Genomic DNA, 57116 nt, shown 5'->3' with positions numbered 1-57116 from the left:
AAGAATCAGGTTGCGAAATAACGTTCGAACCTGATCCATTCTTCTGTTGCTTCTTCTCTGGTTATGGCTTCAAAGCTAATGTGCGTTCCCGCTCTGCACTGAGCCAGCAAACTGATCGAACGTCGTGTCAGGCAACCTATTTTCGGGTAACCACCGATAGTTTGCCGATCACGCATCAGGATAACCGGCTGCCCGCTTGCTGGTATTTGTATAGCACCGCAGGCTATGCCTTCCGATAGGAGGTCTGGGATAGAGTGATTCAGTTGAGGTCCTTCAAGCTGACAACCCATACGGTTTGATTTATTGGATACTTTGAAAGTCCGGTTGAAGAATATCTCTCTTAACTCAGGAGCAAATAAAGAGTTCTGATAACACTCAATCACTTCAAGACGCTGTGGATAGGAGTAATCGGGAATAAAGCGGAAAGGTGTCATAAAGGCGATCTCAGGCTGGTGACACCGTTCTTTTTGGACTTCCAGTGTCTCTCCATCCTCCAGCTTTCTGCCAAGGTTGTTACGCATAACTGTTGAGCAGCTGCCTAATTGTTCTTTCGCCACAAAACCAGCAGCTACTGCCAGATAGGCATAATTCCCTGAGCGTGCAGCTTGAAAACTAAGTTTGTCGCCGGCTTGAAGTTGATGAGTTGACCAGTTGTGAATACTGATGCCATTAATCGTTGCGGACATATCTGCACCGGTAATGGCAATGGTCATTGGCACTTCCGCAATAAACTCTGCCATTCCGAGAGCAATTTCCAATACTGGTGCATTAACTGGGTTCTGGAGAAGGTGGTTCGCCCATCGGCTGGCATGTTCATCGGCAGGGCCTCCTTGGCTCAGGCCTTGATGTCCATACCTGTAGCGGCCGCTGTCTTGAATCAGGCTTTGAAATCCCGCTTTTATAATTCTCAGACCATGTGGCATTTAATTGTTTTCCTGCGGGATTTGACCACCCATGGCCAGGAAGTCATTTTTTGATATGGGTTGGAAGCGAACTTTGTCGCCTACCTTGAAAGGTGTCATCGGTTCTTTATCGGGATCAAATAACGGCAAAGGGCAGTTGCCAATAATCTGCCAGCCACCGGGAGAATCTTGCGGGTACACAGCGGTTTGTATGCCTGCAATACCAACACTGCCTTTCGCGACTTTGGCTCTTGGGTGCTTGTGGCGGGGTAGTTCTATTCGGGAATCAACACTGCCCAGAAATGCAAAGCCGGGAGCAAAGCCAATAGCACAAACCCGGTACTCTTTATCGCTGTGAATAGAGATAAACTCCTCTACAGTGAGCTGGGTTTTCTCGACTGCAGTGTTTAAATCTGGAGCAACATCAGAGTGATACCAGGTTGGTAGTTCAATCAATTTTCCTGCGTTGTAATCTGGTTCCGTATCCAGTGTGTTTGCAATAGCGCTTATCTCTCTCGACAATGTGAGAAAGTCGATTCGCAGTAGGTCAAATTGGATGAAAATAGAGGTGTAAGAGGGAACAACTTCTATTAGCTTATCACCAAGCTCATTTCTCAGTTGCTGGCTGATAACGCCTATGGATACAGTGAGCTCGGTTTGAATAGAGTCGGAAAAATAAATAATCAGAGTGTTTTCCGATACTGCTTCGATTCGGATCATAACTGCAGACTTTTCTTTATGGCGTGTATAACAGCGACAGCTTCTGGGTTATCGCCATGGACACAGAGAGTGTCGGCTTGAATAGGGAGTGTCTTTCCCTCAAGTGTTGTGACTGTGCCTTGTTGGGCAATCTGCTGGACCTGTTTACAGATATCTTCCGGGTTATGGTGAACAGCACCTTTTTGAGTGCGTGGCACCAGCTGGCCAGAGTTGTCATAGGCGCGGTCTGCAAAAGCTTCCTTTATGACTTTTATATGATGCTGCTCTGCCAATTTTAAATAGTGGCTATTGTTGGCACTGGCCTGAATAACAAGGGCAGGTTTTTCTGGTAGGGCTTTGCAGCATTCAAGCAAGGCGAGGAATACCTCTTCTTTCGCCATCATATCGTGATAAAGAGCACCATGGGGCTTAATGTATCTGATGCTGGTTCCAGCCTGAGCACAGAGAGCACTGAGTGCTCCTGCCTGATAGAGGGTCAGTCGAGTAATCTGTTCGGGAGTGTGAGGGATTGTTCGGCGGCCAAACCCCTCTTTATCGGCATATCCAGGGTGAGCACCTATTTGAACGCCGTGCTCAGCTGCCAGTGCCACTGTTCTGGCCATAGTGTCCGGATCAGAGGCATGGAAACCGCAGGCAATATTGGCCATATCAATCGTCGGCATGGCCAGCTCATCACTACCCATAACCCATGGCCCAAAGCTTTCGCCCATATCGCAGTTCAGCAGGAGTTTCTTGGCGGGAGTCGTCACAATATTCCCTAACAGGATTGGATAATTATTATGGAAGGATTTTGTGGGATTGGCAGGAAATGAGCAAGAGCCACCCTAGGGTGACTCTTGAGTTTGGAATTAAACGCCGTGACTACGGTTCTGGCGTTGAATGGTGTCGATAATTGCTTTAGCGCTGTCCTGAGCTTCGCGGAACTCTTCTTTGGAAAGTTGTGCTGTTACCTTCTGCAGAGGCTCCATAGCCGCTGAAAAACCACCGGCCAGTGCAACTGTCAGCCAGGCGGCAGACTGTTGTAGATCCTGATTGTCTTCACTGTAACGGGCATGAAGAACGCCTAACAGGAATTGCGCTTGAGGGTTGCCCTGGAAGGCGGCCTGGCGTGACCAGTCCATAGCCATATTTGGGTCAACGTCAGTGCCCAGACCTTTGGCATAAGAAAGACCAAGGATCAGTTGGGATTTAATGTGCCCCTGCTCACCGGCTTTGGTAAACCAGGAAAGCGCTTCTTTTGCGCTTGGCTCCACCAGGTCACCGCCAGAACGGTACATTTGTCCCATCAGGTACTGGGATTCTGCCAAACCATTGTCTGCTGCAGTTCGAGTCCACTTCAGAGCAGTTTTGTAATCCTGATTTACCCCTTCACCGTGGGCATACATCAGGGCCAGGTTATGCTGGGCGTGGATATGATCCTGTTCAGCGGCCTTCTTGTACCATTTTACTGCGCCGGGGTTATCTTCTGCCGTGCCTTGCCCCATATCCAGCATAACGGCGAGATTGTATTGGGAGTCGGCATGACCATCGGTGGCGGCCTGGCGGAACCAGTCGAGAGCTTTGGTCTCGTTTTTCCTTGTTCCCAGCCCCTGACTGTTCATCTGGCCCATAAGCCACGCCGCTTCTGCGTTGCCATCTTTGGCGGCTGAGCGGCATTGGATAAGGGCATCCGCGTGGGAATTGCTTTCAAACAGGGACAAACACTGCTTGGTGTCAGCTAAAGCCACGCTGGAACTGGTGAGGAGGGCAAGAATCAAGTACTTCATGGTCTACTTCCTTGTGAACGAGAGAATGCTCGGATAAGTAAGACCTTCGGCCGTTATGAAGTCTGCTGAATGGTTTTTACAGGCCAAAATGAGGTGGAAGTCAGCTTTGCTGGTTCATCGTGTAAAGAGGGGTGAATTGCTGAAGGCTGAGGTCAAAAAACGGGCAGCAATAAAGTGATAGGGGGCGGGGTTATAGAAAGCAAAGCCGCAATGTTTTGCGGCTTTGTTATTAAATCGGTTCAGGCACTGCGAACCCTATGGGAGGAGAGTTTGCGCTTTTTGCCCGGCGGAGCTTCTGGCTTTTCCATAATTTTCTCTCTGGGGAGTACTTTATAAATCTTTCGAAAGTACTCGGCTTCAACCCGCACAGGGTCGAGGCTTGGAAGTTTCACTCCAATACGCTGGAGATAAGCGATCATATGACTAATTTTTGGCTTGCTCATAACTGCTCCGAAAGCAGTAGTCCATTACCGAAGCTACGCGCCTGCCACTGCTTCAACACTAGGTGAAGGTGATTCTCTGCAGTTGGCGAAAGTAGCCTATTCCCTTTGAATGCTGTTTTTTTTGACGGGTAGCAACAAAGCGCTTACTCAAAACAGCAATTGCATAAAGCATGCGCTGTGCCAATTTTTTTACTGCTTCAGTTTGCATTCCTGAAAGCGTGGGCGTAGCGCAGTTTTGTGAGGTGAGAAGTATCAGGGGTCTTTGTTACTGAGATATGACAGGAGGGTTACAACGTTGTTGTCGGTATGGGTGTAACAAAATGAGTGCTACTTTCCGGAACAGAAGGGTAATGTTTTATCTTCCGGTAACAGTTCGAAGTGCTACTTCGGCCACAGATATTATCAGATTGGTCTGGCATGATCTGAGAAAATAAAAAGCAGGGCGTTACAGTGTTTCAACTGCGCAAATATATTCAGCCGTATGGCGCATCATTGTTGTCATCAGCAGGATTTAATAAATTTCTAAACCAGCTCTATGGTTTGCCCCGAACGCTCAAAAGGGCAACACCTGTCGTTGAAGTCTTTCTTGATCGAAACGATCCCTATAGCCAGCTGGTTGCGCAGGTTCTGCCGGATTTGCAACAGAGATTCAATATAACCCTGAAGGTTTGGGAAGTCAGCCAGCAGAAGGCCGAGATGTTTCCTGAGCTGGAGCTCTGGAATCAGAACGCCGCTAAAGATGCTGGCGCACTGGCGAAGTTGTACGGTCTGGAGTCACCATCACCAGCTCATATTCCTGAAATCGCAACCAGCATAAGTGAAGGAGAGAAACGTCGGAGCAAACTTGGGCATTATCTGGCGGCCATGTTCTGGTTTGAAGGTGAATGGTTCTGGGGAATTGACCGGCTGGACCATCTTGAGCGCAGGTTGCTGGCGGTTGGTTGTCAGAAGAATCCGGCTGACACTGTGTGTTTCAATCTCACTGCGGCTGGAAGCTATAAAGGTACAGCCAATGATGTGATGAACCCCAGCCAGCCACTGGTTTTTTATTTTTCCATGCGTAGTCCTTATTCCTACCTTGCCCTTGAACGTGTGACTGCGCTGGCGGAGCACTATCAGGTGCCTCTCGATATTCGACCCGTGTTACCCATGGTGATGCGTGGTGTGCCGGTTCCATCTCAAAAGAAGATGTATATCTTTCGTGATACCTGCCGGGAAGCTAGAAAACTGGGCATTGATTATGGCCGTGTAGCAGATCCGTTAGGTGTTGGCGTTGAAAACTGTTATGCGCTTTTTGACTTTGCCCGGAAGCTGGGGAAAGGAACGGAACTTTTGCTCGCTTATGCCAGAGCCGTGAATGCACAGGGGGTGCATTCAGATACAGAAAAAGGCTTACAGTTTATTGTTAAACAAGTTGGGTTGAACTGGAATGAAGCCAAGCCTTGGTTGCAAAAAGACGACTGGCGACAGTGGACTGAAGTTCATCGGCAGGAACTTTATCAGGCTGGCCTTTGGGGAGTGCCAAGCTTTACTTATGGTGAAGGGCGTTCCTGCTGGGGGCAGGACAGGCTATGGCTGATAGAGCAGTGGTTTTTAGAGCCTGATAAGGGAATGTAAGCCTCTGTTACCAAAAGTCACAATATTTTGCACGGTGCGCATTGTACAATGCGCAGCTCTCGATTTGCCTAATAAAGAAATAACGAATGAGACGTACGGTTTTTGATACCCCAGTGGTACACCACTTCTTTCACTTTGTAAGCTGGATTGGATTGAAGCTTGCGGGCTGGAAGGTGGAGGGCGGAACTCCTGAAGCACGTAAATATGTTTTGATTGCTGCCCCTCATACCAGCAACTGGGATTTTCCGGTGACGCTGGCCGTTGCCTTTCGGTTAAATGTGAAACTGTTCTGGATGGGCAAGGAATCTCTATTCAAGGGGCCTATGGGGCCAATTATGAGATGGTTGGGCGGTATTCCTGTCGATCGCAGCCAGAAAACCGGTTTAGTGCAGCAGCTGGTGGATGAATATAACCGATGCAAAGACCTGGTTGTAACTATTCCCCCTGAAGGTACCCGTGGCAAAACAAGAAAATGGAAAAGTGGATTTTACCACGTAGCCCATGGAGCCGGTGTGCCAATCTATCTGGGCTTTCTGGATTTCAAACGCAAGGTGGGCGGCATTAATAACGCCTTTGTTCCGACAGGGAACTTTGAGGAAGACCTGAAAAAGATTCAGGAATTTTATAAGGATGTTGTGGGGAAAAACCCGCACCAATTTGCTTCTTAAAGTTGTTTTATATCCCTGCCCGCGTGGCAGGGATATAAATAAAATGCGTTATTTCTTCTCGGCTTCTGCTTTCTTCACCGATGCGCTTTTAATAATCACGGATTCCTTCGGAACATCTCCGTGCATACCCCGGCGTCCTGTTCTGACGTCGGAAATCTTGTCAACAACATCCATACCAGAAATCACTTTACCAAACACGGCGTAGCCTGGCTTGGAACTGCTACCATCCAGAAAGTTATTGTCTACCAGATTGATGAAGAACTGGCTGGTTGCACTGTCAGGAACATTTGTGCGGGCCATGGCAATAGTTCCACGGCGGTTGCTCAAACCGTTGGTGGATTCATTGCGGATAGGATCACGAGTTGCCTTCTGACTCATATCTTTGGTGAAACCACCACCCTGAATCATGAAGCCTTTGATCACCCGGTGAAAAATGGTGTCGTTATAAAAACCGCTGTTGGTGTAATCCAGAAAGTTTTTAACGGTTACAGGTGCTTTCTCCTGATTGAGCTCAATCTCAATCTTACCCATGCTGGTATCTATAACCACTACAGGGTTAGCAGCAGGTACAGGGGCAGCCTGAACAGTCAAAGAAAGCAGGGCCGCCATCAGGGCGACACCAAAAGTACGCAGGTAGTGCATAGGGTTCTCCGTGTTTTGCACAGTGAGTTTCTGGAAGGCTAGTCAGCTAACCGGACACCATCTTTTTCTATAACAATTTGACGGTTTTTATAGAGCCCGCCAATGGCCATTTTGAAAACGCGCTTACTGGTTTTGAAGTATTTGCTGATTTCTTCTGGAGTGCTTTTATCATGAATGGGTAGGAAACCATCATGCTCTTTCAGTTTTTCCAGAATCTGATCGCCGAAGTCTCCGGCTGACTTATAGCTTTTCGGGTTTTGCAGACACAGGTCGATTTTCTGATCTGGGCGAACTCGCTTGATAAAGCCTTGCAGCTTCTGCCCCATACGCACAGGCTGATGAATATCGTTATGGAAAATCACACCCTGGTGACGGTTATTAATGATTGCCATGTAACCGATATCGGTACGGTCGGTAATCATCAGGGAAACCTCTTCACCAGATGTATACTGGGGAGGGCGATTGTCGAGGAATTTATCGATTTTAGAGGAAGCAACAATTCGCCAGTTACGATCTTCCTGATAGAGATAAACAACGTAGTACTGGCCCTGACGCATGCGCACTTTCTGCTCGCTGAAAGGAACCAGCAGTTGCTTGGGTAGCCCCCAGTCCAGAAACGCCCCCACCTGATTTACTTCTTCCGCTTTCAGGCAGGCAAACTCGCCAAGTCTCGCCTTAGGCCTGTCAGTCGTTGCAATAACGTCATCGTTGGAATCTAGATAGATAAAAACATCCACGGCATCGCCAATCTGGCTGCCTTTTGGCACGTACCGCTTTGGCAGAAGGATATCGACGTACTGCCCGCCTTCCAGATAAACACCGAACCCTTTTTCTCTGATGATTTTCAGAGTGTTCCAGTGGCCGATTTTTACATGAAGGTTTGAAGAGTCGGATGTGTCGCTGCCAGACGCTTCGGAAATGGTGTCATTGGTCATGATAAATACATGCAGGGGAAATTTGGTGGCGGATTATACCACCAGTTCACGAGCAGGGATGTCTATCCTTCAGAGTTCTTTTCTTTTGCTGGTGGTGATGTTCATGCCCCACGCTCGTTTTGTTCATGGTTCTCCCATGAAACATATTGTTGTAATGAGTTTGAGTGGGGCTGTCGGGTTAACGGCTCTGTTTGTCGTGGATATGCTGGATCTGTTTTTTCTGAGCCTTTTGGGAGAAAAACATCTGGCGGCAGCGGTCGGTTATGCCGGAACCATGTTGTTTATCACTTCTTCTCTGGGAATCGGACTTTCTATTGCTGCAGGTGCACTGGTGTCTCGAGCGATGGGGTCGCGGGATCGCACACTGGCCGCGGTGTTTATGACCAATGTCGTTGTTTTTACGTTTATCTCGTCCTGCATCACAGCAATGGTTTGCTGGATTTATCTTGATAGTTTTTTGACTGCGTTGGGTGCGGTTGGTGAGGTGCACTCACTGGCAATAGAGTATCTGGAAATACTTGTTCCTTCTTTGCCTGTCCTTGCTGTTGCTATGGCTCTTGGAGCAGGATTAAGAGCCGTTGGTGATGCCAAACTTTCCATGTATTCCACTTTGGCGGGTGGTGCCGCTAACGCTGTATTCGATCCGATTTTTATCTTCTTACTGGAAATGGATATTCAGGGTGCGGCTATAGCTTCGGTTATTGCCCGGTTCACAATATTGGCTGTATCTCTCTACGGAGTTGCTTTTAAGCACCGACTGCTGTGCTGGCGAGGGGTTTACCGTTTTACCTCTTCGTTGCCTGCAATTTTAAGTATTGCCGGGCCAGCTGTGGCCACCAATCTTGCGGCACCAGTCAGTCAGGCTTATGTCACCAAAGCCGTTTCTGTTTATGGAGATGCCTATGTAGCAGGAGGTGCAATTATCGGACGATTGATACCAGTGGCTTTTGGGGTTGTCTTTGCCCTCTCAGGTGCGATTGGGCCCATCATCGGACAAAACTTTGGTGCAGGGCTTCTGGGGCGAGTTCGACAGGCATTGAAAGACGCTTATTGGTTTGCCGTCGTTTATGTGCTGGCTGTCTCCTTGCTGGTGTTAGTATTGCAAAGCTGGCTGGTGGATATCTTCAATATTTATGGCAATGCGGAATCCCTGCTGCGTTTTTTCTGTACTTATATTTCTTTCTGTTTTGTTTTTAATGGTTGTTTATTTGTTGCTAATGCGTCCTTTAATAATCTGGGAAAAGCCTATTACTCAACATTTTTGAATTGGGGAAAGGCAACTATTGGCACTATTCCTTTTGTCTGGTTAGGCGCTCGCTGGGATGGCGCTTACGGTGTATATCTGGGGCAGGCTGTCGGAGGAATTGTATTTGCCTTGATGGCAATGGCTGCTTCGTTTTCTATGGTTCGAAAACTTGAAAGCGAAACTGTTGAAGTTGAACCTTCATGTGTTACGGGAACTACTCCTGATCCGGAGAAAGTCCCCTTGCCCTGTGCCTTTAACAGCCTTTCTTCTGAGTGTACTCAGATGGCCCAAATGGCTGGTGAGGCTGAGTTGGAAGAACACATGGCCGATCATTACTCGGCCTGAGCGGGCTTCTTTTTCAGCAGTGAGTTTGTAGAGAGGTGGGAAATCTGGCCATCTTCGCTAAAGGTTGTTGTCTTCCCCTGCCAGGTTCTGAAGCAGGAAACTCCTAACGCCAGCGCAATAGATATCCACGACAACCACATAAACGGAAGATAACTCAGCGTACTGACCCCCAGAATTCCCGCCATAAATGTGCCGTTATCACTCCAGGGCACCATGCCTGAAGTGAGTGTTCCGCCGAACTCGGTATTGCGTGACAGAAGTCGCCGATCGGCGCCCAACGCATCGCTGGTGGCAGTCATTAACTTGGGCGCCAGTATCAGGGAAACATACATGGCGCTGCCCAAAAGGTTTCCTAAGAATGCGGTCAGGATTGTGCAGCCAGTTAGGCGGGCTTCATTGGTAACAAACTGCTCCATCTTGCTGGCTAACAATTTCACGATGCCGACTTTTACCAGCAAGCTGCCAAAGCCGAGCCCGAAGGTGATCATGGCAACTGAGGGCATAATGGAAAGCATGCCACCACGGCTAAGCAAGCTATCGATAAACTCGATTCCTGAATTGAGTAGTGGAAGTTCCCATACGCTGGTAATGGCCGAAACAATATCGGAGCCTTGTAGAAGCATGGCTGCAACAATTCCCAGAAAACTACCGAACGAAATAACAGGGAAAGCGGGCTGTCGAAAAGCCAGCAAAAGCATCACCATCAGTGGCGGTAAGAATGCAATCGGGGTTATATAAAATGTGTTATCCAGAGCCGCCATAATCATATTGATATGCTCAAGATTTCCTTGCCCCTGAAAGGAAAGGCTGGCGCAGGTAAACATTATGGCTGTGATAATATATGCGCTCAGGCTGATAGGCAGTAAACCTTTGATATGAGCTCTTATCTCAACGCCAGCCATGGATGAAGCCAGCAGAACACTGTCAGAAAGAGGGGATAGCTTATCGCCAAAATAAACCCCAGACAGTACAGCTCCCGCAGTCAAAGGCGCTGGTATACCAAGGCCTTCGCCAATGCCCATCATGGCGATGCCAGCGGTTCCGGCTGCGCCCCAGGATGTTCCGGTTGCCAGAGCAGTTAGGGAGCAAATAAAAAGAGTGGTTGGTAAAAAGAAGCTGGGGTGAATTGTCGCCAGCCCATAATAAATAATTCCCGGCACAATACCACCGGCAATCCAGCTGCCGATCATAGCGCCAACAGCGAAAAGAATAAGAAGTGCGGGCATCCCCTCAAAAATACCAAAAGCAGCGGCTTCTTCGAGCTCCCGATAGCGATACCCCAGTTTCAGACCAAGGGCGATAACCAGAAACCAGCCAAAGAACAGTGCCAGTAAAACCGGTAAACCAAACACGGTGGTAAAGCTGCAGGCCATTGTCAGAAAGGTACCAAGTACCAGAAAGGTCTGTATCAGGGTGGGTAACTGTCGGTTCTTCTTATCCATGGCGTACTCCTGTCCAGTGGATGAGATCCGGGCGGAGCGTTGCCGTGTTGTCGTTATTGCACGCTGTTAAAGAATACCCGGATACGGGGCAGCTTCGTGGCTGCGAGGTATCCAGTATTGGAAAAGAAAGCGGGATGCGCCACCCCGGAGGGTTGGAATGTCAGCCAGAATGACGCAAGTGTTACTGATGTGTAACCATATCAGAAGGGATTAAAAGACCGCGAGGCCCGTTTGTTCCACAAAAGTCTTCAGAGCCTGCATGCCGGGCAGAGAGTTGCCTTTTTTACCCAGTTCCGGACTCCAGACACACACAGACATCTTTCCGGGAACAATGGCTACAATGCCGCCACCCACGCCGCTCTTGCAGGGCAGGCCAACATGAAATGCAAATTCGCCCGCTTCATCGTAGGTACCGCAAGTCATCATCAGGGTGTTGATACGGCGGGTCTGAAGAGGAGATACCACGGCTTCATCTTTAAATGGATGGCGACCATCATCAGCGAGAAAACGGCTGGCTCGGGCTAAGTCCAGGCAGCTCATATTTAGAGAACAGAGGTAAAAGTAAAAATCCAGAACCTGGGCAATAGGGTTTTTAATATTGCCAAAGCTCTGCAGATAGTAAGCCAGTGCCGCATTTCTCTGGCCATTGTCGTACTCAGAACGGAATACTCGTTCGTCGTACTGAATATCCAGATTCTTGGAAATGCTGCGGATATGATCCAGAAAATCCTGCTTGGGAGAATTCAGGTTGGAAAGCAGGATGTCGGCTACCACCAGTGCGCCGGCATTGATAAATGGATTTCTTGGGATACCGTTTTCATATTCCAGCTGAGACAGGGAGTTAAAAGGGTTGCCGGATGGCTCAACCCCAACCCGTTCAAAGACTTTTTCGCCAGCGTAGTGCATGGCCAGACTCAGACTGAAGACTTTGGAAATACTCTGAATCGAGAAAGATTCTTCAGCATCGCCAACAACAAAGTCCCGACCATCAGTGGTGCTGATAGCCATACCAAATTTGTTTCCGCACACTTCAGCCAGTGCCGGAATATAGTTGGCCGGTTTGCCCTGACCAAAGGTGTGAGAAACAGCCTCGGGCAGAGTGCCCAGAATTGTTTCAATCTCTGTCATAAACTTGCTGCCACGGGAGGGTGAAATTTCGGGGCGCAAAGAATACGTGCATCATTTCGGGCATTCAAGATGGGAAAAACAACGTATTACTGTAAAAACAGGCAGTTAGCGAACAATTTTTTATTGGTTTTGCGCCTACAGGTTAGTAGAGCTTGTAGGGAGGGCATTTATTATATGAAGCATGAAATATTGAAAAGTGGTTTTTGTGGAAAAGGACGCGATGCACAAAGTGAAACCTGATCAGGTCGTCATGGCAACAACAGCTGATGCAGAAATTGTTGGGCAACTTATCCACGCTATGGAAACAGAATTGTGGCCTGATCAAGCGGCAGATCTGTCTCAAAAAGTATTTATAACCACTGCAGAGAAGTTGCTGGCACTTCCCGAAAGATACCGGGCGTTTATTGCCCGTGATGAATCAGGGACTGCTCTGGGAGTTATCACCGGTTGTGAAAATCTGGCAGTGTTTGCTGGTGGCGCTTTTGGTGAAGTGATGGAAGCCTATATCCAGCCAGATTGTCGCAGCCTTGGTATAGGGCGCTTACTGATGGATACAGTAAAAAACTATGGAAAGGAGAGAGGCTGGTTCTGCTTGTCAGTCGGAGCTCCGGCACAACCCAAATGGCACCGCACCCTTGAGTTTTACAAGGGTTATGGCTTTGAGGAAGTAGGGCCCAAACTGGAGCTGGAATTGTAAATATTTAATCTTCCCTGTCCTGATAATTCTCAGGCAAAAAGCGAGGGCTGCAGATTGCCAGAAACACCAGGCCTTGTGTGCCGGTATTGGTAATTCGTTGTTTCACTCCCGGTGGGATAATAGCGACATCTCCCGGATTAAGCTGTTCTGTGCAGCCTTCGCCGACATTCACCCGCCCTGAGCCTTCCAGAATTACATAACGCTCACAGGTTCCGTTCAGACTGTGCCAGAGAGTTGTAACTCCCGGTTTGACGGTGGCTCGGGCGATGGAGATATCTTCGTCAGCTTCAGTATTCGATAGCTCTAAAATGTCGCAACCTTCTCTGAAGTGATACTCTTTTTCCGGCGCGCAGCGGATGATTTTCGCAGTCATTGTTAAGATTCTCGGTGCTGTGTTTGTCTAACTTTTGCTGAGCTTCTGGTCAGCGTATAGTGACGCTACGAAAGATAGCAATAACAAATATAAGAGCATGATATGGATACAGCAGTTCCGGTAACAGACTCTGGCTTAACAGTTAAAACTGAAACCCTTTTGCACTGCATTGAACATGCGTTTGATCAGTTTTCTGATCAGGTGGCAATCGAAACTTCCGGAAAATCCGTCACAACCTACCAGCTGGATGAATACAGTACCTACTTTGCCGCTTACTTGCAGTGTGAAGCCGGTCTTCAGGCTGGAAAAATTCTTGCGATTCAGGGCGTAGAAACTGTTTCCGGACTAGTGGCTGTTTATGGTGCTATTCGGGCGGGCTTACAGGTATTGGTGCTTGATGGAGGGAAGTCTTTCGGGCAACTGGCCGTCACCGGAGAGTTGGCGGATTATGCTCCTCGATTACTTGTTAAAGCTTTTCCTGGACTGTTTGGGCAATCTACAGTGCATTTGTTTAAGGAAAATGCATCACTTTCTTTCTCCAATTCGCAAACAACTAAGTTTAAGAAAGTACTACAGAAAGCTGATGCCAGCCTGTGGCAAAGGCCAAGTTATGTTGATCAGAAAAAGATCAGAATTTTGGGTGTAGAGAACGATTCAAAAACAATATCTGAAACAGATGTAACTAACCTGCCGCAATCTCTGCGCTCCTGTTTCGAAGCGCTAACGAGTGGACAGGTTGTGCGATTCTAGTCGTCAAAGGTTCAGGACATAATTCCCAGGTGTTGAAGGCCAGACTTCAAGTAGGTAACAACAGGGTTACCAGCAAAGCCCAGAGCCTGAAAGCCGAAATGCGAACCCATAAAATTGATGACACCGAGTTTGGAAAATCTGCGTAAGAGTCGACGCTCAGGCAGTTCTTGAGTCCAAGCTAGTTTATCTGCTGGAGGAGTTCCCAGCAGTTTGGTCAGAAGGTATCCGCCACCAATAAACATTGGCATGGTTCCAAACAGATTGGTGAATGTGAAACCGGCTGCAGGAAGAGCTGGTAACGCAAAACAACAGATCGGGCACATGATTGGTAGAAAGGTGATAGCCGCGGCCCCGGCAACCAAGCCTCCTATAAGGATAGGGGTTGGTACGCGGTCCTTAATTTCTTTGCCTACAAACCCTGCAAGGCCAACACCCATCATGACATGGCCCAGAACACCTTTAACATCACCTAACACAGTGATTCGGCCGGGTTTATTCGCGTCCGGGTAAAGGGTTTCGAGAGGGATTCTCGAATTTGGGTGATATTGTACCTGTGCGCTGTCCATAGCTCACTCCATTAACTTAAAGCGTCCTGCCTTAATAGAGTGCTATTGGAGTGCGAAGTTCTGGGGCTAAGACCAAGGTCTCATACCTATAGATGAGTCCCTGGGCAGAGGATAGGATGCAGCCATCACACCTCTTTATAAGAATTGGTAATATATGGAACGCGTCCAGAATCTCTCATGCCTGGAGAGTGAGGCTCTAGCCATAGAGAGTAATGCCATAGCCAGTACTCTAAGCTGGCGAGCCTGGCAGAAAATGGAGATTGTTGAAACTGATGACCATATTCTGTGTCGCACACCGATACGGTTTCCATTCTTTAATTGTTTGCTGCGTCCACGTTATAGCTCCTATGACCAGATGGTGGAGGGCATTAAAAAGCATCTGCTGTGGGCAAGGGAAAAGCAGATAGGTGTTTCTTTCTGGTTGGGGGCACATTATTCTCCCAGCAACCTTCCGGAGTACCTACAGGGGCAGGGGTGTGCAAAGGTCGCGGAACCCGTTGGTATGGCAGTTGTGCTAGATCATCTGCCAGTTGAGGATTTACCTTCCGGGGTTGAAATACGAGAAGTACAGGATACTCAGCAGTTGTCTCTCTGGGGAGAGATACTCGCACCCTGTCATCAGTTTCCAGATCACATCCTGAAGCCTTGGCTGGATATGGTGGCAGCTCCGGGATTCGGCGATAAAAACAAGGGGTGGCGGCATTTTATTCTTTACCAATGTGGTAAGGCTGTTGGTACATCCTCGTTGTTTGCCGGAGCTGGTGTGGTGTCTGTTGCCAATGTTGCGGTGACCGAAGCGTATCGGCATCGTGGGCTTGGCCGTTTGCTAACCAGAGAAACATATCGTCAGGCACTATCTGCCGGTTATCGGATGGGTACACTTTGGGCATCTCAAATGGGGGAACCTGTGTACAAATCCCTTGGGTTTTCTGAATTCTGTCGTGGCCCGGTGTATGTCTGGATGCCCGGCCAGTAATAAATAAGAGTTAATAGGAGTATTACTTTGGTTGCAGGTCGTTCTTCTTTTGTGCAAACCTGGCAGAGTTTTCTTCAATCACCATTACAAACCCTTCATGGCTGGCAACATAAGCGCCTGACCTGGGTGGTTATGCTGGCAACAACCCTGTTTCTTGAAGGCTGTGCTCTCTACTTTCAGTATGTGATGTTGCTGGATCCTTGTGAACTTTGCGTTTATCAACGCTTGGCTATTGGTTTGCTGGGAGTTGCTTCACTGATCATGCTGATAGCGCCATCGAATATTTTCATTCGTCTCAGTGGCTATGGTTTATGGGTTGCTTCGGGACTTTATGGTTTGCAGAAAGCGATGATCCAGACCGGTTCCTATGAAACCTTTAATACGATGAACCAGTCGTGCAACTTCTACCCCACATTCCCGTTTGAACTGCCCCTTTATGAGTGGCTTCCTTCACTGTTTATGCCTACTGGTTTCTGTGGTTCCGATGACTGGGCGCTGCTTGGTCTGAATATGGCGGAATGGATGGTTATTGTGTTTGGTATTTACCTGTTAGCCGCGGCAGTATGCATTGTCAGCAGCGCATGGTGCTGGATTCGCTCTCCAAAGTAGTAAAAAGTCCCTGAAATCTGTAACACAGTTGCTTGCCTTTCTGCTGGTTGTGGTAAACTTGCCGCCACGGGCAGAAGGTTGAGCCTTGAAGGTAGTCTCTGTTTACTCTTTTCTTCCAATAAAAGCCAGTACCAAAGTACCGGTTCGCAGAACACGCCTTCCAAACCATGAAGTATAAAAACCATGGTCTATAAGAGAACCTACCAGTCCGGTATAGGTGCAAGCCGATACGGCTATGTGCCATTTTGGAGCGGGTTTACTAATTTCTAAAATTTGAACGATTTTCGGTAGCCATTACCCGGCTTTTACCGTTAGAATCGCCCGCTTTTTTACAATTCTTACAGGCGCTCATTACTTATGCCCGAAACCCAGACTGATACAGTTACCGCTTTTGACCAGCTGCCATTGTCGGATGCCGTGCTGCGTGCCGTTCGTGATGTGGGTTATGAAACTCCGTCACCGATTCAGGCGCGAAGCATTCCTCATCTGCTGGAAGGGCGGGACCTTCTCGGTCTGGCCCAGACTGGTACCGGTAAGACTGCTGCTTTTGCACTGCCCGTACTGTCCCGAATTGATGCAACAATCAACGACACGCAGGTTCTGGTGTTGTGTCCTACCCGCGAACTGGCGATTCAGGTTGCTGAAGCCTGCCAGACTTACGCCAAACACATGCCGTCTTTCCACGTTCTGCCTATTTACGGTGGTCAGGATATGCGCGGTCAGCTCCGTGGTTTGCACCGTGGCGCTCAGGTTGTTGTTGGTACTCCAGGTCGGGTCATGGATCACCTTCGCCGTGGCAGCTTGAAGCTGGATAACCTGAAGACTGTTGTATTGGATGAAGCCGATGAAATGCTGCGCATGGGCTTTGTTGATGATATCGAGTGGATTCTGGACCATACCCCAACCCAGCGTCAGACTGCGCTGTTCTCTGCAACCATGCCACCGGCTATTCGCCGTATTGCAGACAAGTACCTGAGAGATCCTGTTTCTGTTGAAATTCGTGCCAAAACCACCACTGTAGACACCATTACCCAGAAGGTATGGATGGCCAGTGGCCTGCACAAACTGGATGCCCTGACCCGCATTCTGGAAGTCGAAGACTTCGACGCCATGATCATCTTCGTGCGCACCCGTTCTGCTACTACAGAACTGGCTGAAAAGCTGGAAGCCCGTGGCTTCTCCGCTGCTGCACTGAATGGTGATATGAGCCAGGCGCTTCGCGAGAAGATGGTTGACCGCCTGAAGAAAGGCTCTCTGGATATTCTGATTGCTACCGATGTAGCGGCTCGTGGTCTGGACGTTGAACGTATCAGTCATGTTGTAAACTACGATATCCCTAATGATACCGAAGCTTATGTACACCGTATCGGTCGTACTGGTCGTGCCGGTCGTCAGGGTACTGCAATCCTGTTTGCAGCTCCTCGTGAGCGTCGTATGTTGCGCGCTATTGAGCATGCAACCCGCCAGAAGATCGAACCAATGCGCCTGCCTACCCAGCGTGACGTTCGTGATATCCGCATTAAAAACTTCAAGGAACAGGTTGCCTGCACCATCGGCAATGAAGACCTGACGCCATACCGTGAAATCATCAATGAGATGATTCAGGAACAGGCCATTGAAGTGGAAGATGCTGCTGCCGCACTGTGCTTTCTGGCTCAGAAAGAACGTCCATTCCCGGATGGTAATGAGCCTGAGCCTCGTCCTTGGGAAGAGCGTGAGCGTCGCCCACGTCGAGATGATCGTGAAGATCCTCGTAACCAGGGTAAGAAACGCTATCGTATCGGCGTTGGCCGTGACCACGGTGTAAGCCCAGGCGAAATTGTGGGTGCTCTGGCGAATGAGGGTGGAATCTCTGGCCGTGATATCGGTCATATCCGGCTGTTCGACAAGTTCTCTACTGTTTACCTGCCAGAAACTCTGGATCAGGCCGTACTGAGCACTATGAGCGAAATCAATATTCGCAATCAGGTGCTGGGTCTGCGTGAATGGAAAGAGAACCCTAACGGTGGTCGTGGCCGCGGTCGTGGCGATCGTGGTGGCTATCGCGGAAACCGTGATGATCGCCCGCGTCGTCGTCATGAAGGTAACGGTGAGCGTCGTGGTGGCTACCGTGGTAACCGCAACGATGACAATCGTGGCAACGAATAAAGGTTAACAAACCTTAGTTCGTGAGATATAGAAATGCCGGATACGATAGTATCCGGCATTTTTTATTGGAGTTATTTCTGGCTGTATTCCACAGCAATGGCTGAAGCAAGTTTGGCATTGTTCATAACCAGTGCGATATTGGATTTCAGGCTGTCTCCACCAGTCAGTTCTTTTACACGAGAAAGCAGGAACGGTGTAGACTCTTTACCTTTCACCCCTTGCTCTGTCAGCTCCTGAATGGCTTGTGCAATGGCTTTATCAATAATGTCCTTAGGCATAGAGTGTTGTTCAGGAATAGGGTTGGCGATAATCATGCCGCCCTGTAAACCAGCCTGCCATTTGGTCTGCATAATGGCTGCTAGGTCTTCAGCTGAATCAATCTGGTGATCCACCTCAAAATCACTGTCCCGGGTATAAAATGCAGGCATGGTTTTAACACCATAACCCAATACCGGAACGCCCTGAGTTTCCAGATATTCCAGTGTCAGGCCAATATCGAGAATGGACTTACAGCCTGCGCAGACAACAGCAACATTAGTTTTTGCCAGTTCCTGAAGGTCTGCTGAAATATCAAATGTGGTTTCAGCGCCACGGTGAACGCCGCCAATGCCGCCGGTAGCAAACACTTTCACGCCAGCCATGGCGGCAATAATCATGGTGGTCGCCACGGTTGTTGCGCCATCCATTTTACGAGCCATGATGACAGGTAAGTCGCGACGACTGGTTTTAGTCACTGCCAGGCCGCTTTTGCCCAAATGCTCAATTTCTTTTTCAGAAAGACCAACCTTCAAACGTCCACCGATAATGGCAATTGTGGCGGGAGTTGCGCCATGCTCACGCACAGTGTTTTCAACCTGCAGAGCTGTAGCAACATTATCAGGGTAAGGCATACCGTGGGAGATAATTGTCGATTCCAGCGCAACAACCGGACGGCCTTCATCAAGAGCGGCTTTTACATCTGGATGGATATCAAGAAAAGCATTATTAAGCATTGTATTTTCCATTATCAAAAAGATCGTTGAATTCGTTTGCTGATAACTTCAGCCGTAAGATCCGGATTGATCGTTGCGTGATATTCAAGAGCCATAGCCGCACAGGCTTGGGCCGTTGAAACTGACTTTTCAAAATCAAAGTTCTGAAGGTGGCTGTGTAGCAAGCCCGCCATCATGGCATCTCCAGCACCGGCGACACTTGTCGTATGAACCTCGGGTGATGGCATAAGCGTTTGCTGCTGGCCATCACTGGCAAATACCCCTTCTTTTCCCAAGCTGATCACCAGCTGTTGAACACCTTGTTCATGGAACCATTGAGCGCACTTATGAAGGTCTGATTTTGTTTCGACTGGTTTGCCCCACAGCAACCCTGCCTCCATGCGATTGGGCTTCAGACAGAAAATACGGTGCAGCCAGGGTTTCAGGCGTTCGGCTTTGCTGGCAGATACGCAGTCAGCAAACACTGGTGGCAGATTGGGAATAGTGAATAAGTGTTCCAGTGTTTTTTCAGGCAGGTTGGCATCCACCACCAGAGCCTGGCATTGTTGCAGTGCTGCGGTGTGAGGTGTTAGCAGCTCTGGGCTGAGCTGTTCAATAAGAGCCATGTCGTTAATAGCCTGTATCAACTCATGGTTATTATCGAGAATGGAGAGATAAACAGGGGTTGGTTTGTCGGCCAGCTGTTCAACCGAGGACATATCAACACCCGCTGCAGCAGTTGCGGTAAGAACCTGCTGCCCAGCTTCATCTCTTCCTACAGCTGATAGCAAGCGAACATTGTGTCCAAGGCGGGCAATGTTTTCGGCAATATTGCGACCAACGCCACCAGGAGTCATGGAAACCTGACCAGGGATAGAGTCACCCGGAAGTCCTGGGATTTTTGGGATTCCCTGAATATCCAGAGTACAGCCACCAATCACCATCACGTCGAGCAGCTCGTTAAGAAGATAACCTTTTCCCCGGATGAAGCCCTTTCGGGTCAGGTTCATAATGTGGTTTGCTGCGGCTTCACGACTGATTCCCAGTTGTTCCCCAAGGGCTTTCTGGGAAATCAAAGGGTTCTGGCGAATGGCAGAGAGAACCTGTTGCTCTCTTTTCGTCATTGACTCTCACCAAATATAAATCTTGATCAAACAAAAGTTTGTTTAATGTTTCATTTGTTTGTTATTGAAGCATTTTGTGGTTTGCTTCTGCAAGATTTTGTTTGTAAGTATTTTGTCGAATTTGTGTATGGCAATAAAAAGCCGGGACAATGCCCGGCTGTGAATGCGATGCCTGAAATTATTTATGAACAACCTCATAACAAGGTTCGTAGTGACTGCCTGGCAGCTTCATTCGCTGTTGTTGTACAAAACTGGCCAGCAGGGTATCAATACGTTTCATAAGCTCAGCTTCTCCGTGGAGCTGGAACTTGCCGTGTTGCTGAATACTTTTCACCCCATCTTCTTTAATGTTACCGGCAACAATGCCGGACATAGCCCTGCGGAGGTTTGATGCCAGTTCTTCAGCAGGCAGGTTGGAGTCCAGAGAAATACTGGACATATTTTCGTGAGTAGGCTCAAAAGGATGCTGGAAGTTGCTGTCTATTTTCAGTTTCCAGTTAAAGTAGAAGGCATCGTTATGTTCCTTGCGATACTGTGTTACTTCCTCGAGACTTGCCTTCATCAAGTCTGCAACTTTTTCCGGGTCGTCAATCACGATGGTGTAAAGCTTTTGTGCATCTGGTCCCAGTGTTGAACCTATAAAGTCATCAATCTGCTCGAAGTATTCCCTCGACGATGCCGGGCCGGTAAGAATAAACGGATAGGGAAGGTCCTGGTTGTCGGGATGAAGAAGAATACCGATCAGGTACATAATCTCTTCGCAGGTGCCGGGGCCGCCGGGGAATGCAATAATGCCGTGACCCATACGCACGAAACCTTCCAGACGTTTTTCAATATCCGGCATGATGATCAGTTCGTTAACGATAGGGTTTGGGCTTTCTGCCGCTATGATGCCAGGCTCTGTTAAACCGATAAATCGCCCTTTCTTTATACGCTGCTTGGCATGGCCTATATGGCCACCTTTCATTGGGCCTTTCATTGCACCGGGGCCACAGCCGGTGCAGATATCCATACCCCGAAGCCCCAGCTGGTAACCGACATCTTTCGTGTATTTGTATTCTTCACGGCCAATAGAGTGCCCGCCCCAACACACCACAACATTCGGTGTTTGGCCGGGAATAAAGGCATTGGCGTGGCGCAGAATTTCAAAGACCAGGTTGGTGATATCCTGAGGGTCGCTCAGGTCAAGCAATCCGTGGGCTTCTATCTCACTGAACAGGTGCAGAATATCCCGCACCACAGAGAACAGGTTTTCACGAACACCGCGAATCAGTTCATCGTTCACAAAAGCACAGGCGGGAGCGTTAATAAGCTGCAGTTGCAGGCCCCGGTGCTCCTGAATGATTTTTATATCGAAATCATGATAGAGAGCCATTAGCTCCTGGGCATCATCCAGCTCGGTATCACAGCTGAGTACAGCCAGGGCACACTGTCGGAAAAGAGTATAAAGGCCGGTGCGGGTTGTATCCTGAAGCTGACTGACCTCATGGGCAGACAGTACATTCATGCTGCCTGCGGGGTTAACCAGCGCGGTGACTGTACGACAGTTTGCCATGGAGCAGTTCCTCTGCAGAGTATTCGGCGTATTCAAAAGTATAGAGGCAGTAGAGTTAAAAATGCCTCATTAGAGTTACATTCTGAAATCCACACTTTGAAACATCGACTATAAACTTGGGATGCCCTAATACAATAACAAATGCTCAGACTGGAGTTTTGAACTATGTCAGCAGAGATTAAGACAGCGTTGTCATCGGTAGAAGAAAGAGTTGTGATCGTTGATGAAGAGAACGATGTCGTCGGTTCAGCTACGCGCAGTGAGATGCGGGCTGGGCGGCTCTGCCACCGTGCGGTTTTTGTATTTGTCTTTAACTCCGATGGTGAGCTGCTGATTCAGGAGCGCACCATGTCAAAAGACGTGTGGCCTGGCGCTTATGACCTGGCGGCAGGTGGCGTTGTTGATGAAGGTGAAGATTACGATATTGCCGCGGCCAGAGAGCTTGAGGAAGAGATGGGGATTTCAGGCATTCCTCTGGAAGAGAAGTTTCATTTCTATTATCAGGACGAAAATTGTCAGTTATGGGGCAAGGTTTACACCTGTGTCTGGAATGGCGCTATTATTCCCCAGCCTGAGGAGGTTGCACAGGTGATTCGTGATCGTCCGGAACACATTCTGGCCAACCCTGAAATGCGACCTTATACACCAGACAGCTTGATGGCTCTGAGAAAGTTGCACGGAGCCGAGTAGTAAGGCCCCTGAAGGGCATTAAAGGAGAAGTATGTTTACAGGTATTGTGCAGGGCACCCGAGAGGTTGTTTCTGTAGAGCGTCGTGAAGGCTTTGCCACTTTTGATATTCTGCTGGGACATGATTTGTGTGACCAGTTGAAAGAGGGGGCCAGTGTTGCCATCAACGGCGTTTGCTTAACTGTCACCCGTTTTTCCGATGAGTCTGCCTGTTTTGATGTGATGCAGGAAACACTGCGAGTCACCAACCTCGCAGATATTAAGGCCGGTGATCTGGTGAATATTGAAAGGGCAGCCCGCTTTGGTGACGAAGTGGGTGGTCATAATATGTCCGGTCACGTTCACGATACGGTTGAAATTGTGGAGATTGATAAAACTCCTGATAACACCACATTAACTTTTGAGTTCGATCAAAAGTGGCAGGGTTACCTGCTGCCTAAAGGGTATGTTTCCCTTAATGGAGCCAGTCTGACTATCGGTGCAGAAGTAAAAGACAATCGCTTTTCTGTTCACCTGATTCCGGAAACTCTGCAGATGACGACCTTCGGGCAGGCCCGAAAAGGGATGAAGGTAAATTTTGAAATAGATCCCCAGACCCAGGCTATTGTTGATACTGTTCGGAGTTATATGGATCAGCAGCGAATAGCCGTCTGATTACCGACGAAAGGTCGTTCGTGGTGGGCGTTTGAGTGGGGGGGGGGGGGGTTTCACTCCTGCTCCAATCACGAACTTACTGGCTGCAATCGGGGATATCGGTGAGCAGACAGCCTGTATCTTGGCATTAAGAGCTCTGCAGGTGTGCCACAAATCCTGCATTTTTTTGTCTTGCTCTACGGGGGAGAGAGGAGACTGTAACTCATAGGAAAGAGTTATAGCCTTTTTCCATGTTGCCCCTTGTTTCAGTGCTTGAGTGGCTTTATGTGCTGTTCGAAAGACTTTAGCTGGTCTGGCTGTTTCTTTTGCTGCTCGGGCATTGATCCACTCAGGCAGTTCTTTGGCTATTCTCTCCATATCCTTGGCTACGACCTTAGCTTCCAGTTGTCTGTACTCTTCTTTTCGTCGACTGGCTGGAACAACTTTGGCCAGGGCTGGGATCTGTTCAGAAGTGGATTCCGTGGCGGTATCAATAGGAACAGCTGGCACTTTCAGTGCAGCCTGACTGTATAACTCGGGTAATGCTGTGGGCTGCTGCTGTTCACGCAATTCCTGCTGGATAGTAATCAGTAAATCCTCCAGGCAATGAAAGTCGGTAAGTGCCTGTGGGAAACCATAGTCCTGGGCAATTTTGTTGGCCAGCCAGGCAGTATCCGCCCAGGGGTGCTCGCTGAGAGGAGCGTTGTGCCAGCGCATATTGTCCAGACGCTGCTGAAGTGTTTTCAGGTGTAACTCTCTGGTCCAGCTCGAAGGAAGAGATTTATTCAGTTGTAAAAGATTTTTAGTGTCGGTCAGTGCATCGCCCGTACCGGGAAGCAGGGCATTTGGCATACGGTCTTTCGATACAAGCTGTACATTCTCACCCAAATGGCTGGCCAGGTTTGTGAATGATATTTCTCCGGATTTATTATCCAATAGATGGACGCGCTTCAATGCCTGTTTAACAAACAGCCCTTGAACCAAGTCGACTGCCTTGCCAAAAGATTTTGCGTAAAGCCGACCAGCTCGACCGTAATCGCTTGAGAATGAAACTTTCAGGCAGGATCGCAAGTCGGATAAAGTTGCGTTCCCTTCATGGATAGGCAAATGATCCAGGTAAATATGAAATCGTAAAACCTTGACGATGACCTTTGCTATGCGCAGAAATCCACGGGCAACTCTTCCTCCTGCGTAAGAAAGACCCAGAGCTATCAATGGCGACAGCGCACCACCAGCTGAAAGGGTCAGGGTGCCAGACATATTCTCATCAAGGTCGGGGCTGACTTTTAGATCGGCAATCTGTCCCAAGGCACTTTTTTGCAAGCGTGTGCTACGAAAGATATTAACCAGTTCCTTGGAGGCGTTGGGGAAATTGGTCTTTACTCTTCGAGCATCAATACGGGGGTTGATTTTGGTGCCTTCAAGGTCACGACATGCTGAAAGGCCAACGTTGTGAGCATGGAACGAACCGTTTAAATCGCCGGAAACACTGAATTTGGCACTACCCAGTTCTGAATCCAGATAACTCCCTGTTCCGGTTGAATCTGCAACAACCAGTGCATCCCGTAACTCGGTATCAATATTTAGATGGGTGCCGAGTTGGTCCTGCGTATCAGAAATTTTTAATTCAGCTGTACCTATTGAGGCATTGGCGAGGGTCAGATGTGGGTCTTTCTGGGCATTAACTTCCAGCTTTCGCAGCTCTGTTTTAAAGCGGGCAGGTTTCATTCTCCGGACTGTTTGAGTTAACGGATCTTTGATAGCGTTATCCAGACCGAGAGTGAAATCTGCTTCGCCTTGCTCAATGCCACCATGTAACAGGGTTTCATCACCATTCTGGCTCACACTGACTTTGATTCCCTGAAGTTTGGCTGGTTCGAGTAATTGTGCTTGAACCGGTAGTTTGTATTCGTCGTTTGTGCCAGCGTAATCTACGGCCGTTTCACTGAGCTGAAGCTGCAGGTCGGTATGCCCGGTTGTCTTGGAAACATGAGCATTTAAGTCGGTGATATGGGCTGTTGCGATAACTGCTCCGGAAGGCAGGCTGAGTTCTGAGAAGTCTGTGACTACATCAACTTCTTTATCGCTGTTCTTTTTGACATCAGCCTGAAGCTTAATGTTGTTACTTTTAAAAACAACATCCTGTTTCAGTGTGTCGCTGTCAGAGGGCTCTTCTTCGATAGTATCCAAATGTTTTAATAAAGGTCGTGTAGATTCCTGATATTGCTCAGGCAAATAATCGGAAAGGGTTTTGAGTTTTGCGACAGTGTCTGGTGATGCCAGAGATTTCTTGTTGCCTTTTATGTGAGTCTGAAATTTACTCTGACTTACTTCTAATGTGCTTTGCACTGGTCGTGCACTAAAAACTTCTTCGCCGGTTCCTTCGTTGAATTGTTTTTCCGGCGGCTGGGTTTTCACATAAATAGAAGGCGATGTCAGTTCTACATCTGCCTCAACCTCTACGTCTTTTGGGAGAAACCTCTCGCTGACTTTAAAGCCGGTGCAGGCAAGGTGGTCAAGTTTTGCATCCGTTGTGACTTCGTCTGGTGCATCAACTGAGCCACCTTCAACAACAGCCTCAAAACCGGTGGTTTCTATTTTCCCCTGCAGGTCACCGTGCTCCAGATTGATGGTGACATGTTTTTTGGATTTGAAAGTCGCCTGATCGAACCCGTTCCTCATATCGTACTGGAACTCAAGCTCTGATAAGTCACTTGTGATGGTTCCTGTGCTACGCGGTGTGTAGCGATCCTCCTCCTTGATTTTAAGCCAGGGACTCTCTTCCAATGAATCTTTTGCACCCGGCAGTGAGAGATCAACCTGACTCTCAATCTGGTCGGTTGAGATCTTGGTATGAACTGATGCAACCCGCGTCTGGGGAATCTGCCATGGTTCAATCTCCCGGGATACTGACCGGCGGAAGCTCTCCTGATCTTCTTTGGTTGTTAGTGAGCGAGGTAATGTGCACTCGAGAGTCAGGTTCTTTAATGTTCTTGGATTCAATTCAGCTTTTATACTTTGCCCGGTAATCCTTTCTGGAACTAAAACATGGTCGGCAGACAGGTTTTTAGCTGTGATCTTGAGTTTTGGCTGATAAACCGGAGCAGAAGGATCGGCCCGATCTGGGCGCAGGGGGACAGGTGTGCCTGTCTGAAACAGCACGCTCAGCTTTTCGAGGTCAGCTGTGTGCGCTGTAGCAATGCCTTTAATGTTTCTCCCTTGTAGGTGATCAACATCCACTGTTGTAATCATCGTGCCGGTTTCTTTATCCGGGGTTACATAAATCTCAGTGTTTTCCAGAGTGGCTCCAGCTTTCAGTAAACGGTTTTCAGGAGTCACTCTGTCTGGCGCTGTGCCGATGGATACTGTGCCTGCCTCAACGTGGTCTATTTTGAGAGCAGTTTCTTTGCTATCGACAACGAATGACCCTACTAACCCTTTCATAGAGCTGTTTTTACAGGAAATTCCTCCTGACAGCGTCGCGTGACCACTTCCTACGGCAAAATCGGCTGTTTCCAGCTTGTTCGATGTTTCACTGATGTGTCTGGTGTTCAGTAGAACAGAAGTGTCTTTCGCCTTCACACGGCCGTTGATGTCATAGGGAAGGTTAAATGTTGATTGAGGGATGTAGATATCTCCACTCATATCTTCGCAAAGTACTGCGGTGGCTGACTCGTCTTCCGCAAGTTTCTTTTTTACCAGGGTGAGCCCGATGACTTCGCCATTATGGAGATTTACATCTCCTTCACTGTGAACCTGAAGGTAATCACATTCAGCTCTCAGCTCACCGTCTTCGTACTTGTTCATATCTAAGGAGGCGGTTTTGACTTGTACTTCTGTTTTTCCCATCAGGGCATGAGGAAAGAGCTGCTGCATAAGAGGCTTAATGGTATCTGGAACAATAAGCCCCATTTTTGAGCTATGAACCCTGGCTTCCAGATTGGCAACACAGGCACCGAATGTAGGTTTTTTGCCTTGTTTATCAGGTTGTGGGTTGAAATCAAACAACAAGTCAGCAGATTCGATTTTTACGCCAGAAGTTGCTTCGCGGTATCCTGGAGTTTTAACAGAGACAGAAGCTCCCTGATTGAGGTGACAGACACAGTGAGATGGCATCAGGCAGTCTTTCAGTCGACTGCGATTCGAGAATGCCAGCATGATATTGCCGTAAATAGTACCTTTCTCCATCAGGCTTTCTATCATGGTGCCGTTTTTGAAATGGGCTGAGAGATCAACATCTTTTATGTCGAGAGTGGCCTGCTGGCTTTTGGTTTCATCAACCCAGACAACGGCCTGCCCTGAAACATCCGCTTTGATATCAATTTGCTTAAAACGATCAGCGCCTTCACCTTCGCCAACGGCCTCAAGGGAGCGGAGTTTTACGGTGACATCCCGAAGCGTGATGTTTGGTCCGGGCAGGTAAAGCTCCCTTAAGAAAATGGTTTGTGGCTCACCGGTTGTGCCATTTTTTGTGTGGTGATAACAAGATGAGAGTTTTTGCAGTGAACCGGTGAGGTCGCTGGTAGAAAATCCTCTGATATAGCGGTCTACAAACTTTTTTATAATGTAAAAAATCGACCAGTTGGTTATGCCGCTGCGCTCGGGCTTGGTGACAACCCGCTCACTGGTTTTCTTGGTTCCTCCCCAGCGCCATGGAAGTAGAGTATCCAACCAGCCGCGGGGTGGCTCTTCCTTTACTGTACGCTGGCTTAAGGGAGGTGGTGTTCTTTCCGTTTCATCAAGGTCATCAATATCTGATTCATCAGAGGGAAGGCTGACGGATCGCCCACCCGCGGTATAGTGAAGAAGTTCCCGTGCTTTATCCGGAAGGGGCGAAGAAACTTCAGTATCGTTTTCGTCCAGCAAAGGCTCTGGAAGGTATTTTGCCCCCTCAACAAATGTTGTTTCAGGTTCTTGTTGTAATGGGTGGCTTTTGGACTCTGTCAGGCTTGGAGATAGAGCTGGTTTGGGGCCTTTCGGTACAGCATCACCTGAACGTATGGTTGGCATGAGAGGCATCCCGCCTGATTAAGTCATCCTTATCCAGTAAGCTTAGGTGGTTCTGTATAAGCAAGAGTATGACTGGCGGGGAAAAGAGCAGTTATTAACTGGCTGTTTTTAAAATAAATTGTTCTTATGGAAGTGTGGACAGTCAGAGGAATGACGGGCTATAAATAAAGTGCTCATTACATATGTCCAAGCGTGGGTTGCCTACGCTGCTTGAGCGAGCACTAAAGTAAAAAGCTGCTTAACCTGCAACAGGTAAGCAGCTTTTTTAATGTCTGTTCCAAGGCTTTTGGAGAGTCTTAGAACAGGTGCTTCTCTACATCAGCAAACGTGCGGGCAAAGTGGGCGGTCATGCCTTCGCGGATATATTCAGGCAGCTCTTCGAAATCTCTCCGGTTAGCTTCAGGCAGAATCACAGTTTTAATATTGCTACGACGGGCTGAAATTACCTTTTCCCTGATGCCGCCGACTGCCAGAACATGGCCGGTCAAAGTCAGCTCTCCAGTCATAGCCAGAGGCTTTGGCTTGCGACCTTTCGCCAGACTGAGCAGGGCGCTGGCCATAGTCACACCGGCACTTGGGCCATCCTTTGGAGTGGCACCCTCCGGCACATGGAGGTGAATGAAGGAACTATTGAAGTAATCTTCCGGTGCGCCAAACTTTTTCAGGTGACTCATGATATAGCTGTAGGAAATCTCTGCAGATTCTTTCATGGTTTCCCCAAGACGTCCGGTAAGGCGGAAGCCAGGGCGCAGGCTGTGAACCCGCGTGGCTTCTACTGGCAGAGTAGCGCCACCCATGGAAGTCCATGCCAGGCCGGTAATCACACCAACACCCTGCAAAACCTTCTCTTTGCTGAAGTAAGGTTTGCCGAGATAATCTTCGAGATCTTTTATACCAATTTTGATTTTTGCGTCACGGTTATCAAGAATCTTCAGCACAGCCTTACGAATAATGCGGGCCAATAGTTTTTCCAGATGGCGAACACCAGACTCTCGGGCGTAGCCTTCAACAAGTGTTTTCAGGGTGGCATCGCTGATTTTGACTTGAGATTTTTTCAGGCCAGCTTTTTTTAACTGTTTGGGCCAGAGATGGTTCTTGGCAATCGCCACCTTTTCCTGAGTGATGTAGCCAGACAGGCGCAGGGTATCCATTCGATCCAGAAGAGGCCCCGGAATAGTATCCAGCTGGTTGGCGGTGCATACAAAGAGTACCTTGGAAAGGTCGATACGCATATCAAGGTAGTGATCGAGGAACTCTGCGTTTTGAGCAGGATCGAGCACTTCCAGTAGAGCTGATGCTGGGTCACCCCGGAAAGAGGCGCCAATCTTGTCGATTTCATCCAGCATAATCACCGGGTTGGAGACATCAACTTCTTTCAAAGCCTGAACCAGCTTGCCAGGAAGGGCGCCAATATAGGTACGGCGATGGCCTTTGATTTCTGCCTCGTCACGCATGCCACCAAGGCTGAAGCGGTAGAACTTACGCCCCAGTGCATTGGCAACGGATTGACCAATTGAGGTTTTGCCCACGCCGGGAGGGCCGACCAGTAGAAGAATTGATCCAGAAACTTCCTGCTTGTAAGCGCCAACGGCCAGAAATTCAATGATGCGATCTTTTACATCATCAAGACCGTCATGGTCCTTATCTAAAACCTGGCGGGCATAAGTTAAATCGAGGTTGTCTTCAGACATTACCCCCCAGGGAACAGAGGTCGCCCAATCCAGATAGTTGCGGGTAACACTGAACTCAGGAGAACCTATCTCCAGCATGGAGAACTTGTTCATCTCCTCGTTGATTTTCTTTTGCGCGGCTTCAGGAATATTGCGGTTTTTCATCCGTTTCTGGAACTCTTCCATTTCAGCCGTTTTGTCATCCTTGGCAATACCCAGTTCTTTCTGGATGACTTTTAACTGTTCCTTCAGGAAGAACTCACGCTGGTGCTTATTGATCTTGAGGTTCACTTCCTCGCTGATCTGGCTTTGCAGCTTGGCGACTTCCTGTTCCTTACGGATCAGAACCAGAACCTTTTCCATACGGCGCTGTATGGAAATGGTTTCCAACACTTCCTGCAGTTCCGGGCCGGGAGCTGTGGTAATGGCAGCAGCGAAGTCCGCCAGGGGGGAAGGCTCCCGTGGGCTGAAGCGATTCAGGTAATTCTTCAGCTCTTCACTGTACAGAGGGTTGAGAGGAAGAAGCTCTTTGATGGCATTAATAAGCGCCATGGCATAAGCCTTGAGGGTTTCTTCATCCTCATTCTGGTCCTGGATATATTCAACCTGTACCAGGAAAGGAGGACGGCGACGCAGCCAGTTCACAATGCGAAAGCGCTGCACCCCAAGGGCGATAAACTGAATCTGGTCGTCCACTTCAACAATATTGTGAACTTTAACGGCGCAGCCGATTTCCGGGAATTCTTCCGGTTCGGCAACATCTCCAGAAAAATCGTCAATAAAAGACAAACCCAGAGCTTTTTCTTCTGTCTGGGCAACACGCTTGATGGTTTCTTCCCAGGGCTTGGCACCAAATACCAGTGGCTGAACCTGCGCCGGGAAAAAGGGGCGGTTGGTCGCAGGGATCAGGTAAAGCTTATCCGGAAGATTCTGATGGGGAAGAATCAGGGCGGTGCTGCTGGTGCTGTCGTCTTCAGGATCGTTGATAAATTCTGAAGTCACTTCGTGTTCTTCATTCATAGTTGGCTGTTCACAAACTGTCTGGGCACTTGTTACAGCTTAGCCACCAGTGGCAGGTGGAATAACAGAGTGCTGTTCAGGGAGACGATTACAGAGGTATAGATAGAGGCGCCTCTGTCATTTTTAAACACCACAGAGAAATTATGGTTGAAACAATTCAGCTTTGAGATCGATTTTGCACAGAATGTGGTGGCAGGGTAGCAGCTCTGACTCTCGTCGCAGGAGAGAAGAGGGGCTTTGTTGGTGGAATGTTGATTTTCCGTCGTTGAACAGATTAAATGGTATTTGACGGAATAATAATAATAAACAGGATAGTCGCTATGCCATTACTGCGTTTGTTGACGCTGTTATGTTGTCTTGTGTCATTACCTGCCTTTGCCCTGACCCTGAAAGGGGTCGAAATCCCTGAAGTGATACCGGCCACAGATGGCCGCCCGGCTTTGAAGTTGAACGGTGCTTCTGTACGAGTCGTATACCTTCTTGTTGATGCCTATATCGGTGAGTTGTATCTGGAAAACCCCAGTCAGAGCCCTGAAGAGATTTATGCTGATGATGGGCACAAGCGTATGGTCTTCCACATTATGGCTCGGGGGGTAAGTGGGCGCAGGATTACCTCTGCCATGAATGAAGCGCTTGAGTTAAATATCTCTCCAGAAGAGTTAAAAAAACATGAAGAAAAATTGGCTCTGCTCACTGAAATGTTCAAAGGACGTTTGAAGCGCGGTGAACAGGGCATGGCCGAATATATTCCCGGCGTTGGTACCCGTGTTGTTGTGAAAGGAGAAGAGCGAGGAATTATTCCCGGTAAAGATTTCTTTAATGCTCTGCTGACCGTTTGGATTGGTGATAACCCGGTTACCCGGGAGTTCAAGGAAGGCATTCTTGGTATCGAAGCCAGTGACACCAAGGAAGCTGCTGAAAAAGGCTGATAGTTCAGCCCTCATAAAAGGTCATCATTGAGCCGCTGTAGTTGATACCTGTTTTGCGTGGGTAGCATTGAAAGAGAAAATAATCAGCGCTACCCATATACAGCCAAAGCTGATCTGGATATCTCTGCCGAATGGTTCGTTGTACAGAAATACTCCCATCAACAGTGAAAGTGTTGGCGCAAGATACTGAATAAAGCCAATGGTTGTCAGTCGAAGGTGTTTGGCTGAAAAGGTAAACAGCAGCAGCGGTACAGAAGTAATAACTCCCGCCATCATCAGCCAGCCCATGGTAATGGGATTATTAATAGTAAATGCAGACTGTCCCTCTATCCTGAGCCACATGATCCAGCCAATAGTTACTGGCAGTAGAATCAGCGTTTCCAGTAAAAGCCCAGGGATTGCTGGCAGTGCAATGGTTTTCCGAACCAGCCCATAAAAACCAAAGCTGACCGCAAGAATTAGAGAAACGATTGGTAGATGACCAATAGTGACTATCTGCCAGAGTACACCGGCTCCGGCAAGAATAAGGGTTATCCATTGTAAACGGGACAAATTTTCCTTCAGAAAGGCCATGGCCAGAAGAACACTGACAATAGGGTTGAGGTAATACCCTAAACTGGCATCCACAATTTTGTTGTTAGTGATGGCCCAGATAAATGTCAGCCAATTGGTGCTGACCAGCAGAGCAGAACATACCAGTTTAAAAAACAGTTTGCGGTCTTTCAGTATCTGGCGAGTGGTATCAAGCAGCCCCATAAAATAGGCGATCACCGTCAATAACAGGAAAGACCAAAGCACCCGGTTGGCAAGAATTTCGGTGGGCAGAACATGATCCAGCTGTTTAAAGTAAAGTGGGCTGATTCCCCAGAGAAAAAAGGCGTTTATGGCTGATAGTAGGGCGCGTGTTGTCTGACCCGTTGTGTTAGTCGTTGTATTTGACATTCTGGAAACTATTTCCACAAAAAAATCCTGCAAGGGGTGGCAAAACAGAGCTTTAGGCGTTATAAGTCCCCGCGCCAGAATGTCTGTTTATATCATCCTTATACCGCGGACTTATTTTTTCAGCTATCGAATCTTTATCCTATCTTTCCAGAGGTTTTCTCCTCAGGGGCTGTGCCCGTGCAGAAAGTGTTTTGAAGGTCACTTTTTAAGAGGTTGTAGTATGTCGCCATCTATGGCGGAGTTTGGTGTTTTGTGCCTGACTTCCCTGTTTACCATGATCAATCCGGTCAGTATTGCGCCAGTGTTTTTGTCTCTTACAACCGGCCTTGAGCCCTATCAGAGGAAGCAGGTTGCCCGTAAGGCGACACTGACAGCATTTATTATTCTGGTGTTTTTTGCACTGACTGGCTCGGTGATTTTTCAGGTTTTCGGAATCTCTGTGCACGGTTTGAGGATTGTGGGTGGTGTGCTGTTTTTTATTATGGGTTATGAAATGGTGCAGGCGCGGTTGAGCCGTACTCGTTTCGACAAAGCGGAAGAGCTGGAAGCCATTGATGCTTATTCCCATGATGTGGCTTTAACCCCGCTGGCGATTCCTCTTATCTGTGGGCCGGGAGCTATTGCTACGGTGATCATTCTTATGCAGGAGCAAACGCTGGCGAATCAGGTGATTCTATTTGCCAGTATCGCCGCTGTGATGTTGGTTACTTGGGTTGCATTGTTGTTTGCCAGCCCAATCATGAACCGGGTAGGCGAGAGCGGCAACAAGGTTATGATGCGAGTGATGGGTCTGATAGTGATGGTTATTGCCGTTGAGTACTTCTTTGCCGGACTGAAACCGATCATGCGGGATATTCTCGGTATCCCAGCTTAAGCCTGAAGAGTTATCAGGCTGCTTCGGGACTCTTAGTTCTATTCTCGTGATTCAATTTATCTACTTGTGAAAGATGCACAGGGCACCTGCTGGTTGTAGCAGGGCAGATAGCTTCCAGAGAAATGTTATAAGCCTGAGTGTCCATCCATGTGAGAGTTTCGTTCAGGGATGAAAACTGGATGCTGTGGTATTGGCTGGCTCCAGTGTTGTCTCTGAACTCCATATAGAGGGTGTAGCAGGGGTTACTCTGTTGGTGGCTTATGCGCACACTGCCTTCTGCCATCCAGCAATAAATAGGGCAATCATAGGTCTTGTGAACAATATGTCGGCTGAAATGCTCCAGTCTGTTCAGGCTTTTGGGGCAAGGTTGTCTGAGGGGCGGAGGTCTGTAAAAGATAAAAGTCCCGGAACTTGTCTGCATAACTCTTGTACAATCTCAAATGATTCGTCTGAGGCAAATTGAGTGGGGATATTTAAGCAGTTGGCCAAAATACGGGCAAGAACGGGAAATACCGAAATCGTAGTGATTCATGGTTGCCAGCAGCGATCTGCTGTTATACATTACGACCCGCTTCGCAGGGATGACCTGAACGAAGCGGGAAATACTCTGTAATAACAGGTGTTTCAACAAGTTGGTGAGGTGTCCGAGTGGCCGAAGGAGCACGCCTGGAAAGTGTGTATACGGAAACGTATCGAGGGTTCGAATCCCTCCCTCACCGCCAAATATTAAAATCCCACTGCAGATAACTGTAGTGGGATTTTTTCATTTATAGCTTTAAATTTTTTCGACAACTCTTCTTAATCATCTCCCCTCTTTACCCTTGATGAGATTCTGGCGGTGTGCGCCCTTGGCCGTGTTTGTTTTCGGGTGTAGGATGCCCAGCAGATTTCTCTTTGCCAGGCCAACGAATGTCCAATATTGTCTATATCGCAACCAGTTTGGATGGGTATATCGCTGATAAGAATGGCGGACTTGACTGGCTTCACAGTATTCCTAATCTAGAGAATGACGACTTTGGTTTCTCTGACTTTATAGGGCAGGTTGATGCTCTGGTAATGGGACGCAAGACTTTCGAAACTGTTTGCAGTTTTGATTGTCCATGGCCATACCCGAAGCCAGTGTTTGTATTGAGCCGGTCTCTGGAGTCAATTTCTGAGGCTTATCGAGATAAAGCTGAATTGGTGTGTGGAACTCCAACCGAAGTTCTGGCAACTCTTCACGGAAGAGGGTTCAAAACCCTTTATATCGATGGTGGCAAAACCATCCAAAGCTTTCTTGCTGAAGATTTGATTGACGAAATGGTGATCACCACAATTCCGGTCATTTTGGGTGGCGGCGTGTCCCTGTTTGGCGATCTGGTTAAACCTTTGGCATTTGAACTCCAAAATACCGAGGTTCTGCTTGGGTCATTGGTTAAGAGCAGCTATATCAGGAAAAGATAAATTTTTGCACCAGATCGGCACCACTTACGGCATTTACAAAAGGAAAAACAAACAATAACAAACAAAGAGAACGCCTTCTCACTGATTTTGATATATTCTCCACTGGTGAACATTGATTTATTAGCCCAAATAACAGGGAGTCATTTCTAAACGTGCTTAGCAGAGAAAAAGAGCTTGAAGCTGACCTGAAAGCTGTCATTGAATACCGCATCGAGTTTTTCCAGACCTGTGAAGAAAAAATCCGGAAGCTGTACCAGCAGCGCCTCAATGGTTTGGAGCAAAACCTGAACAGAGCCCAGCAGCAAATCAAAACGTTATCTGCCCAAAGCTCTGACCAAAAAGCCTTCGCTAACAAAAGTAAAACCGAAACCAGCCGTTTGCAGGAGCAGCTCGAAGAAAGCCAGAGCGCAATCTCCGTGCTGGAGGCTGACAAGGGCAAAGCTCTTCGTAAGGTGGAAACTCTTGAAGAGAAGTTGCAGGACCAGATTAAGCAGGGCAAAGCCGATCAGGCCGAGCTGAAGCGACTGCGCCATATGGAGCCAGATAAGAAGGTTAAGCAGGCCGCTGCCGCCCAGAAAGAAGTGAAAGAGCTGAAGAAGCAGCTTGCTGAGACAGCCCGCCTGTCTCGTAGCCGGAAGTCAGAACTGGATGAACTCAATAAAGAATTGACAGCTCTGAAAGAAAAGATGGAAAAGCTTGAGAAAGAAAAGGAAAAAGCAGAAGAGACTGAAGCCGCTTAATTGAGCGGCTTCCTGCTCATTTGTCCCACACTACAGGTCTTTTGTTACAGAAAGGCAACCAAGTGACACTCTTCCATTGAAATCCATGGCTACCCTTTGTGGCTGTTGTGGCTGTTGTGGTTTGGATGGTGGGTATGAAGCGGGCGGCTTTGGGCATATGTTTGTCAGTTATTACTTTGTTGCCCGTCCAGTCTAAAGCTATTGATTATGGCTGGTCAGATGAAGGTTTATTCATAAAGGCTTGCAATGAGCTGATCTTCTTAGAAGGATTAAGTCGCGCCAATCTGTCCAGTTTTGCCTGGCAGCAGCTAACAGGTTTCCCGTTGCAGAACCTTTTACTTTTGTCCCTCTCTCTTGGTATCCGGAATTATGGCGCTGGATTTGCCAAATCTACCGTTCGAGGAGTCACTACAGTGGCTCTTGCTGCCAATGCCCTATACCTCTCATACAATCTTTCGAAACAGTGGCGTCATACCTGGCAAGCAGGGTGGAATTATATCTGGCCGTCTGCTTTGGGCTCTTGGGCTGCCAGTACCTATTCCAGCCTTGGCTATAAAGAAACCTTGTTACCAACAGCTGTATTTACAAGTTTGAAGGCAGGGTTTCAGATACTGAGAAGTCAGCACTCAGTGTGCCAGGATTTGCCGGAAATGGTTCAGGCCGGTTGGGTGGTGAGATGCCGGTTCGATGAAAATTATGGGGCAGTTGTTATCAGAATTGCCAGAGTGCCCAGGCACCTTGTTGATAACTACAGCCCTCTTCCATTACAGAATCAACTGAATCATTTTTTTGATTTAGAGGGTATAACCGGATTAAGGCTGCAGAGTAGTCCAGAAGGGTGGTTGATTGATGGACAACATACGTCGCCATACGTAATTGAGAGTGTGGCGGAAGATCTGATGGTCAGTCTCGGGCTGTCATCGGCCGATGAGCTTTCCAACTATAGGCCATTTCTGGCCTCTCTCCCCGCACATGAACTGAGCGAAGCACCGCCGCGGAAACGTTTAATCAGGTCTTGGTGGGTTAATGCTGAATATTCTCATATCATTCTGGCTGAGATTGCAGCAGCCAGCCGTTTTCTCTCTCTTCCACCGGCCGACTATATCAGGCCTGATTACCGTAAGCCTGATGCTGATCTGGAGCGAATTTATCACACGGTGGCGGTCAGCAGAGATTGTGCTGCTGGGGCAATTATGGAGACGTTTGCGACAGTGTTTGACTGAAGGGGTGAGCTTGGGTTTGTTATGGCGTCCCCACCAGGACTCGAACCTGGATCGATCGCTTAGGAGGCGACTGTTCTATCCGGTTGAACTATGGGGACCGGAATGCAAATAGCATAGCTCCATTTCACAAACCCGCGTACCAGTTTGCGTCAGGAGTGGCGCTATAGTAACGAAATCTTGCCAATATCTTCAATAGGTTAGCAGCGTTTATGGTAGGAATTTTCACGGCGAAGTGAGTATTTTTTGTCAGCAAATTTATTGCAGATGTTGACAGTTCTTTCACCAACTTTCGTGTAGCCTATCGCAATCTCAACATTGGTCGTTATTCTGCCGCATTTTTAGAGAGCTCTTCTGGAGTTTCTGTAGGGCAGGTATCATAGGAACTTCTTTAAAGTGTAAAGGCTGGAGGGGATGTGGTTTCAGATTCTTACAACTCCCGACTTTTGGGCCGATAGCACTGTTAGTGTGTGAAATAAGGGTGATTCGAGAGGATGGAAATGCTGAATTGCTATAAAAAGAGTTTAAGGGCAGCCTGCCTGTTGTTGGTGCTTGCAGGAGGCTGGACTCAGGCCGCAGAAACAGTAAATTATGATGACCCGTGGGAATCTGTAAACCGGGTCACGTTTACTTTTAATGACAAGCTGGATGCCTGGATCCTGAAGCCAGTGGCTACCGGCTATGACACGGTAACACCGGACCCTGTTCAGGGGCTGGTTTCTAACTTTTTCCAAAACCTTGGTGAAATCCGAAACCTGGCAAATGCGTTGCTGCAGTTCCGGATCAAGGATGCCGGCGTAACCACTGGCCGTTTTGTCGTGAACAGCACCGTTGGAATGCTGGGAATGCTGGATGTCGGCTCTGAAATAGGGCTGGATTACAAGTATCAGGATTTCGGTTTAACACTGGCTCAATGGAATGTACCTTCAGGCCCCTATGTTGTGGTGCCTTTCTTTGGCCCTCGTACAGTGCGCTCAACGGCCGGATTGTATCCTGACATGATGGCTAACCCTGTGACCCACGTGAATGATAGCCATGACCGTTTGGTGCTTCAGGTTTCCGATGTGGTCAGCCTGCGTGCAGAACTGCTCAAGCAGGAAGGCCTGATCGTTGGTGATAAATATACCTTTATCCGTGATGCCTACCTTCAGCGTCGTGACTTTCTGATTACCGGGGAAGTTCCCCAGGATGACTTCTAAGTTCATTTCTGCCTGACAGGGGGAGGTTCCTCCCTCTGTTTCTTCATCGCTTTTCCACTATCCTTCTGACTTCTCATGAGCTTGCACAGTCACCTGCGAGGGAGTAATGTCAAAGCCGTTATGTTTATTGGCTCATCGATATCCAGTGATGGTGATGGAATATAAGCTCAGCCTTTCTGCATGGGCCGATCCTTTTTATTTACCCGGCCAGGGAAGGGTGGGGCTATGAACAGGGAAAACAATACGCTGTTGGTGATCGACGATGATGCGATCGTCCGTGACAGTATTGTCGCTTATCTCAAAGACAGCGGTTTTCAGGTTCTTGAAGCTGAAAATGGCGAACATGGCCTTGAAGTCATTCGTGCCCATTCCCCAGATCTTATTCTCTGTGATTTGCGCATGCCCAAGCTTGATGGGCTGGGGGTGTTGCGCAGGGTGCGTGAAGAATCTCCGGAAACGCCTTTTATCGTCGTTTCGGGTGCCGGGGTGATGGCGGATGTGGTTGAAGCTCTGCGCTTAGGAGCCAGCGATTATATCATTAAGCCGATTGTTGACCTTGAGGTTTTGGAGCATGCTGTCAATCGTTCTCTGGATAATGCAGAGCTGGCTCTGCAGAACCGCAAGTATCGAGAGAGTCTGGAAGAAGCAATAAAATCTCTGCGGGAAAGTCTGGACGTTCTCAGAGCCGACCAGAAGGCTGGTCGCCAGGTACAGATGAAGATGCTGCCTAAAGGCCCTTTCCAGTTTGGTAACTACTCCATTGATTATCAGATTGTTCCGTCACTGTATCTCAGTGGTGACTTTGTTGATTATTTCCCAATTAATGACCACTGTTTCGGCTTTTATCTGGCTGATGTTTCCGGTCATGGCGCTTCGTCGGCTTTTGTGACAGTACTTCTGAAACATATGTCGATGTCCTTGCTGCAGGACTACCAGGCTCGTGGACATGGGGATTCCATCCATCCATCTCAGGTTCTTTCTACCATTAACCATAATCTCCTCGGTAGTGATCTGGGCAAACATGTGACGGTTTTTGGCGGTGTAATTGACACCCGTGCCAACACGCTAACCTATTCAATAGGGGGGCATTTCCCTTTACCCATTCTGAGTATTGGGGGGAAATCCCGGTATATTGAGGGGCAGGGTTTGCCGGTTGGGCTCTTTGAAGACGCCAAGTTTGTCGATGTGACGATTGACTTGTCCGGTCCATTTACATTAACTATCTTTTCAGATGGAATTCTTGAGGTTTTGCCTCAGGAGACCCTGAAGGAAAAAGAGCAGTACCTGCTGTCAGTGATTGATGAAAAAGCTGACACTGCGGAAACAGTGATGTCGCGGCTGGCTGTGCAGGATTTGCATGAAGCGCCGGATGATATTGCCTTGCTGGTGTTAGGCGGAAGGGCTGAATGAGTACGGGAAAGATCCAGTATGCCGAGTCAGACGGCAGTTTTATTCTGAAGTTTGTTGGGGATGTGCGGTTAACTCTCTGTTCAGCACTGGACAGAACTCTTGAGACAATCCTCAATCAACCCGGTATTAGGTCTGTCATTATTGATTTGACGGAAACCCAGGGTATCGACAGCACCTCCCTTGGATTGCTGGCTAGGCTTTCTATCCAATCACAGAAACGCTTTGGTTTTGTACCAACCATTCTTTCCACTAATGACGATATTAATCGTATTTTAGTGACAATGGGTTTTGATAAAGTTTTTGTGATTGTGAAAGAAGCACCTGGGAAAGGTGTGGAAGTGCTGCAGGATCTTCCCAGTGAAGAGAGTGCAGATCAGGAAGTTATGGATAAAGTTCTGGCCGCTCACAAAACCCTGATGGATTTGAATGAGCATAACCGGCAGGAGTTTCAGGACCTGGTTCACCGGCTGGAGCGGGATTGCAAAGCCAGTTAGAGGTTATCAAGGAACATAAAAATGCCGACATCTGTTAAACGGGTGTCGGCATTTTTTGTATAGAGCCTGGAGTTTAGCTCTTGGCCAGTTCTGCCAGAGTGTTTTCCAGTTTCACCTGGTCAGCGGCAAAGTTACGAATACCTTCAGCCAGCTTTTCTGTTGCCATGGCATCTTCATTCATCGCCCAGCGGAATGCGTTTTCAGCCATAGAGTGTTGCTGGTCGTTACTGCTTGGACTGCTTGCGTCCAGCTTACGCTCAACAGACTCTGTGCTGTTTTCCAGCTCTTCCAGAAGGTTAGGGCTGATTGTCAAACGGTCGCAGCCTGCCAGTTCCAGAATCTCACCAGTGTTACGGAAGCTGGCACCCATAACGACAGTGTTGTAATTGTTGGCCTTGTAATAGTTGAAAATACGAGACACGGACAGAACGCCTGGATCTTCCGCTGCTGGGTAGCTGTCACGGCCAGAAGCCTTTTTGTGCCAGTCCAGAATCCGACCTACAAAAGGTGAAATCAGGTAGACACCGGCATCGGCACAGGCGCAAGCCTGTGCAAAACCAAACAGCAGGGTCAGGTTGGTCTGAATGCCTTCCTTCTCCAGTTTCTGCGCTGCACGAATACCTTCCCAGGTGGATGCAATCTTGATCAACACACGATCTTTGCTGATGCCTTCACTCTCATAAAGCTCAATCAGTCGCTGGGCTTTATCAACAGTTGCGCGGGTATTGAAGGAGAGGCGGGCATCTACTTCTGTAGATATACGGCCTGGAATGATTCCCAGGATTTCCTTACCGATCAGAACAGAGAGTTTGTCTGTGGCGTGGTGAAGAATATCTGTCTGTCCACGACCCAATTGCTTGCCAAAATCCAGCGCCGCTTTCACGTGTTCCTGATAAGCAGGCAGAGCAGCCGCTTTCAGCAACAGGGTTGGGTTGGTGGTAGCGTCTTGAGGGCGATAGCGACGAATGGCATCAATATCGCCAGTATCGGCAACCACCGTGGTCAGAGATTTCAGTTGTTCTAATTGGTTGTTCATACCGTTGTTCCAGTTTCTGGAGGCAGACAAAAAACACTGGCTTCTCTCAGCAATTCCGCTACAGCATCAGGGCGGTGTGCATTTTCACTCAGAAGCCTGCGAAAACGTCGGGCACCGGGCATGCCATTGAAAAGGCCAAGCATATGCCGGGAAATATGGCTGAGAGTGTGTTTCTCATGGCTATCAATATGTTGTTGGACATAGGGTATCATTTTTTCAACAACATCATGGCGGGAGAGTGAATGATTCTCCTGACCAAAAATCCTCTGGTCGGCTTCAGCCAGTATCCAGGGATTGTTATAGGCTTCCCGGCCGATCATTACACCGTCAAGGTGTTTCAGGTGTTCCTCAGTTTGATCCAGAGTTGTTACACCACCATTAAGGATAATCTCGAGACCCGGGAAGGTTTGCTTTAACTTGTAAGCCCAGTCGTATTTCAGTGGTGGAATGTCACGGTTCTCTTTCGGGCTAAGACCTTCCAGTATGGCGATACGGGCGTGAACGACAAAGGTCTTGCAGCCGGTGTCGGCGATCTGACCAACAAAATCAACAAGGTTGTCCCAACTCTCTCGGCCATTCACACCAATGCGGTGTTTAACCGTGACAGGAATGGAAACACTGTCCTGCATGGCTTTAATGCAGTCAGCAACTAAAGCTGGCTCTTTCATCAGGCAGGCACCGATGCCGCCATTCTGAACCCGGTCACTGGGGCAGCCGACATTCAGATTAACCTCGTCATAACCCCATTCTTCGGCATAGCGGCTGCATTGAGCCAGATCGGCAGGATTGCTGCCACCAATCTGAAGCGCTACAGGGTGCTCCGTTTCGTTATAACGCAGAAAACGTTCCCGATCACCATGGATCAAGGCACCACTGGTGACCATCTCGGTGTAGAGGAGAGTGTGACGGGATATCAAACGCAGAAAGTAACGACAGTGTCTGTCTGTCCAATCCATCATTGGGGCAACGGAGAGCCTGCGGTTCAAAGGGGCTGTTCCGGTCATGGTGCAGTTTGAATCCTGTTGGTTGGTCAAGGTTCTGCCAGTCAATAATCGAGTATACGAAATGGGGCAGCTACTCTATAGCGACCACCTTCTTTCAGCAAGGGGCGATAACAAAACGTTAACAGCCCTAACACTCTTGCAGAACAGTGCCTATATTAACTCCGGTTCCTGCTAACGAATGTCGCAGGAGCACTTTCTGTTCTAGATGGATACTGTGATACCCGCCATGAATATTCTCAACAGCCTCTTTGGTATTGTACTTCTTCTATTTATTGCCTGGTTGTTTTCCGAGAATAAGCGATCGATCAACTGGCGAACGGTGGGTGGAGCACTACTGATACAGGTTTGTTTTGCCGGGTTTGTTCTGGCGGTGCCCTTCGGGCGGGATGTGTTGGGCGGTGTTTCGGCAGCTGTTCAGCAGGTGATGGATTATGCCAACGATGGTATTAATTTCCTTTTTGGAAACCTTGCTGATCCCTCGAAGGTTGGCTTTATCTTTGCCATAAAAGTTCTGCCGATGATTATCTTCTTCTCGGCACTGATTTCTGTGCTTTATCATCTGGGAATCATGCAGGCCATTGTGAAATTTCTCGGTGGTGGCTTGCAGAAGTTTCTGGGTACCAGCCGTACCGAATCCATTTCTGCTACCGGTAATATTTTTGTTGGCCAGACAGAAGCGCCCCTGCTGGTGAAACCTTATGTACCAACAATGACCAAGTCAGAGTTGTTTGCGGTGATGGTCGGTGGTCTTGCTTCAGTTGCTGGTGCAGTGCTTGCTGGTTATGCCAGCCTTGGCGTCAATATTGGCTATCTGATCGCGGCCAGTTTTATGGCTGCGCCGGGTGGTTTGTTGATGGCCAAAATCATTATTCCGGAAACAGAAAAACCTGATGATACCGCCGGGCCAATGGAGTCTGGCGATCACGCTAATGTGCTGGATGCGGCAGCAACGGGTGCTTCCTCTGGAATGATGCTGGCTGTGAATGTGGGTGCCATGCTGCTGGCATTTATTGCATTGATTGCTTTGTTGAATGGGCTGTTTGGCTGGGGTGGCAACCTGTTTGGTTTTGAAGATCTCACCATTCAGGAAATTCTTGGTTATATCTTTTCCCCTATTGCCTGGGCGCTGGGCGTGCCATGGGATGAAGCCATTATTGCGGGAAGCATGATTGGCCAGAAACTGATAGTGAATGAGTTTGTCGCCTACATAGATTTTGTTGAAGTTCGGGAAATCCTTTCCGCGAAAACGCAGGCTGTTATCTCTTTTGCTTTGTGCGGCTTTGCCAACCTTTCCTCTATTGCCATTTTACTCGGTGGGCTTGGTGTACTTGCTCCCAAGCGTCGGCCTGATATTGCCAGCCTTGGACTAAAAGCGGTGCTGGCAGGAACTTTGTCCAACCTCATGAGTGCAGCACTGGCCGGACTGTTTATTTAAGAGGTGGTTGTAGGGACGGTAACTAAGGCATGTATTGGTACGATGTATTTCTGGCCACCGCTACAGGATTTGCAGTAGGTGTTCTGTTCTCATGGTTGAAACTGCCAATTCCGGCACCTCCTGCTCTGGCGGGTGTGATGGGGGTGGCGGGTATTTTTCTTGGACGATATGCGTATCTTGAGTTCGTTTCCCTCGTTGGGCGGCTGTAATGCCAGGAGGTGCTGATGACCACTCCCCATATTAGTGCTGCGCCGGGGGCTTTTGCCCCTGTGGTTATCATGCCAGATGATCCTCTTCAGGCTCGCTATATTTCCGATAGCTTTCTTGACTCTGCCAAGGAGGTCACTGCGGTTCGCAATATGTTGGGTTTTACCGGGCTTTACAAAGGAATACCTGTATCCGTAATGGGAAGTGGGATGGGTATTCCCTCTGCCAGTATTTATACGCGTGAGTTGTTTGTTGATTATGGGGTGGAGGTCATAGTCAGCGTGGGTGAATGCTATGCCCTTCATCAGCGGGTTTCTGTACGCGACATTGTTTTAGTTTCAGGTGCCAGTACTTTTTCCGGTGTAAATCGTATCCGTTTTGCTGGAGGTGATTTTTCTGCTGTGGCGGACTTTGATTTACTGCGCCTAGCCTGGCAGTACGCGGAAGATAAGTCGATACCGGTAAGGGTGGGTAATGTGTGTACTGCAGATGCATTTCTTGCAGACAGTGAGGAAATAGAGCAAGGCTGTCTGCGGGGTATGCTGCGAATGGGGATTCTTGGGACTGATATGAACAGTGCCGGATTATACGGGGTTGCGGCAGAGTGTGGACGCAAAGCTCTTTCTGTATGTGCGGTAAATGAACATATAGAGGGAAGCGGAAGGGTGTTGTCATCGGATGATCGTGAGAACAGTTTCCGTCGGGCAATGCAATTGGTTCTGGGGGCTGTTGAATTTTATGGAGGCAATCAGCGGAAAAGTTCGTAAAAGTCATTAGACTGAAAAGAGGTTTGCACTGATGGAATAGCTAACCATGATCAGCAAGGGATTTAACGGACTATTGCTCGCAGCAATGTTGCTCATTTTTTTACCAAAATCGTTGCCTGCCACCGCTCAGGGAAATGATCTTGCCCCTCCGGGATATGCCTGGGAGGCATGCCGTTCCATTGAGTGTCACTTCCTGGTTCCCTCCGGCTGGTCTTTTGAGTCCCTGACTGACAGTTCACCTTCCGACGGTGTGATGAAGTATCAGATGCTCAAACAGCGTCATGGCCGAAAGCTTGCTCCAAAAGTCAGTATTAATATATTGCAGGGGGCTCAAGTCAGAACCGGATTATCACCGAAGCGCCATATGGAACTGTTTATGGTGGATCTTTCCCGGTCTGCACGGGTTTTGGAAACCTGGAAAAATAAATCCGGAGTTTTGGTCAGTACTGCTGCAACATCTTTGCATTTCAGTGGCAGAAAAGAGCCAGTTAAAAAATTCAATTTGCTGATAGGTAATGAACGAACCGGAACCCTGTATGTGCTCTCTTTTGAAAGCCTGCCCGACTACTGGGAAAACGACTGGAGTGTGGTCGAGCAGATATTTGCCCAGCTGAGGCTGGATGAAGGTGTTTGATTATTCGATCCCAAAGATTTTAGGTTTCCACCTCCTGAGCCGCCGGAAGGTAAAGCATTGACCCCGGGCGATTAGAAAGGGGTACTAGCCTTGTATCACTTCTTTGCAGGCGTTCCTGCTTCATGGCCGGGTCCCAGGGGCGGATGCGATTAAACTCTGGCAATGGTTCCCCTTTCTGAAGGTGTATGAAAAGTGGCAGTGGGGTATTAATCTGCAAAGGCCACTGTTTCTTGCTTTCGCTATCTAACCTGCGTTTTTCCTTAATGACATCTGACCAGGTCAGGTTTGCACGCAAATGTGGGGCGAGAGGGCGGCGAATGACTACATCTGATGATTCAGGAAGTTTCTCCAGTCTGGCAATATCTTCAGCCATACCGAGGCTAGGGGTGAAGTTACTGTTCAGGTAAGCAATGGCTTTAGTAGCTTTCAAGCGTACACTGCCATGGGTGGCAGATGCCCAGCTGAAGCCCACTCGGCGAGGTGCCACGGGGAATAATTTCAGGTGCCGGTAACACTGCACAAAGTGTATATGTTGAATATGCAGGTTACCCAGTAAGCCTTCCCGTAGCTCTCTGGAGCTGAGTTCGGTCATATCAAAGCCTTCGCCAAAACATTTGCGAAAGTTCTGCATGGCCTCTTTAAAACCCGTTTTAGCCAGGTTCAGGGTCTCACCCTGGGTAAGAGTCTCTTCTGAGATGCCAACCAGTCCGGTCAGTTTTAGGGTTTCCTGCCCGGGTTGCTCTGGGTCATAGGTGAGTTTCAAGCTGATTTTGGCTGCGAGGGCACGAGGGTCTTCTTTGGTGTCTTCATCCTGATAGGCCCAGGCTGGAAGCTGGTGGTCATTCATCAGAGATTCCCGGAATTCATCTCTGGCTTCAATAAGGGCGATCAGGGTATCCCGCACCTGAAGTCGAGCTAATGCCTTTTTATCCATATTATACAATCGTAAATGTTGGTTAATGGCAACATAACACGCTTTCTTCTGCTCTCATACCAAAGTCGTAGGAACTTATCGGCGGTGACTGTTGTCCAAGCTGTCCCACGCATATTGCTGCCAGTTGGCCCTGGTAACAAGGCTATCGCCTATTACTAACCCATCCGTCGTACTTTGGGGAACTTCTTCCCCCCAAAGGCTTCTAAACCTGTGAACGAATGTGGCATGTGTCCATATTTCAGGTCCGCCATCAACTCTTTAGGCGCCCTCAGTATTATGGGAGGGAATCTGACAGGGAGCCTGTAAACAGGGTTGCAGAGTAATTGTCTGCGCGATGGAACCGTAAACAGACAGGGATAATGGAGCGCAGTTATGACTCTAACAATACGACTAATAAAGACCCGGAGGGAAAAACGCCTTTCACAACAGGCGTTGGCCGATTTGATCGGTGTTTCCAGAAGTGCACTGGCTCAGTGGGAAACTGACATGAGCAGACCAAGCCTGGATAACCTTCGTAAGATTGCTGAGACTCTGGATGTCTCTTTTGAGTGGCTGGCAACTGGCCGCGGTAACCAGTACATCACCGTGGACAATGGCGAAATCAGCGATGACGAGCTGGATGATGAAATCAACCGTATGCTTGGCCGCCTGAACACCCGTCACAAGAAAGCACTTCTCGATGTAATCAAGGTTATGCACTGATCCTTATGTGACTTGATCTTGATGTGAAATGTGTAAAAGCCGGATACAAAAAAAGAGCATTTTAAATGCTCTTTTTTTGTATCCGGTTACGCGATTAAGCGTTAACGGATTCTTTCAGCTTGGCGCCAGCTTTGAACTGAGGTACCCGGGATGCGGGGATCTCAATTTCCTGACCAGTCTGAGGGTTGCGACCCTTGCGAGCAGCACGGTCAGCAACGGTGAAAGTACCGAAGCCGATCAGCTGAACAGACTCGCCGCGAACCAGGGCATCCTGGGTTGCGTGCAGGAACGCATTAACTGCCAGCTCAGCCTTGCTCTTGGGCAGATCTGCCTGTTCGGCTACTGCCTCAATCAGCTCTTTTTTGTTCATGTCGAGTCCTGATGTTACTACAGCCAAAGTTTCGAGGCGGCGATAATACACGAAACATTACGGTGCGGGTAGCGCCGCTAAGGGAAAAAAACGGATAAGTTCGCCGGAGTTGATAAACATAGCTTATTTACCCAGACCGTGATCTTCTGTTAGTTCTCTTAACCGCTGTCGTTCAGGGGTGTAATACTGTTGCGTCGTCGTTATTGCCTCATGCCCTGCGAACAGTGCCAGGTCTTCAATGTCCATCTTTCGCGCAAGATGAGAAAGTGTCGTGTGACGCAGAGAGTGAAAGCTTTTGGTGAGTAGTCTCTGCGCAAGGTCCTGGTCGTATACTTTCGCTTTATCTGCACAATGTTCCATAAATTGAGTAAACCACTTACGTATTTGTCTCTGGCTCATGGTGCGGAAACTGCCATCTTCGGCAACTGGTCGCAGGCAGGGGGCTAATGGAAAACCATCTTTGGCAAAACTGTCGAGATCGTGGAAATTTCTGTATTTGATAATGGTTTGCAGGACATTGTCGTTTACTGGTAATTGCCTTAAACGACGGCCTTTACCCTTTATCAATAAGCTCAGATCGCCATAGCGATCTTGTCGTATATCGTTACAGGAGTGGTTGGTCATTTCCGATTGCCGCAGACCAAGCCCATAAGCAATACCGAAAATATATTCCAGCCTTGCTTTTTCCAGCCTGTGGCGCAGCTTGTTGTTTGGGTAATTTTGGATAGCTTCAACGATAACAGCCCACTCATCCTCATAGAAAAAACGGGTTTCTCCATGACCTCGGGCAACTTTTTCACCGCTCTTGTCAAAGCCGTGAACAGGGTTCCCGGAAAGATATCCTGTCGCCTGCAGATAACTGAAAAAGCTGTTTAAAACAGTGATGAGCTGGTCGGTACTCTTGCCCGGAGTTATAGGATTAGGAAAAAATACTTTCTCCGGATTGCTTTTATCCATGCCCGGCTTTTGCCAGTTTGGCCAAGGTGTGTGCAGAAAGTTTATATACACTTCGATATCCGCCACGGTGCACTCTGCATAACCCTTCAGGCGCTCCTGTCGAATGAATGCAGTGAATCGAACCAGTTCGCGGGTGTAGCGGCGCAGGGTTTCATCAGACCGTCTGGCGGCTCTGCGAAGGAAAAGTGCTAGAGCATCCTGATCGTTATCGACCCCCAGCTTGTTGTGAAGGTTCGTAGATGGCGTCTGCTGCAGGGATAGGGCAGAAGTGGATGGAGAAATCAGTTCAGGCAAAGTCATGGGCTGACTATATCATCAGCCCATCACTCTGTTACAGATCCGCCAAACTACCCAGATTAAATTTCACTTTGTTTTTCTCTGCTAAAAACTGTTGCAGGATTTCATTGAAACGTGCGTGTTTGTCGACGATGGTGGCGTGGCCGGAATCCTGAATCGTGACTAGTTTTGCCTGTGGAATTGTCTGGCAGATCTTCATCGCTGCGGACAGTGTAAAGGTGTCGTGTTGCCCGCGAATCATCAAGGTCTTTGCACGGATATCTGCAACCTGAGGCCACAGGTTGGTGAAGGTGAGCTGTTTCAGTATCTCAGCAATAATGCGGGGATTGTTTTTTTGCCAGTACTTTTGGGCATGGTGTCGAACGGCTGCTAACTGTTTGCCCGGCAAAAGGTTGTGAAGCAGGGCCTTGGCAAGAACGGGGGCAGGGATATAAGCCAGCAGATTATGTAGGGGCAGCAGGTAACGTACCGGACGTATAACATCATTCAGAGATGGTGCGGTGTTTACCAGAATAAGTTTCTGTACCAGAGCCGGGCGGGTAGCTGCCAGTGACATGGCCACCATTCCTCCCATGGAAATTCCCATCACATCACAGAATTTAATATCCAGTTGTTGAAGCAGGTGATGGATAGCATCGGCCATCGCCTGAACACTGGTTGGTGACCTGTAACCACTTTGGCCATGACCAGGCAAATCTAAAAGAACAATCTGGCGGCTGCGACAAAGTTGCGGCAGTTGTAATAACCAGTCTTTATGGCTGGATGCCAATCCGTGAATTAAGACGGTTGGTGGTTGCTGAGTTGCTGTTCCAACTAAGCGATAAAAGAGTGGGTATCCGTTGATATAAGTAATGGCCATATGCACCTCCCCGTCGATGTATCGACCGGGAGGTGACAGGCATGACTATTTGGTTTCGTGAATGGTTATTGGGTGGGTTTATGGGTACCGGCTTCTATTCCCCAGACCTGTTCCAGCCTGTTATCCCGGCCACAACGGCTGCGGTAGAAGTTGTAGCGGATAGGGTTTTTCTTGTAATAATCTTGGTGATATTCCTCGGCAGGCCAGAATTCACCCAAGGCGTAGAGCTCTGTATAGATTTTTGGGAAACGTTTGCTATCTTGCAGGGCTTTTAATGATTGTTTGGCGGCATCTTCCTGTTCTTTTCCTTTGTAGAAAATTGCAGTTCGGTACTGAGGTCCAGAGTCGCAGAATTGTTTGTTGGCAACAGTAGGGTCAACGCTGCGCCAATAGGTATAAAGCAGCGTTTCGTAAGACACCTTATCCGGGTCATAAACAACACGAACAGATTCAATATGGCTGGTTCTGCCAGCTGCAACCTGACGATAGGTAGGATTTTTTTCCGGGCCGCCGGTGTAACCGCTCTCGGCCGAGATTACACCATCAAGCTTTTCAAAATCGGATTCGGTACACCAGAAGCAGCCGCCGGCAAATACTGCTTCTTCAGTGCGGGCTTCTGCCTGAAGGGTGGCGGCAAGAAGCAGGGCTGGCAGTAACGCTTTATGGATAACGGTTTTCTTCATGGAAACTCCTCCTGTTTCACACCTATACGCCTGATTTCCTGCTGTGGATTCAGCTCAGGCTTATACCTTTGTCGCCGATATTTCTGGGAGATGAGTGTCTAATCACCCTTGGAATTCTGTCATGAGGCAAAAGGTTAAAGGCTTTACCCTGGTCGAGTTGATGGTTGTTATTGCCATAATATCCATTATTTCTATGGCGGCGTCTCTGGCTTTTAAAGGCAACAGTCAGAAGATGTATTTGCGTGAAGCTATGAATATTATGGCTTCGGCAAAGCTGGAGGTTATGAGTAAGTACTCTTCAACAGGCAAACTGCCCAGAACCGTCCAGGGGCTGAATAACAATAACACCGTCTCTATTGAAGACGGGGATATTATCGAAAGAAGAATGTACTACAACGTGGCGGCATCCGGTGGCAGCCCTGCCCACGGGCTTTATGTGCTTGGTCTGAAGCGTAAGGTTCTCGATGTTGAAGACCCCTATCACCGTACCCTCACCCTGGGTTGGGTGGAGTCAGGTAGGGGAGACCTGATCTTCCTGTGCGGTAATTACAATGAAAATATTATCTTCGCTGGTGAGCACCCTGAGCGCTGTCAGGAAAACAATGTTCAGAGTGCCCTGATGTCGCAATAGCTTTTTGGGAGCCTGTCTATAAAGCCTGTAACCATTGTTTAATCCGGTCGCAGGCTATAACCAGTTTGGAGCAGTAACTTTCCACAAACTCTTCGCTGGTAATATTTTCTGCCGTGATAGCGTTTAGTGCTTTTTCCCCATCAAAGTCCACGAAAGCCAGCCGGGTATATAGCTGACTTTCCGGCAAGCCAAAGTCTATTCCCGGTAGAACAGCAACTCCGGCATTATTAAGAAGTTGCTGGCATAGCTGATCTGGAGTGGTAATGCCGTTGTGATACAGCTTTTCCCGCCACTTTTCGAAACTGACCAGAATATAAAAACCACCTTCAGGGTCCTGCATGTCCAGATCAAAACCCCGCAGGCGGTTAACCATATACGAGGCAATAACCTGGAGAACCTTTCTGGAAGCGTTGAGATATTCGTCCAGCTCTGGAGAGGGAGTGAACGCTGTACAGGCGGCGTACTGGGTTGGGGCGCTTATGGAAGTAAAGGTTTCGCTGGCAATCACCGCCATAGTATTTTGCAGCTCTCGCAACGAATCAGGAAACACCATGATTCCCAGTCGCCAGCCACCGGCACCGCACCACTTACTGAGACCACTGCTGATCACTGTTCCTTCCGGGTAGTGAGTCGCCATAGACTCGTGACTGCCGTTGTAATTGGTTTCTGCATAGATCTCATCGGCGACAACAATAATGCCATGCTTGCGGGCCACAGATGCGAGAGCTGCCAGACTTTCGCTGTCATAACTGCACCCTGTTGGATTTGATGGGTAATTCAGGATAAGAATTCGGGGGCGACCGGGATTATAAGTGCAGAATTGATCCAGTGTTTCCGGATCAATACGCCAGTTGTTTTCTGCTTTTGTTGGCAACCAGGTGACCTTGCGCCCAATGATAATGGCCTGCGGTGCATAGGAGACCCAGGATGGCGCAGGAATCAGTAATTCACCATTGCAGGCCATTTGCAGATTGAACAGCAGTTCTTTTGAGCCGGGGCCAACTAATACATCATCAGCAAAGCGCTCAATGCCATCCCGCTTTTGATAGTAGGTGGCAACCGTAGCCCTTAATTGATCAAGACCGCGAACGGGCAGATAGTCCTTCTCGTGGGCATTGTCCTGTAAGGCTTTCACAACCGGCGGAGGAACCGGGAAGGGGGATTGTCCGAGGCCGAGCTTGATAATGTCTCGCCCCTGGCGGATCAACCGGTTGCTGTCTTCATTGATCTGCAATGTGGCTGAAGGCTTCAGCCCGCGAATATTGCTGTTCAGCTGGTCTGTGGTGATCATGGCTTTTGTCAGTGCATTGGTTGTTGGATTTATTTCCCTGCACCATGCATTGATTATTCCCACAATCCTGACAATGGGTAAATATTTTCTTTACAAAAAAATGTAACAGGTTTTAAAAGCCCATTATTTACAAATGATTCAATAATTCCTCGATAATTGTTTTTTTGTTATTCCAGAAAACAGACAGGTGCCCATCACCCGGGAGATGATGGAAATTGGCGGTTGGAATTGTGTCTGCCAGCATCTGGCTATGTGAAGCAGGCATCATTCTATCTTGCTGGCCGCTCCAGATGCTTACCGGCATGGATATTGATGCCAGATCAAAGCCCCAATCGCGTACAAAAGCCAGATCATCATCAACCCAACCGTCCATACCTGCAGACATTCCTCTGGTGAAAGAGTTAGCAAAGTTATCGGCGAATTCACCGGTCATGGTTTTCTGGTCCACATCGGGCAGCATACTTTGCATTTGTGCAGCCAGCTGGGCGCCGGTCAGGTCACGATATCTGGGACCGTTGGAGTTGATCCAATCCCGAAGTTCGTCTTCTCCTTTTATTGCTCTGGAAAAGATTTCAGTGTTGGTTTCTCCCATTCCAGCAAAGAAGTGTTCCAGAGGTTTGCCTGATGACGTGCATTGGGGAGCGATGCTGGTAATACAAGCTGCGGCTTTGCAATGTTCCGGGTTTATAGCGGCTTGCGCCAGGGCGTGAGGGCCTCCACCAGACCATCCTGCCGCGACAAAGTGTTTAATGCCTAAATGTTTTAAAACTGCTGAGCAGTCTGCGGCAAAGTCGGCAATCGATCTGCCTTGGGAACGGCTGCTTCCAGCATAGCCGGGGCGGCTGATAGCCAGAATACGCCCGCTACATTCTTGTATAGTTGGAGCCCATAATCCGGATATTGATAGTTCGCAGGGCGTTCCGTGGTGAAACACCAGGACCGGTCCACTGTCACCGAGAAAGGTAAATTCCAGATTTCTTTGGTCGGGTAGTTGCAGGCTGTCGATATTGTGGAGTTGTTTGTCGCTCACGCCTGTATTCCCGAAAATTGCTCATTATCGGGTTAGTGTGGCACAGGGGAGGGGATTAGTTGTCTTTAAATAGTTTTAGTTCAGCAGGAAGAGTCTGGCGTTAACCAGACTCTTGAGTAGGGTATCTTAACCGTTGATAAGCCAGTGGGTGGCGATACTGGCAACATAACCAATCAGAACAGCCCAGCTCCAGCGAAGGTGGGTCATAAAGGTGTAATTGCCCTTGGATACACCCATCAGTGCTACACCAGCTGCAGAGCCTACGGAGAGAAGGCTGCCGCCAACACCAGCGGTGAGGGTAATCAGAAGCCACTGGAATTCATTCATTTCCGGGCTCATATCGAGAATGGCAAACATCACTGGAATGTTATCGATTACGGCAGACATCAGACCAGCGGCCACGTTGGTCACGAAGGGGCCAACATTGCCATACATACCTTCAGAGAGTATTTGCAGGTAACCCAGATAGCTCAGCCCCCCCACGGCGAACATGACGCCAAAGAAGAAGAACAGAGTGTCCCATTCTGCATGGGAAATTTTCTCAAAAGTATCCAGATGACCATATTTGCGGACATGAGCCTCACGCTGATTGGATATGTATCCACCAGTGCGCATTTTCAGTATCCATGTGTAAAACATCAGCAAGGAGAGGCCGGTTACCATGCCCAGGAAAGGTGGGAGGTGGAAAACCTGCTCAAAAGTGACCGCCAAAGTAATGGTGAGCAAAAACAGGAAGCACATCATCTTGGCACCTTTACGCATCTTCACCTGGCCGGTAATAGGAGCAGGATGATCATTAGGAATAAAGGGCGACATCAGCAGAGCGGGGATAATAAAGTTAACGACAGAAGGAAGGAATAAAGAGAAGAACCCAAAGAATTCAATCTTGCCCGCCTGCCATACCATCAAAGTGGTGATATCTCCAAAAGGGCTGAATGCGCCACCAGCATTAGCTGCTACTACAACATTGACCAGCGCAGGCACTACAAACTTGGGCTGGTCTTTGCCAACAGACATGATGACTGCACCCATGACCAGGGCTGTGGTTAGATTATCTGCGATAGGGGAGATAAAAAAAGCAAGTACACCGGTAACCCAGAACAGCGTACGGTAACTGAAGCCTTGAGCGACCAGCCAGACCCTTAACGTCTGGAAAACACCTCGCTCTTCCAAAACATTTACATAAGTCATTGCAACCAGCAGGAACAGCAACAGGGCAGCGTACTCTTCCAGGTCGTACATCACTGCTTCTTCAATCGTGGTTTTGTCGATTCCCTGCTGACCGGCCAGTATTGAAATCATTACCCAGATAATGCCAGCAGCCAGCAGCATGGGTTTTGATTTACGTAAATGCAGTTTCTCTTCAAAAATAACAGCCAGGTAGGCAACTGAGAAGACAACAAGGCAACCTATTGCTAAACCATGATTGGCAAGACCTGATGGTCCCTCGGCCGCAGCCAGAGCATATCCAGGAATCACAGAGGTCAGTATTGCAGCGATGCTGAATAAAATGGTGCTAGGGAGTTTTTTGGTTTTTATTGGGCGCATAAAAGTCTTCAGAGACGGTGTTGTGCTGTCTTTCATGGTGTTTCCGGACCGGCTGATATCGAGCTTTCATTTGGCTGTACCAGCATCATTTTTAATTATCCGAATAGATTGTCTGCAGATTATCCGTTTTCCGCATTGAAGGTATTGGCTGGTTCCTGATAAATCATACTCTTTCCCGCCAGTTCCCACAGAGCTAAGTGTAGAGGCAATAACCATTTCCCCGTGCCCTGATTCAATAATAAACAAATAATCAGCGTTGGGCGTTTTTTGAGCGGCGTATTCTATATTCGGTAGTTGTCTTTTCTCAATAACCACAGAGCCGGCAGAGCAATGAATTTTTCGCAGACAGGTAGGAGTTCGCCGGAGAATGGCTTTATAATCCGCCAATTCATTTTTAATTGCTGAACAGTATTATGACCGTTCGTACCCGTGTAGCTCCTTCTCCTACTGGTGATCCTCACGTAGGCACCGCGTTTATTGCCCTCTTTAATATGGCTTTTGCCAAAAGCCAGGGTGGTCAGTTTTTGCTGCGCATAGAAGATACCGACCAAGTTCGCAGTACCCGTGAATCCGAACAGCAGATTCTGGATTCCCTGCGCTGGTTGGGGCTGGACTGGGATGAAGGTCCTGACAATGGCGGCCCTTGCGGTCCTTACCGTCAGAGTGAACGTCGTGATATCTACGACAAGCATGGCAAAGAACTGCTGGAGAAAGGCCATGCCTTCCGTTGCTTCTGTTCTTCTGAGCGACTGGATGAGCTGCGTAAGCAGCAGGAAGCCAATAAAGAAGGTTCCGGTTACGACGGTCACTGTCTGCACCTGAGCGAAAGTGAAGTGCAGGCCAAGCTGGATGCCGGTGAGCCTCATGTTCTGCGGATGAAAATCCCGGAAGAGGGCACTTGCAAAATTAACGACATGCTTCGCGGCGAAATCGAGATCGACTGGAAGCAGGTTGATATGCAGGTGCTGGTAAAAGCTGATGGCATGCCAACTTACCATCTGGCCAACGTGGTAGATGATCACCTGATGGGTATCACTCACGTCATTCGTGGTGAAGAGTGGATTAACTCCGCGCCTAAGCACATTCTTCTGTATCAATACTTTGGCTGGGATATGCCTCAGTTGTGCCACATGCCGCTGCTGCGTAATCCAGACAAGAGCAAGCTATCCAAGCGTAAGAACCCAACCAGCATCACTTACTACCGTGATATGGGTTATCTGCCAGAAGCGGTAGTAAACTATCTTGGCCGCATGGGCTGGTCCATGCCAGACGAGCGTGAAAAGTTCACTGTTCAGGAAATGATTGAGAACTTCGACATTAATCGTGTTTCTTTGGGCGGCCCAATCTTCGATCAGGAAAAACTGTCCTGGCTGAATGGCAGCTGGATTCGCGAAAATCTGACTGTTGATGAATATGCTGATCGTCTCCACGGCTGGTTGCTGAACGAAACTTATATCAAGAAGTTCCTGCCTTTCGCTAAAGAGCGTTCTGAGAGACTCTCTGACTTCGCGCCAATGGCTAACTTTATGTTCAGCGGCATGTTGGAGCTGAAGGAAGACGACTTCGCCCATAAGAAGTTGGATCAGGACGGTGTGCGCAAACTGCTTCAGTTTGCCCTGTGGAAGCTGGAAGCTCAGCGTGTCTGGACTAAAGACAATATCTTTGGCGATATCAAAGGTCTGGCAAAAGATATGGGTTACAAGATTGGTGACTGCATGCAGCCCATCTTTGTGGCCGTGGCTGGCACGCCTAACAGCTGGTCTGTAGTGGATTCTATGGAAATCCTGGGGCCAGATATGAGCCGTGCTCGTCTGCGTCATGCTATTGAAGTTCTGGGTGGTGTGTCCAAAAAGCAGATGAAGAAACTTGAGAAAGAGTTTCGAACTCTGGGACAGGATGCTGCCTGAGACGGCTGATTATTAAGGATTAATAAAAAGCCCGCTTTATCCTGCGATAAAGCGGGCTTTTTATTGGATGTATGAAGGAGGAGTTACCCGCGCCCTGCAATACGTCCTTCAGTTATTACCCGAATCAGGCTGGGGGCGATGGCTGTGCCTGAAACGAGCAGGGCATTGAACGCCAGGGCTGTACCAGTCATACCAGCAAGTAGCAGGCCGGCCGTTGGGATTGTGCTGATAGCGACGATTTTTGCGGCAATGCGAACAAACCTGTTCAGGCCGCTGTTATTGTTGGCACCTTGTCCTGGAAGCAATTTGTCCAGATAGTTATTTACAGCCTTTACTACCGTCACGATTTTAGAAGCCCAGCTGGGCACTATGCTGACTTTTCTTTGGTCGAAGGCTTTCTTGTATTTGAGGTAACTGAGGCCAAGGTAGCCAGCAGTCACTGCTGAGCCCACTAATGTAGTGGCACCAGCGGCTGCAATACCTGCTACAGGCATGCCCAGGAATGTGCAGGCTGCAAAAAAGCTACCAGCAACTGCAGAGGTAAAGCCTGCAATGGTTCCGGTGACGGTATCTATTTCGTTTTGATCTATCAGGGTATCCAGATCAACCCTGCCACCGCCCTGACGAACGTGAATTTGGTTTTGTTGCATGCCTCAATCCTCCTTGGCTCGCTAAAACTCAATACTGAACACCTTTTAGACAGCAGCGATTGAAGGAAGTTTGTAAAGATTAGCTATTAAAAATAAAGGCTTACTGCTTGACACGTTATAAGCAGATTCCTAGAATGCGCCCCGCACTTCAGCACTGACTCAGCCCAACAGGGCAGAGGAAGAAAATGAAGGCAAGCAGGAAAAGGGGCCTTAGCTCAGCTGGGAGAGCGCAACACTGGCAGTGTTGAGGTCAGCGGTTCGATCCCGCTAGGCTCCACC

54 protein-coding genes and 3 tRNA genes are annotated in these 57116 nt (G+C 48.5%); 28 read left to right on the top strand and 29 right to left on the bottom strand.

Translation table 11 applies throughout. The features are described from left to right. Positions 1-5 precede the first annotated feature (5 nt). From ACY2RR_RS13945 to ACY2RR_RS13925, 5 genes are all read right to left on the bottom strand, one after another. Positions 6-923, bottom strand: coding sequence for a 5-oxoprolinase subunit C family protein (locus ACY2RR_RS13945; protein ID WP_490108764.1), 918 nt, complete (start codon positions 921-923; stop codon positions 6-8). Continuing rightward, on the bottom strand, positions 924-1622 hold the full coding sequence (pxpB, locus tag ACY2RR_RS13940) for a 5-oxoprolinase subunit PxpB (protein WP_490108763.1): 699 nt from the start codon (positions 1620-1622) through the stop codon (positions 924-926). It lies immediately after the preceding gene. After that, positions 1619-2371, bottom strand: a complete 753-nt coding sequence (locus ACY2RR_RS13935; protein ID WP_490108762.1) for a 5-oxoprolinase subunit PxpA — start codon at positions 2369-2371, stop codon at positions 1619-1621. Before ACY2RR_RS13935 ends, pxpB begins: the two co-directional genes overlap by 4 nt. Before the next feature lie 99 nt (positions 2372-2470). Beyond that, on the bottom strand, positions 2471-3388 hold the full coding sequence (locus ACY2RR_RS13930; RefSeq protein ID WP_490108761.1) for a tetratricopeptide repeat protein: 918 nt from the start codon (positions 3386-3388) through the stop codon (positions 2471-2473). 239 nt (positions 3389-3627) lie between these two features. Then, positions 3628-3831 carry a hypothetical protein gene (locus tag ACY2RR_RS13925; protein ID WP_490108760.1) on the bottom strand — a complete coding sequence of 68 codons (204 nt, stop codon included), beginning with the start codon at positions 3829-3831 and terminating at the stop codon, positions 3628-3630. A 450-nt stretch (positions 3832-4281) separates the two neighbouring features. On the opposite strand from ACY2RR_RS13925, the gene ACY2RR_RS13920 reads away from it, so the two are divergent. Together ACY2RR_RS13920 and ACY2RR_RS13915 are read left to right on the top strand one after the other, a co-directional pair. Continuing rightward, a complete protein-coding gene (locus ACY2RR_RS13920) occupies positions 4282-5448 on the top strand; it encodes a DsbA family protein (protein ID WP_490108759.1) in 1167 nt (388 codons plus the stop codon). Between the two features lie 86 nt (positions 5449-5534). Continuing rightward, positions 5535-6116, top strand: a complete 582-nt coding sequence (locus tag ACY2RR_RS13915; RefSeq protein ID WP_490108758.1) for a lysophospholipid acyltransferase family protein — start codon at positions 5535-5537, stop codon at positions 6114-6116. 48 nt (positions 6117-6164) lie between these two features. On the opposite strand, the gene ACY2RR_RS13910 is transcribed toward ACY2RR_RS13915, so the two are convergent. Together ACY2RR_RS13910 and ACY2RR_RS13905 are read right to left on the bottom strand one after the other, a co-directional pair. Further along, positions 6165-6725, bottom strand: a complete 561-nt coding sequence (locus ACY2RR_RS13910) for a peptidylprolyl isomerase (RefSeq protein ID WP_490109020.1) — start codon at positions 6723-6725, stop codon at positions 6165-6167. 71 nt (positions 6726-6796) lie between these two features. Beyond that, positions 6797-7693, bottom strand: coding sequence for a CvfB family protein (locus ACY2RR_RS13905; protein ID WP_490108757.1), 897 nt, complete (start codon positions 7691-7693; stop codon positions 6797-6799). 58 nt (positions 7694-7751) lie between these two features. On the opposite strand from ACY2RR_RS13905, the gene ACY2RR_RS13900 reads away from it, so the two are divergent. Continuing rightward, complete coding sequence (locus ACY2RR_RS13900) at positions 7752-9284, top strand: MATE family efflux transporter (protein ID WP_490108756.1); 1533 nt, start codon at positions 7752-7754, stop codon at positions 9282-9284. On the opposite strand, the gene nhaC is transcribed toward ACY2RR_RS13900, so the two are convergent. Both nhaC and ACY2RR_RS13890 read right to left on the bottom strand, forming a co-directional pair. Continuing rightward, a complete protein-coding gene (nhaC, locus tag ACY2RR_RS13895) occupies positions 9272-10726 on the bottom strand; it encodes a Na+/H+ antiporter NhaC (protein ID WP_490108755.1) in 1455 nt (484 codons plus the stop codon). The two genes, ACY2RR_RS13900 and nhaC, sit on opposite strands and share 13 nt — an antisense overlap. Positions 10727-10936: 210 nt before the next feature. After that, positions 10937-11854, bottom strand: coding sequence for a glutaminase (locus ACY2RR_RS13890; protein WP_490108754.1), 918 nt, complete (start codon positions 11852-11854; stop codon positions 10937-10939). A gap of 205 nt (positions 11855-12059) precedes the next feature. Between ACY2RR_RS13890 and ACY2RR_RS13885 the strand changes: the two genes are divergently transcribed. After that, on the top strand, positions 12060-12551 hold the full coding sequence (locus ACY2RR_RS13885) for a GNAT family N-acetyltransferase (RefSeq protein ID WP_490108753.1): 492 nt from the start codon (positions 12060-12062) through the stop codon (positions 12549-12551). 4 nt (positions 12552-12555) lie between these two features. Here ACY2RR_RS13885 and ACY2RR_RS13880 read toward each other — a convergent pair whose 3' ends face one another. Then, complete coding sequence (locus ACY2RR_RS13880; RefSeq protein ID WP_490108752.1) at positions 12556-12924, bottom strand: cupin domain-containing protein; 369 nt, start codon at positions 12922-12924, stop codon at positions 12556-12558. Between the two features lie 102 nt (positions 12925-13026). Between ACY2RR_RS13880 and ACY2RR_RS13875 the strand changes: the two genes are divergently transcribed. After that, complete coding sequence (locus tag ACY2RR_RS13875) at positions 13027-13674, top strand: AMP-binding protein (RefSeq protein WP_490108751.1); 648 nt, start codon at positions 13027-13029, stop codon at positions 13672-13674. 11 nt (positions 13675-13685) lie between these two features. Here ACY2RR_RS13875 and ACY2RR_RS13870 read toward each other — a convergent pair whose 3' ends face one another. Further along, positions 13686-14240, bottom strand: a complete 555-nt coding sequence (locus tag ACY2RR_RS13870) for a hypothetical protein (RefSeq protein ID WP_490108750.1) — start codon at positions 14238-14240, stop codon at positions 13686-13688. A 154-nt stretch (positions 14241-14394) separates the two neighbouring features. On the opposite strand from ACY2RR_RS13870, the gene ACY2RR_RS13865 reads away from it, so the two are divergent. The 3 genes from ACY2RR_RS13865 to ACY2RR_RS13855 all read left to right on the top strand — a co-directional run bounded on the left by ACY2RR_RS13865 (position 14395) and on the right by ACY2RR_RS13855 (position 17973). Then, entirely contained in the window at positions 14395-15216 is an 822-nt protein-coding gene (locus ACY2RR_RS13865; RefSeq protein WP_490108749.1) for a GNAT family N-acetyltransferase, read from the top strand. Positions 15217-15243: 27 nt separating this feature from the next. Further along, positions 15244-15825, top strand: a complete 582-nt coding sequence (dsbB, locus tag ACY2RR_RS13860; protein ID WP_490108748.1) for a disulfide bond formation protein DsbB — start codon at positions 15244-15246, stop codon at positions 15823-15825. 357 nt (positions 15826-16182) lie between these two features. Further along, positions 16183-17973 (top strand): DEAD/DEAH box helicase, encoded by a 1791-nt coding sequence (locus ACY2RR_RS13855; RefSeq protein WP_490108747.1) that lies wholly within the window; start codon positions 16183-16185, stop codon positions 17971-17973. A gap of 71 nt (positions 17974-18044) precedes the next feature. On the opposite strand, the gene ACY2RR_RS13850 is transcribed toward ACY2RR_RS13855, so the two are convergent. The 3 genes from ACY2RR_RS13850 to ppnN form a co-directional block, all read right to left on the bottom strand. Then, positions 18045-18965, bottom strand: a complete 921-nt coding sequence (locus ACY2RR_RS13850) for a pseudouridine-5'-phosphate glycosidase (protein ID WP_490108746.1) — start codon at positions 18963-18965, stop codon at positions 18045-18047. 14 nt (positions 18966-18979) lie between these two features. Continuing rightward, positions 18980-20068: a PfkB family carbohydrate kinase gene (locus ACY2RR_RS13845; protein WP_490108745.1), complete on the bottom strand. Its 1089-nt coding sequence runs from the start codon at positions 20066-20068 to the stop codon at positions 18980-18982. A gap of 178 nt (positions 20069-20246) precedes the next feature. Continuing rightward, complete coding sequence (ppnN, locus tag ACY2RR_RS13840; RefSeq protein WP_490108744.1) at positions 20247-21623, bottom strand: nucleotide 5'-monophosphate nucleosidase PpnN; 1377 nt, start codon at positions 21621-21623, stop codon at positions 20247-20249. A 165-nt stretch (positions 21624-21788) separates the two neighbouring features. Between ppnN and yfcD the strand changes: the two genes are divergently transcribed. Continuing rightward, entirely contained in the window at positions 21789-22313 is a 525-nt protein-coding gene (yfcD, locus tag ACY2RR_RS13835; protein ID WP_490108743.1) for an NUDIX hydrolase YfcD, read from the top strand. 31 nt (positions 22314-22344) lie between these two features. After that, on the top strand, positions 22345-22965 hold the full coding sequence (locus ACY2RR_RS13830) for a riboflavin synthase subunit alpha (protein ID WP_490108742.1): 621 nt from the start codon (positions 22345-22347) through the stop codon (positions 22963-22965). Here ACY2RR_RS13830 and ACY2RR_RS13825 read toward each other — a convergent pair whose 3' ends face one another. Both ACY2RR_RS13825 and lon read right to left on the bottom strand, forming a co-directional pair. Further along, the gene (locus tag ACY2RR_RS13825; RefSeq protein ID WP_490108741.1) at positions 22966-27954 is read right to left on the bottom strand and encodes a hypothetical protein; all 4989 of its coding nucleotides are present in this window, start codon (positions 27952-27954) and stop codon (positions 22966-22968) included. Positions 27955-28250: 296 nt separating this feature from the next. After that, on the bottom strand, positions 28251-30644 hold the full coding sequence (gene lon, locus ACY2RR_RS13820; RefSeq protein ID WP_490108740.1) for an endopeptidase La: 2394 nt from the start codon (positions 30642-30644) through the stop codon (positions 28251-28253). Positions 30645-30964: 320 nt separating this feature from the next. Between lon and ACY2RR_RS13815 the strand changes: the two genes are divergently transcribed. Then, entirely contained in the window at positions 30965-31573 is a 609-nt protein-coding gene (locus tag ACY2RR_RS13815) for a chalcone isomerase family protein (protein ID WP_490108739.1), read from the top strand. 24 nt (positions 31574-31597) lie between these two features. On the opposite strand, the gene rarD is transcribed toward ACY2RR_RS13815, so the two are convergent. Beyond that, positions 31598-32515 (bottom strand): EamA family transporter RarD, encoded by a 918-nt coding sequence (rarD, locus tag ACY2RR_RS13810; RefSeq protein WP_490108738.1) that lies wholly within the window; start codon positions 32513-32515, stop codon positions 31598-31600. Between the two features lie 220 nt (positions 32516-32735). Here rarD and ACY2RR_RS13805 point away from each other — a divergent pair, with 220 nt between their 5' ends. The 6 genes from ACY2RR_RS13805 to ACY2RR_RS13780 all read left to right on the top strand — a co-directional run bounded on the left by ACY2RR_RS13805 (position 32736) and on the right by ACY2RR_RS13780 (position 36795). After that, complete coding sequence (locus tag ACY2RR_RS13805) at positions 32736-33389, top strand: MarC family protein (protein WP_490108737.1); 654 nt, start codon at positions 32736-32738, stop codon at positions 33387-33389. A 463-nt stretch (positions 33390-33852) separates the two neighbouring features. Continuing rightward, complete coding sequence (locus ACY2RR_RS13800; protein ID WP_490108736.1) at positions 33853-34002, top strand: hypothetical protein; 150 nt, start codon at positions 33853-33855, stop codon at positions 34000-34002. Positions 34003-34023: 21 nt separating this feature from the next. Beyond that, positions 34024-34111: transfer RNA gene (locus ACY2RR_RS13795), tRNA-Ser, on the top strand. A 187-nt stretch (positions 34112-34298) separates the two neighbouring features. Beyond that, the gene (locus ACY2RR_RS13790; protein ID WP_490108735.1) at positions 34299-34832 is read left to right on the top strand and encodes a dihydrofolate reductase family protein; all 534 of its coding nucleotides are present in this window, start codon (positions 34299-34301) and stop codon (positions 34830-34832) included. A gap of 152 nt (positions 34833-34984) precedes the next feature. Then, positions 34985-35572, top strand: a complete 588-nt coding sequence (locus ACY2RR_RS13785; RefSeq protein ID WP_490108734.1) for a hypothetical protein — start codon at positions 34985-34987, stop codon at positions 35570-35572. Between the two features lie 98 nt (positions 35573-35670). Then, positions 35671-36795 carry a hypothetical protein gene (locus ACY2RR_RS13780; protein WP_490108733.1) on the top strand — a complete coding sequence of 375 codons (1125 nt, stop codon included), beginning with the start codon at positions 35671-35673 and terminating at the stop codon, positions 36793-36795. Positions 36796-36817: 22 nt separating this feature from the next. Here ACY2RR_RS13780 and ACY2RR_RS13775 read toward each other — a convergent pair. After that, positions 36818-36893: transfer RNA gene (locus tag ACY2RR_RS13775), tRNA-Arg, on the bottom strand. A gap of 393 nt (positions 36894-37286) precedes the next feature. On the opposite strand from ACY2RR_RS13775, the gene ACY2RR_RS13770 reads away from it, so the two are divergent. From ACY2RR_RS13770 to ACY2RR_RS13760, 3 genes are all read left to right on the top strand, one after another. After that, a complete protein-coding gene (locus tag ACY2RR_RS13770) occupies positions 37287-37991 on the top strand; it encodes an MlaA family lipoprotein (protein ID WP_490108732.1) in 705 nt (234 codons plus the stop codon). 225 nt (positions 37992-38216) lie between these two features. After that, entirely contained in the window at positions 38217-39401 is a 1185-nt protein-coding gene (locus tag ACY2RR_RS13765; protein WP_490108731.1) for a SpoIIE family protein phosphatase, read from the top strand. Next, entirely contained in the window at positions 39398-39895 is a 498-nt protein-coding gene (locus ACY2RR_RS13760; protein WP_490108730.1) for an STAS domain-containing protein, read from the top strand. Before ACY2RR_RS13765 ends, ACY2RR_RS13760 begins: the two co-directional genes overlap by 4 nt. Positions 39896-39968: 73 nt before the next feature. Here the strand turns inward: ACY2RR_RS13760 and tal are convergent, their stop codons facing one another. Both tal and dusA read right to left on the bottom strand, forming a co-directional pair. Continuing rightward, entirely contained in the window at positions 39969-40931 is a 963-nt protein-coding gene (gene tal, locus ACY2RR_RS13755; protein ID WP_490108729.1) for a transaldolase, read from the bottom strand. Then, on the bottom strand, positions 40928-41935 hold the full coding sequence (gene dusA, locus ACY2RR_RS13750) for a tRNA dihydrouridine(20/20a) synthase DusA (RefSeq protein ID WP_490108728.1): 1008 nt from the start codon (positions 41933-41935) through the stop codon (positions 40928-40930). Before dusA ends, tal begins: the two co-directional genes overlap by 4 nt. Before the next feature lie 226 nt (positions 41936-42161). Between dusA and ACY2RR_RS13745 the strand changes: the two genes are divergently transcribed. Genes ACY2RR_RS13745 through ACY2RR_RS13730 form a run of 4 tightly spaced genes read left to right on the top strand, consistent with a single transcriptional unit; the run spans position 42162 to position 44978 of the window. Then, entirely contained in the window at positions 42162-43370 is a 1209-nt protein-coding gene (locus ACY2RR_RS13745; RefSeq protein ID WP_490109019.1) for a NupC/NupG family nucleoside CNT transporter, read from the top strand. 29 nt (positions 43371-43399) lie between these two features. Next, positions 43400-43579, top strand: coding sequence for a XapX domain-containing protein (locus ACY2RR_RS13740; RefSeq protein ID WP_490108727.1), 180 nt, complete (start codon positions 43400-43402; stop codon positions 43577-43579). 15 nt (positions 43580-43594) lie between these two features. After that, a complete protein-coding gene (gene deoD / locus ACY2RR_RS13735; protein ID WP_490108726.1) occupies positions 43595-44344 on the top strand; it encodes a purine-nucleoside phosphorylase in 750 nt (249 codons plus the stop codon). A gap of 46 nt (positions 44345-44390) precedes the next feature. Next, positions 44391-44978, top strand: a complete 588-nt coding sequence (locus tag ACY2RR_RS13730) for a hypothetical protein (protein WP_490108725.1) — start codon at positions 44391-44393, stop codon at positions 44976-44978. Between the two features lie 19 nt (positions 44979-44997). Here ACY2RR_RS13730 and ACY2RR_RS13725 read toward each other — a convergent pair whose 3' ends face one another. Further along, complete coding sequence (locus tag ACY2RR_RS13725; protein WP_490108724.1) at positions 44998-45912, bottom strand: hypothetical protein; 915 nt, start codon at positions 45910-45912, stop codon at positions 44998-45000. Between the two features lie 372 nt (positions 45913-46284). On the opposite strand from ACY2RR_RS13725, the gene ACY2RR_RS13720 reads away from it, so the two are divergent. Continuing rightward, positions 46285-46614, top strand: a complete 330-nt coding sequence (locus tag ACY2RR_RS13720) for a helix-turn-helix domain-containing protein (RefSeq protein WP_490108723.1) — start codon at positions 46285-46287, stop codon at positions 46612-46614. 94 nt (positions 46615-46708) lie between these two features. Here the strand turns inward: ACY2RR_RS13720 and ACY2RR_RS13715 are convergent, their stop codons facing one another. The 4 genes from ACY2RR_RS13715 to msrA form a co-directional block, all read right to left on the bottom strand. After that, positions 46709-47011, bottom strand: a complete 303-nt coding sequence (locus ACY2RR_RS13715) for an HU family DNA-binding protein (RefSeq protein ID WP_490109018.1) — start codon at positions 47009-47011, stop codon at positions 46709-46711. Positions 47012-47107: 96 nt separating this feature from the next. After that, positions 47108-48241, bottom strand: a complete 1134-nt coding sequence (locus tag ACY2RR_RS13710) for a tyrosine-type recombinase/integrase (protein WP_490108722.1) — start codon at positions 48239-48241, stop codon at positions 47108-47110. A 31-nt stretch (positions 48242-48272) separates the two neighbouring features. After that, the gene (locus tag ACY2RR_RS13705) at positions 48273-49097 is read right to left on the bottom strand and encodes an alpha/beta fold hydrolase (RefSeq protein ID WP_490108721.1); all 825 of its coding nucleotides are present in this window, start codon (positions 49095-49097) and stop codon (positions 48273-48275) included. A gap of 65 nt (positions 49098-49162) precedes the next feature. Then, a complete protein-coding gene (gene msrA / locus ACY2RR_RS13700) occupies positions 49163-49780 on the bottom strand; it encodes a peptide-methionine (S)-S-oxide reductase MsrA (protein WP_490108720.1) in 618 nt (205 codons plus the stop codon). Between the two features lie 94 nt (positions 49781-49874). On the opposite strand from msrA, the gene ACY2RR_RS13695 reads away from it, so the two are divergent. Continuing rightward, complete coding sequence (locus tag ACY2RR_RS13695; RefSeq protein WP_490108719.1) at positions 49875-50411, top strand: prepilin-type N-terminal cleavage/methylation domain-containing protein; 537 nt, start codon at positions 49875-49877, stop codon at positions 50409-50411. Between the two features lie 16 nt (positions 50412-50427). Here the strand turns inward: ACY2RR_RS13695 and ACY2RR_RS13690 are convergent, their stop codons facing one another. From ACY2RR_RS13690 to nhaD, 3 genes are all read right to left on the bottom strand, one after another. Continuing rightward, a complete protein-coding gene (locus tag ACY2RR_RS13690; protein WP_490108718.1) occupies positions 50428-51765 on the bottom strand; it encodes a pyridoxal phosphate-dependent aminotransferase in 1338 nt (445 codons plus the stop codon). Between the two features lie 64 nt (positions 51766-51829). Further along, positions 51830-52732, bottom strand: a complete 903-nt coding sequence (locus ACY2RR_RS13685; protein ID WP_490108717.1) for an alpha/beta fold hydrolase — start codon at positions 52730-52732, stop codon at positions 51830-51832. Positions 52733-52858: 126 nt separating this feature from the next. Then, the gene (nhaD, locus tag ACY2RR_RS13680) at positions 52859-54316 is read right to left on the bottom strand and encodes a sodium:proton antiporter NhaD (protein ID WP_490108716.1); all 1458 of its coding nucleotides are present in this window, start codon (positions 54314-54316) and stop codon (positions 52859-52861) included. A 377-nt stretch (positions 54317-54693) separates the two neighbouring features. Between nhaD and gltX the strand changes: the two genes are divergently transcribed. Next, on the top strand, positions 54694-56187 hold the full coding sequence (gene gltX / locus ACY2RR_RS13675) for a glutamate--tRNA ligase (RefSeq protein WP_490108715.1): 1494 nt from the start codon (positions 54694-54696) through the stop codon (positions 56185-56187). Positions 56188-56270: 83 nt separating this feature from the next. On the opposite strand, the gene ACY2RR_RS13670 is transcribed toward gltX, so the two are convergent. Further along, positions 56271-56837 carry a hypothetical protein gene (locus tag ACY2RR_RS13670; protein WP_490108714.1) on the bottom strand — a complete coding sequence of 189 codons (567 nt, stop codon included), beginning with the start codon at positions 56835-56837 and terminating at the stop codon, positions 56271-56273. A gap of 204 nt (positions 56838-57041) precedes the next feature. Here ACY2RR_RS13670 and ACY2RR_RS13665 point away from each other — a divergent pair. Then, positions 57042-57114, top strand: a tRNA-Ala gene (locus ACY2RR_RS13665). Positions 57115-57116: the final 2 nt, after the last annotated feature.

The sequence above is a fragment of the Parendozoicomonas sp. 2304DJ65-17 genome (assembly GCF_058148445.1).
Note: the sequence above shows the minus strand (reverse complement) of the source record. Positions and strands in the feature narration are given on the sequence as shown.

Bases quoted from the DNA above. Each gene is read 5' to 3' on its own strand.
- ACY2RR_RS13945 (WP_490108764.1), bottom strand. From the start codon at position 923: ATGCCACATGGTCTGAGAATTATAAAAGCGGGATTTCAAAGCCTGATT.
- pxpB (WP_490108763.1), bottom strand. From the start codon at position 1,622: ATGATCCGAATCGAAGCAGTATCGGAAAACACTCTGATTATTTATTTT.
- ACY2RR_RS13930 (WP_490108761.1), bottom strand. From the start codon at position 3,388: ATGAAGTACTTGATTCTTGCCCTCCTCACCAGTTCCAGCGTGGCTTTA.
- ACY2RR_RS13925 (WP_490108760.1), bottom strand. From the start codon at position 3,831: ATGAGCAAGCCAAAAATTAGTCATATGATCGCTTATCTCCAGCGTATT.
- ACY2RR_RS13915 (WP_490108758.1), top strand. From the start codon at position 5,535: ATGAGACGTACGGTTTTTGATACCCCAGTGGTACACCACTTCTTTCAC.
- ACY2RR_RS13910 (WP_490109020.1), bottom strand. From the start codon at position 6,725: ATGGCGGCCCTGCTTTCTTTGACTGTTCAGGCTGCCCCTGTACCTGCT.
- ACY2RR_RS13905 (WP_490108757.1), bottom strand. From the start codon at position 7,693: ATGACCAATGACACCATTTCCGAAGCGTCTGGCAGCGACACATCCGAC.
- ACY2RR_RS13900 (WP_490108756.1), top strand. From the start codon at position 7,752: ATGTCTATCCTTCAGAGTTCTTTTCTTTTGCTGGTGGTGATGTTCATG.
- nhaC (WP_490108755.1), bottom strand. From the start codon at position 10,726: ATGGATAAGAAGAACCGACAGTTACCCACCCTGATACAGACCTTTCTG.
- ACY2RR_RS13890 (WP_490108754.1), bottom strand. From the start codon at position 11,854: ATGACAGAGATTGAAACAATTCTGGGCACTCTGCCCGAGGCTGTTTCT.
- ACY2RR_RS13880 (WP_490108752.1), bottom strand. From the start codon at position 12,924: ATGACTGCGAAAATCATCCGCTGCGCGCCGGAAAAAGAGTATCACTTC.
- ACY2RR_RS13875 (WP_490108751.1), top strand. From the start codon at position 13,027: ATGGATACAGCAGTTCCGGTAACAGACTCTGGCTTAACAGTTAAAACT.
- ACY2RR_RS13870 (WP_490108750.1), bottom strand. From the start codon at position 14,240: ATGGACAGCGCACAGGTACAATATCACCCAAATTCGAGAATCCCTCTC.
- ACY2RR_RS13865 (WP_490108749.1), top strand. From the start codon at position 14,395: ATGGAACGCGTCCAGAATCTCTCATGCCTGGAGAGTGAGGCTCTAGCC.
- ACY2RR_RS13855 (WP_490108747.1), top strand. From the start codon at position 16,183: ATGCCCGAAACCCAGACTGATACAGTTACCGCTTTTGACCAGCTGCCA.
- ACY2RR_RS13850 (WP_490108746.1), bottom strand. From the start codon at position 18,965: ATGCTTAATAATGCTTTTCTTGATATCCATCCAGATGTAAAAGCCGCT.
- ACY2RR_RS13845 (WP_490108745.1), bottom strand. From the start codon at position 20,068: ATGACGAAAAGAGAGCAACAGGTTCTCTCTGCCATTCGCCAGAACCCT.
- ppnN (WP_490108744.1), bottom strand. From the start codon at position 21,623: ATGGCAAACTGTCGTACAGTCACCGCGCTGGTTAACCCCGCAGGCAGC.
- yfcD (WP_490108743.1), top strand. From the start codon at position 21,789: ATGTCAGCAGAGATTAAGACAGCGTTGTCATCGGTAGAAGAAAGAGTT.
- ACY2RR_RS13830 (WP_490108742.1), top strand. From the start codon at position 22,345: ATGTTTACAGGTATTGTGCAGGGCACCCGAGAGGTTGTTTCTGTAGAG.
- ACY2RR_RS13825 (WP_490108741.1), bottom strand. From the start codon at position 27,954: ATGCCAACCATACGTTCAGGTGATGCTGTACCGAAAGGCCCCAAACCA.
- lon (WP_490108740.1), bottom strand. From the start codon at position 30,644: ATGAATGAAGAACACGAAGTGACTTCAGAATTTATCAACGATCCTGAA.
- ACY2RR_RS13815 (WP_490108739.1), top strand. From the start codon at position 30,965: ATGCCATTACTGCGTTTGTTGACGCTGTTATGTTGTCTTGTGTCATTA.
- rarD (WP_490108738.1), bottom strand. From the start codon at position 32,515: ATGTCAAATACAACGACTAACACAACGGGTCAGACAACACGCGCCCTA.
- ACY2RR_RS13805 (WP_490108737.1), top strand. From the start codon at position 32,736: ATGTCGCCATCTATGGCGGAGTTTGGTGTTTTGTGCCTGACTTCCCTG.
- ACY2RR_RS13790 (WP_490108735.1), top strand. From the start codon at position 34,299: ATGTCCAATATTGTCTATATCGCAACCAGTTTGGATGGGTATATCGCT.
- ACY2RR_RS13770 (WP_490108732.1), top strand. From the start codon at position 37,287: ATGGAAATGCTGAATTGCTATAAAAAGAGTTTAAGGGCAGCCTGCCTG.
- ACY2RR_RS13765 (WP_490108731.1), top strand. From the start codon at position 38,217: ATGAACAGGGAAAACAATACGCTGTTGGTGATCGACGATGATGCGATC.
- ACY2RR_RS13760 (WP_490108730.1), top strand. From the start codon at position 39,398: ATGAGTACGGGAAAGATCCAGTATGCCGAGTCAGACGGCAGTTTTATT.
- tal (WP_490108729.1), bottom strand. From the start codon at position 40,931: ATGAACAACCAATTAGAACAACTGAAATCTCTGACCACGGTGGTTGCC.
- dusA (WP_490108728.1), bottom strand. From the start codon at position 41,935: ATGACCGGAACAGCCCCTTTGAACCGCAGGCTCTCCGTTGCCCCAATG.
- ACY2RR_RS13745 (WP_490109019.1), top strand. From the start codon at position 42,162: ATGAATATTCTCAACAGCCTCTTTGGTATTGTACTTCTTCTATTTATT.
- ACY2RR_RS13740 (WP_490108727.1), top strand. From the start codon at position 43,400: ATGTATTGGTACGATGTATTTCTGGCCACCGCTACAGGATTTGCAGTA.
- deoD (WP_490108726.1), top strand. From the start codon at position 43,595: ATGACCACTCCCCATATTAGTGCTGCGCCGGGGGCTTTTGCCCCTGTG.
- ACY2RR_RS13730 (WP_490108725.1), top strand. From the start codon at position 44,391: ATGATCAGCAAGGGATTTAACGGACTATTGCTCGCAGCAATGTTGCTC.
- ACY2RR_RS13725 (WP_490108724.1), bottom strand. From the start codon at position 45,912: ATGGATAAAAAGGCATTAGCTCGACTTCAGGTGCGGGATACCCTGATC.
- ACY2RR_RS13720 (WP_490108723.1), top strand. From the start codon at position 46,285: ATGACTCTAACAATACGACTAATAAAGACCCGGAGGGAAAAACGCCTT.
- ACY2RR_RS13710 (WP_490108722.1), bottom strand. From the start codon at position 48,241: ATGACTTTGCCTGAACTGATTTCTCCATCCACTTCTGCCCTATCCCTG.
- ACY2RR_RS13705 (WP_490108721.1), bottom strand. From the start codon at position 49,097: ATGGCCATTACTTATATCAACGGATACCCACTCTTTTATCGCTTAGTT.
- msrA (WP_490108720.1), bottom strand. From the start codon at position 49,780: ATGAAGAAAACCGTTATCCATAAAGCGTTACTGCCAGCCCTGCTTCTT.
- nhaD (WP_490108716.1), bottom strand. From the start codon at position 54,316: ATGAAAGACAGCACAACACCGTCTCTGAAGACTTTTATGCGCCCAATA.
- gltX (WP_490108715.1), top strand. From the start codon at position 54,694: ATGACCGTTCGTACCCGTGTAGCTCCTTCTCCTACTGGTGATCCTCAC.
- ACY2RR_RS13670 (WP_490108714.1), bottom strand. From the start codon at position 56,837: ATGCAACAAAACCAAATTCACGTTCGTCAGGGCGGTGGCAGGGTTGAT.